This window comes from uncultured Merdimmobilis sp. (genome assembly GCF_902471145.1).
In the GTDB taxonomy this organism is placed as follows: domain Bacteria; phylum Bacillota; class Clostridia; order Oscillospirales; family Ruminococcaceae; genus Merdimmobilis; species Merdimmobilis hominis.
This window is the reverse complement of record NZ_CABRJC010000007.1, coordinates 1-57,671: the sequence shown is the minus strand read 5'-3', so window position 1 is coordinate 57,671 and position 57,671 is coordinate 1. Positions and strand designations below refer to the sequence as shown.

General features: G+C 57.3%; 48 protein-coding genes, 1 pseudogene and 1 riboswitch (1 of these 50 running past the window's edge). Of the genes and pseudogenes, 20 read left to right on the top strand and 29 right to left on the bottom strand.

The features are described from left to right. The 4 genes from RDQ42_RS05200 to RDQ42_RS05185 form a co-directional block, all read right to left on the bottom strand. A protein-coding gene (locus tag RDQ42_RS05200; protein ID WP_231358061.1) for a D-alanyl-D-alanine carboxypeptidase family protein crosses the window boundary here: on the bottom strand, positions 1-990 show its 5' portion. 375 nt of this gene lie to the left of the window's left edge; the window shows 990 of its 1,365 coding nt (coding positions 1-990); the start codon lies at positions 988-990; the stop codon falls past the left edge of the window. Between the two features lie 219 nt (positions 991-1,209). Further along, positions 1,210-2,664 carry a beta-Ala-His dipeptidase gene (pepD, locus tag RDQ42_RS05195; RefSeq protein WP_308588417.1) on the bottom strand — a complete coding sequence of 485 codons (1,455 nt, stop codon included), beginning with the start codon at positions 2,662-2,664 and terminating at the stop codon, positions 1,210-1,212. A gap of 95 nt (positions 2,665-2,759) precedes the next feature. Further along, complete coding sequence (locus RDQ42_RS05190) at positions 2,760-4,526, bottom strand: hypothetical protein (protein ID WP_231358059.1); 1,767 nt, start codon at positions 4,524-4,526, stop codon at positions 2,760-2,762. Positions 4,527-4,529: 3 nt separating this feature from the next. Then, entirely contained in the window at positions 4,530-5,105 is a 576-nt protein-coding gene (locus tag RDQ42_RS05185) for a flavodoxin family protein (RefSeq protein ID WP_071427902.1), read from the bottom strand. Positions 5,106-5,336: 231 nt separating this feature from the next. Here RDQ42_RS05185 and RDQ42_RS05180 point away from each other — a divergent pair, with 231 nt between their 5' ends. The 8 genes from RDQ42_RS05180 (at position 5,337) to RDQ42_RS05145 (ending at position 13,990) form a co-directional block, all read left to right on the top strand. Then, on the top strand, positions 5,337-6,590 hold the full coding sequence (locus tag RDQ42_RS05180; RefSeq protein WP_195254310.1) for a competence/damage-inducible protein A: 1,254 nt from the start codon (positions 5,337-5,339) through the stop codon (positions 6,588-6,590). 37 nt (positions 6,591-6,627) lie between these two features. Then, on the top strand, positions 6,628-7,635 hold the full coding sequence (locus RDQ42_RS05175) for an alpha/beta fold hydrolase (protein WP_083386461.1): 1,008 nt from the start codon (positions 6,628-6,630) through the stop codon (positions 7,633-7,635). 495 nt (positions 7,636-8,130) lie between these two features. Next, positions 8,131-8,355, top strand: coding sequence for a hypothetical protein (locus RDQ42_RS05170; RefSeq protein WP_054331490.1), 225 nt, complete (start codon positions 8,131-8,133; stop codon positions 8,353-8,355). 184 nt (positions 8,356-8,539) lie between these two features. Further along, a riboswitch (cobalamin riboswitch) is annotated at positions 8,540-8,729 on the top strand. Between the two features lie 207 nt (positions 8,730-8,936). Further along, positions 8,937-10,583 carry an ABC transporter substrate-binding protein gene (locus RDQ42_RS05165; RefSeq protein ID WP_231358058.1) on the top strand — a complete coding sequence of 549 codons (1,647 nt, stop codon included), beginning with the start codon at positions 8,937-8,939 and terminating at the stop codon, positions 10,581-10,583. A gap of 53 nt (positions 10,584-10,636) precedes the next feature. Further along, entirely contained in the window at positions 10,637-11,632 is a 996-nt protein-coding gene (locus RDQ42_RS05160; protein WP_054331489.1) for an ABC transporter permease, read from the top strand. Beyond that, complete coding sequence (locus tag RDQ42_RS05155) at positions 11,622-12,431, top strand: ABC transporter permease (protein ID WP_071427897.1); 810 nt, start codon at positions 11,622-11,624, stop codon at positions 12,429-12,431. The genes RDQ42_RS05160 and RDQ42_RS05155 overlap by 11 nt, the downstream gene beginning before the upstream one ends. Before the next feature lies 1 nt (position 12,432). After that, complete coding sequence (locus RDQ42_RS05150) at positions 12,433-13,356, top strand: ABC transporter ATP-binding protein (RefSeq protein ID WP_231358057.1); 924 nt, start codon at positions 12,433-12,435, stop codon at positions 13,354-13,356. Beyond that, entirely contained in the window at positions 13,346-13,990 is a 645-nt protein-coding gene (locus RDQ42_RS05145; protein WP_231358056.1) for an ABC transporter ATP-binding protein, read from the top strand. The genes RDQ42_RS05150 and RDQ42_RS05145 overlap by 11 nt, the downstream gene beginning before the upstream one ends. A gap of 127 nt (positions 13,991-14,117) precedes the next feature. Here the strand turns inward: RDQ42_RS05145 and RDQ42_RS05140 are convergent, their stop codons facing one another. Then, on the bottom strand, positions 14,118-14,981 hold the full coding sequence (locus RDQ42_RS05140; RefSeq protein ID WP_071427895.1) for a radical SAM protein: 864 nt from the start codon (positions 14,979-14,981) through the stop codon (positions 14,118-14,120). A gap of 412 nt (positions 14,982-15,393) precedes the next feature. Here RDQ42_RS05140 and RDQ42_RS05135 point away from each other — a divergent pair, with 412 nt between their 5' ends. Beyond that, the gene (locus tag RDQ42_RS05135; RefSeq protein WP_071427893.1) at positions 15,394-17,634 is read left to right on the top strand and encodes an EAL domain-containing protein; all 2,241 of its coding nucleotides are present in this window, start codon (positions 15,394-15,396) and stop codon (positions 17,632-17,634) included. An 81-nt stretch (positions 17,635-17,715) separates the two neighbouring features. Here the strand turns inward: RDQ42_RS05135 and RDQ42_RS05130 are convergent, their stop codons facing one another. The 7 genes from RDQ42_RS05130 to RDQ42_RS05100 all read right to left on the bottom strand — a co-directional run bounded on the left by RDQ42_RS05130 (position 17,716) and on the right by RDQ42_RS05100 (position 26,673). Next, the gene (locus RDQ42_RS05130) at positions 17,716-18,792 is read right to left on the bottom strand and encodes a spermidine/putrescine ABC transporter substrate-binding protein (RefSeq protein WP_054331485.1); all 1,077 of its coding nucleotides are present in this window, start codon (positions 18,790-18,792) and stop codon (positions 17,716-17,718) included. A gap of 70 nt (positions 18,793-18,862) precedes the next feature. Continuing rightward, positions 18,863-19,651, bottom strand: coding sequence for an ABC transporter permease (locus tag RDQ42_RS05125; RefSeq protein ID WP_054331484.1), 789 nt, complete (start codon positions 19,649-19,651; stop codon positions 18,863-18,865). Then, entirely contained in the window at positions 19,648-20,502 is an 855-nt protein-coding gene (locus tag RDQ42_RS05120; protein ID WP_071427891.1) for an ABC transporter permease, read from the bottom strand. The genes RDQ42_RS05125 and RDQ42_RS05120 overlap by 4 nt, the downstream gene beginning before the upstream one ends. Next, positions 20,489-21,583 (bottom strand): ABC transporter ATP-binding protein, encoded by a 1,095-nt coding sequence (locus RDQ42_RS05115; RefSeq protein WP_054331482.1) that lies wholly within the window; start codon positions 21,581-21,583, stop codon positions 20,489-20,491. Before RDQ42_RS05115 ends, RDQ42_RS05120 begins: the two co-directional genes overlap by 14 nt. Positions 21,584-21,604: 21 nt before the next feature. Next, positions 21,605-23,440, bottom strand: a complete 1,836-nt coding sequence (locus RDQ42_RS05110; RefSeq protein WP_231358054.1) for an ABC transporter ATP-binding protein — start codon at positions 23,438-23,440, stop codon at positions 21,605-21,607. Beyond that, positions 23,427-25,274 (bottom strand): ABC transporter ATP-binding protein, encoded by a 1,848-nt coding sequence (locus RDQ42_RS05105; protein ID WP_231358053.1) that lies wholly within the window; start codon positions 25,272-25,274, stop codon positions 23,427-23,429. The genes RDQ42_RS05110 and RDQ42_RS05105 overlap by 14 nt, the downstream gene beginning before the upstream one ends. Positions 25,275-25,707: 433 nt before the next feature. Then, a complete protein-coding gene (locus tag RDQ42_RS05100) occupies positions 25,708-26,673 on the bottom strand; it encodes a D-2-hydroxyacid dehydrogenase (RefSeq protein WP_071427888.1) in 966 nt (321 codons plus the stop codon). 197 nt (positions 26,674-26,870) lie between these two features. On the opposite strand from RDQ42_RS05100, the gene RDQ42_RS05095 reads away from it, so the two are divergent. The 3 genes from RDQ42_RS05095 (at position 26,871) to RDQ42_RS05085 (ending at position 29,678) form a co-directional block, all read left to right on the top strand. Next, positions 26,871-27,218, top strand: coding sequence for a RidA family protein (locus tag RDQ42_RS05095; RefSeq protein WP_054331481.1), 348 nt, complete (start codon positions 26,871-26,873; stop codon positions 27,216-27,218). A gap of 315 nt (positions 27,219-27,533) precedes the next feature. Further along, on the top strand, positions 27,534-28,862 hold the full coding sequence (locus RDQ42_RS05090) for a DUF1576 domain-containing protein (protein ID WP_195254312.1): 1,329 nt from the start codon (positions 27,534-27,536) through the stop codon (positions 28,860-28,862). An 81-nt stretch (positions 28,863-28,943) separates the two neighbouring features. Next, a complete protein-coding gene (locus RDQ42_RS05085) occupies positions 28,944-29,678 on the top strand; it encodes a class I SAM-dependent methyltransferase (protein WP_308588416.1) in 735 nt (244 codons plus the stop codon). 88 nt (positions 29,679-29,766) lie between these two features. Here the strand turns inward: RDQ42_RS05085 and RDQ42_RS05080 are convergent, their stop codons facing one another. The 4 genes and pseudogenes from RDQ42_RS05080 to RDQ42_RS05065 all read right to left on the bottom strand — a co-directional run. Then, a complete protein-coding gene (locus RDQ42_RS05080; protein ID WP_308588415.1) occupies positions 29,767-31,434 on the bottom strand; it encodes a bifunctional UDP-sugar hydrolase/5'-nucleotidase in 1,668 nt (555 codons plus the stop codon). Between the two features lie 174 nt (positions 31,435-31,608). Then, a complete protein-coding gene (locus RDQ42_RS05075; protein WP_082398573.1) occupies positions 31,609-31,764 on the bottom strand; it encodes a FeoB-associated Cys-rich membrane protein in 156 nt (51 codons plus the stop codon). A 15-nt stretch (positions 31,765-31,779) separates the two neighbouring features. Continuing rightward, positions 31,780-33,792: a ferrous iron transport protein B gene (feoB, locus tag RDQ42_RS05070; protein ID WP_308588413.1), complete on the bottom strand. Its 2,013-nt coding sequence runs from the start codon at positions 33,790-33,792 to the stop codon at positions 31,780-31,782. A gap of 89 nt (positions 33,793-33,881) precedes the next feature. Beyond that, positions 33,882-34,121, bottom strand: a pseudogene (locus tag RDQ42_RS05065) (ferrous iron transport protein A); the annotation flags it as partial. Between the two features lie 425 nt (positions 34,122-34,546). Between RDQ42_RS05065 and RDQ42_RS05060 the strand changes: the two are divergent. Continuing rightward, on the top strand, positions 34,547-34,942 hold the full coding sequence (locus tag RDQ42_RS05060) for a metal-dependent transcriptional regulator (RefSeq protein ID WP_054331475.1): 396 nt from the start codon (positions 34,547-34,549) through the stop codon (positions 34,940-34,942). A gap of 104 nt (positions 34,943-35,046) precedes the next feature. On the opposite strand, the gene RDQ42_RS05055 is transcribed toward RDQ42_RS05060, so the two are convergent. From RDQ42_RS05055 to RDQ42_RS05015, 9 genes are all read right to left on the bottom strand, one after another. Then, the gene (locus RDQ42_RS05055; RefSeq protein WP_231358049.1) at positions 35,047-36,273 is read right to left on the bottom strand and encodes a M20 family metallo-hydrolase; all 1,227 of its coding nucleotides are present in this window, start codon (positions 36,271-36,273) and stop codon (positions 35,047-35,049) included. 105 nt (positions 36,274-36,378) lie between these two features. Next, the gene (locus tag RDQ42_RS05050) at positions 36,379-37,722 is read right to left on the bottom strand and encodes a M20/M25/M40 family metallo-hydrolase (protein WP_071427880.1); all 1,344 of its coding nucleotides are present in this window, start codon (positions 37,720-37,722) and stop codon (positions 36,379-36,381) included. A gap of 48 nt (positions 37,723-37,770) precedes the next feature. Beyond that, positions 37,771-38,997, bottom strand: coding sequence for a peptidase T (gene pepT / locus RDQ42_RS05045; protein WP_054331469.1), 1,227 nt, complete (start codon positions 38,995-38,997; stop codon positions 37,771-37,773). A gap of 179 nt (positions 38,998-39,176) precedes the next feature. Further along, positions 39,177-39,683 carry a PaaI family thioesterase gene (locus RDQ42_RS05040; protein ID WP_054331468.1) on the bottom strand — a complete coding sequence of 169 codons (507 nt, stop codon included), beginning with the start codon at positions 39,681-39,683 and terminating at the stop codon, positions 39,177-39,179. Next, a complete protein-coding gene (locus tag RDQ42_RS05035) occupies positions 39,680-40,612 on the bottom strand; it encodes a radical SAM protein (protein ID WP_231358048.1) in 933 nt (310 codons plus the stop codon). Before RDQ42_RS05035 ends, RDQ42_RS05040 begins: the two co-directional genes overlap by 4 nt. After that, on the bottom strand, positions 40,613-41,071 hold the full coding sequence (locus RDQ42_RS05030) for a hypothetical protein (protein ID WP_231358047.1): 459 nt from the start codon (positions 41,069-41,071) through the stop codon (positions 40,613-40,615). A gap of 134 nt (positions 41,072-41,205) precedes the next feature. Then, complete coding sequence (locus RDQ42_RS05025; protein ID WP_054331466.1) at positions 41,206-42,318, bottom strand: alanine racemase; 1,113 nt, start codon at positions 42,316-42,318, stop codon at positions 41,206-41,208. A 41-nt stretch (positions 42,319-42,359) separates the two neighbouring features. Then, complete coding sequence (alr, locus tag RDQ42_RS05020) at positions 42,360-43,577, bottom strand: alanine racemase (protein ID WP_231358046.1); 1,218 nt, start codon at positions 43,575-43,577, stop codon at positions 42,360-42,362. 227 nt (positions 43,578-43,804) lie between these two features. Beyond that, positions 43,805-44,506: a hypothetical protein gene (locus tag RDQ42_RS05015; protein ID WP_054331463.1), complete on the bottom strand. Its 702-nt coding sequence runs from the start codon at positions 44,504-44,506 to the stop codon at positions 43,805-43,807. A gap of 363 nt (positions 44,507-44,869) precedes the next feature. Here RDQ42_RS05015 and RDQ42_RS05010 point away from each other — a divergent pair, with 363 nt between their 5' ends. From RDQ42_RS05010 to RDQ42_RS04995, 4 genes are all read left to right on the top strand, one after another. After that, positions 44,870-46,060, top strand: a complete 1,191-nt coding sequence (locus RDQ42_RS05010) for a coenzyme F420-0:L-glutamate ligase (RefSeq protein ID WP_231358044.1) — start codon at positions 44,870-44,872, stop codon at positions 46,058-46,060. A gap of 88 nt (positions 46,061-46,148) precedes the next feature. Next, positions 46,149-47,264 carry a YjjG family noncanonical pyrimidine nucleotidase gene (locus tag RDQ42_RS05005; RefSeq protein ID WP_231358043.1) on the top strand — a complete coding sequence of 372 codons (1,116 nt, stop codon included), beginning with the start codon at positions 46,149-46,151 and terminating at the stop codon, positions 47,262-47,264. Then, complete coding sequence (locus tag RDQ42_RS05000; protein ID WP_231358042.1) at positions 47,264-47,947, top strand: M48 family metallopeptidase; 684 nt, start codon at positions 47,264-47,266, stop codon at positions 47,945-47,947. Before RDQ42_RS05005 ends, RDQ42_RS05000 begins: the two co-directional genes overlap by 1 nt. A gap of 30 nt (positions 47,948-47,977) precedes the next feature. Beyond that, positions 47,978-49,135, top strand: a complete 1,158-nt coding sequence (locus tag RDQ42_RS04995) for a hypothetical protein (RefSeq protein WP_231358041.1) — start codon at positions 47,978-47,980, stop codon at positions 49,133-49,135. A gap of 38 nt (positions 49,136-49,173) precedes the next feature. On the opposite strand, the gene RDQ42_RS04990 is transcribed toward RDQ42_RS04995, so the two are convergent. Beyond that, positions 49,174-49,683: an aromatic acid exporter family protein gene (locus tag RDQ42_RS04990; RefSeq protein WP_231358040.1), complete on the bottom strand. Its 510-nt coding sequence runs from the start codon at positions 49,681-49,683 to the stop codon at positions 49,174-49,176. A 139-nt stretch (positions 49,684-49,822) separates the two neighbouring features. Next, a complete protein-coding gene (locus RDQ42_RS04985) occupies positions 49,823-50,635 on the bottom strand; it encodes a MerR family transcriptional regulator (RefSeq protein ID WP_231358039.1) in 813 nt (270 codons plus the stop codon). Between the two features lie 87 nt (positions 50,636-50,722). Here RDQ42_RS04985 and RDQ42_RS04980 point away from each other — a divergent pair, with 87 nt between their 5' ends. Together RDQ42_RS04980 and RDQ42_RS04975 are read left to right on the top strand one after the other, a co-directional pair. After that, entirely contained in the window at positions 50,723-51,349 is a 627-nt protein-coding gene (locus RDQ42_RS04980; RefSeq protein WP_054331454.1) for a GNAT family N-acetyltransferase, read from the top strand. A gap of 183 nt (positions 51,350-51,532) precedes the next feature. Then, entirely contained in the window at positions 51,533-52,417 is an 885-nt protein-coding gene (locus tag RDQ42_RS04975; RefSeq protein WP_231358037.1) for a D-alanyl-D-alanine carboxypeptidase family protein, read from the top strand. 53 nt (positions 52,418-52,470) lie between these two features. Here RDQ42_RS04975 and RDQ42_RS04970 read toward each other — a convergent pair whose 3' ends face one another. Further along, positions 52,471-53,970, bottom strand: a complete 1,500-nt coding sequence (locus tag RDQ42_RS04970; protein WP_231358036.1) for a DUF1846 domain-containing protein — start codon at positions 53,968-53,970, stop codon at positions 52,471-52,473. A 769-nt stretch (positions 53,971-54,739) separates the two neighbouring features. Between RDQ42_RS04970 and RDQ42_RS04965 the strand changes: the two genes are divergently transcribed. Beyond that, the gene (locus RDQ42_RS04965) at positions 54,740-55,876 is read left to right on the top strand and encodes a glycerate kinase (RefSeq protein WP_231358035.1); all 1,137 of its coding nucleotides are present in this window, start codon (positions 54,740-54,742) and stop codon (positions 55,874-55,876) included. A gap of 40 nt (positions 55,877-55,916) precedes the next feature. On the opposite strand, the gene RDQ42_RS04960 is transcribed toward RDQ42_RS04965, so the two are convergent. Continuing rightward, positions 55,917-57,458 carry a polysaccharide biosynthesis C-terminal domain-containing protein gene (locus RDQ42_RS04960; protein ID WP_231358034.1) on the bottom strand — a complete coding sequence of 514 codons (1,542 nt, stop codon included), beginning with the start codon at positions 57,456-57,458 and terminating at the stop codon, positions 55,917-55,919. Positions 57,459-57,671 lie beyond the last annotated feature (213 nt).

Here is a 57,671-nt window from a genome sequence, read left to right as displayed (position 1 = left end):
GATGGAGACATCCTGCTGGCTCAGCGAATTGTGGAGGAGGAAGGTGAAATCGTTTTCTGCCAAGCAGTCCACTGTGGCGGAGGTTTTGCCGTTTTTCTGGATCTCCACCTTGTGGGTGCCCATCATGGAACGTTTGATGGTAGCAGGGGAAAAGCTGCCAAACCCATAGTCCAAAAGAGCTTGTGTGTCTTTGTATTTGCCTGCGCTGCTGGCGCAGTCCAGCACCACGCAGATCAATTCCCGGCCGTCCCGCTGGGCCACTGTGACCATGGTGTTGCCCGCTTCCTCTGTCCAGCCCAGCTTGCCGCCCACGATCCCCTCACAGTAATAGGGGCTGTTTTTCTTCATCATATCGCTTTGGTTGATAAAGGGGCGGGCTTCGGTGTTTTTATCGGTGGGTTCCATGGTGTAGCTCAAAGTGCCAAATACCTTGGTAAATTCCGCATTTTGCAGCGCTTCCCGGGTGATGAGGGCCATATCCTTGGCGGTGGTGTAATGGTCGTCCTCCGGCAGGCCGCTGGGATTGGTGAAATGGGTGCCGGTTGCCCCGATCTTTTGGGCCCGGTCGTTCATCATCTGGGCAAAGTCCTCCTGGCTGCCCGCCACTTTTTCCGCCAGGACATTGCAGGCGTCGTTGGCGCTCATCAACATGGCGGCATAGACCATCTGCTCTACTGTGACCGTCTCCCCCGGCACCAAGCCGATGTGGGTGACGTCATAATACTGGATGGCCGCGTCCTCGCTGACGGTGGCCTGGTCGGTGAGCTGGAGGTTCTCCAAAGCCAGCAGCACCGTCATAATCTTGGTGATGCTAGCGGGATAGCGCTGTTCCTCCATGTTTTTCCCATAGAGGATCTGCCCAGTTTGAGCATCCATCAAAATGGCGGCAGTGGATTCCAGGGCAGGCGGGGCGGTGTCGGCGGCAAATGCTCCGATTGCCAGCCAAACCGGCAGCAGCACCGCCAGCAGAATTGCTGTAATTTTTCGCATGGTTCTAATTCCTCTTTGTATCGGCAAGACCCCCTCCCAGAGGAGGAAGATGAATGATTCGTGCAGGACAAGGTCTTTGTCCATTATAACAAAAAGAGCGGCGATTTCCAACAAAAGCCGGAAATTTTCACCGGATGTTCACAAGAACCCATTTCCGGCTCCCAACAGAAAAATCCCCCGGGGCAGGATGCCTCGGGGGATGCTGCAATTCTGGGAAAACTATTTGCACAAGGTCTCCAGGAGTTCCACCAGGAAGTTCCAGACCCGCTCGAAAGAAGCCAGGTTCAGCTTCTCCTCCGGGGTGTGGGCACCCATGGCCAAGGGGCCCATGGTGACGATGTCCAGGTCGGGGATGCGGTCTTTGAAGACGCCGCACTCCAATCCGCCGTGGACCGCTTTAATGACCAGGTCTTCGCCGGTCTGCTTCTTATAAACATCCATGCAGATCTGGCGGAAGGCGGAGTCCTTCTCATACTTCCAGCCGGGGAAGTCGGAGTAGTAGCTGTGGGAAGCGCCGTATTTCTCCGCCAGGGTACAGATCTCCTCGCCCAGGTTGGCCTTGATGGTGCCATCCGCCGAGCGGATAAACATGGTGATGACCACCTTCTCCTCCTCGGTCTTGACCACCGCTTCGTTGACCGAGCAGATGACCAGGCCGGGGATCTCCATGCTCATGGTGCGCACGCCGTAGGGGAGCAGATACATCAAATCAATCAGCTCGGCAGAGCAGCCAGGGCAGAACATCCGATCCCCGTGGGCGGGGTTCTCCTCCACCTCCAGGCGGAATCCGGCGTCGGTGACCGCCAGTTCAGCCTTGACCTCCGCCTCCACTTTCTTGGCGATCTGTACCGCTTTGCCCAGCTGGTCGGCAGGCAGGGCGGCGAGGACATCGCACTCCCGGGGGATGGCGTTCATCTTGGAGCCGCCGTCCACATTGATCAGGGAGATGGCGCATTCCTTTTTGATCTCGTGAAGGACGCGGGCCATGATCTTGTTGGAGTTTCCCTTCTCCTGGTGGATGCAGGAGCCGGAATGGCCGCCGTCCAGGCCGCGGACCCGCAAAGCCAAGGAGGCACCGGCAAAGGGGATCCAGTGGTTGGGCTTCTCAATGGTGACGCCCAAACCGCCGGCAGCGCTTACAAGCACATACCCCTCGGGGCCGGCATCCATGTTGAGCAGCCGTTTGGCGGAGATGCGGCTGCAATCAAAACCGAAGGCGCCTTCCAGGCCCACTTCCTCCCGGACGGTGAAGAGGCACTCCAACGGCGGGGGTTTCAGGTCGTTGCGGGCCAAGAGGGCCATCATGTACACCACGGCATTGGCGTTGTCCGCGCCCAGGGTGGTGCCGGAGGCCTTCAGCCAGCCGTCCTCAATCCGCAGCTTCAGAGGATCCTTGGTGAAGTCGTGGACGGTGTCGTTGTTTTTCTCACAAACCATGTCGGTATGGCCTTGGATGAGGATGGGAGGCAGGTTTTCACAGCCCTTGGAGCCGGGTTTCTTCATAAAGACGTTGAACAGCTCATCCCGGTAGCACTCGATGCCGTGGGCGGCGGCGAAGTCCACCAGGTATTGGCTGACGGCCTCCTCATTGTAGGAGCCGTGGGGGATCTGGGCGATCTCCTCAAAATAACGCAGGGCGTCTTCCGGTTGGTAGCCTTTGGTGATGTATTCCATATTCTGTCCTTCCTTTCTCAAAGAAAATTGAATAATCTTGTCTACCAGTATAGTACGGAATCCTTATAATTTCAACTGTTTAAATGATGAAAGTATCACATTCCCAATCCTTCTATCCCAAGGCGGGCTTCGGTGATGCCAATCCCCCCGCCAGCCGGCGCGCTGTAGGAAAACAGCACCCGGTTGTCCTCGGTGACGGCGGCGATGCGGGTCTGCGCCCCGGTGACCCAGACCCCAGTGTCCACTGCCTGGCCGGTGGCCAGGTTGAGGGCGTAGAGGCGGGTTTCCCCATTCTTCTGGCCAAAGTAATAGGCCATCTCCCCAAAGGCGACCGGGTCGGGGATTATGCCGGTGTAAGGCACCTCATAGACGGTGAAAGCGCCGCTGTCAAACCGGTACCGCTGTACCAATGTGGGCAGCTGTCCCTCCTGGTACCGAACCACGGTGAAGCCGTCCCGGTCAAAGTAATCGCTGGTGGTATAGCCTACGGGGATGTCGATAAGCTGCACCGTGTTTTTCCCCAAATCGAAGTAGCCGTAGCCCGGCCCTGCTTCATAGGAGACCCGTCGGGCCATCAGCCGGGTGTTGTCCAGGAAGATAATGCCTTTGTACATGTCCCCCGCCTGCCCTGGGCTGGGGCCGGTGGAAAGCTTGGGATGGGCACCCCGCAGGGTCTTCTCCCCGGTGGCCAGATCCACGGTGTAAAGGCCGGCATCGCCCACAAACGCCAAGGTCTGGCCGTCGGGGGAGAGGGCGACCGTCTCAAAATACAGTTCTTCCCCCACCAACTGGGACAGGTTGTCTATGGTCTTGACCTTTTGGAAATTTTTGTCCAGTACCACGATTTTAACCCCTTCCCCCTCCCGGAAATAGAAGGCCATATCCTCCCCATAGGGGGTGACGTCGAAGAGGTGGTCGTTGATGTCGCTGTAGGTGAAGGTGGTCTCCCCCTTCACCTCTCCATCCGGCCCCAGGAGGAGGCAATAGGTCTCCGGTTCCCTTTGGCTGTAGTCGGTGGACCAGAGCAGAAGGTCCTCACCCCAAGTGACGAGAGTGACCCCTGCATTTGCCAAATCCTCCGCCGTCAGGCCGCCCAGGGAAGTCAAAGGTGAAAAGCCGCCGGTCTTGATCTCCGGCTGGTTGACCAGGTAGCTGGACTTGCTGACAATCTGCCAGCCGCCCTCCTCCCCAGCCCGCAGGGTCAGCTCGTGGATCTTTTGCAGTTTCTCCCCCGCCTTATCGGTTTTTTTCAGCCGGTTATAGTCCTCCAGCACCACCGTGACCGTGCCGTCACCGTTGTCTGCTGCCTCCCGGATAGCCACATAGAGGTCGTTCTCCCCCACCTTATAGCTGCCGTAGGGGTAGCCGCCATTGGGATAGGAGCCGTTGACCCAGGTGTTAAAAGTTTTCTCCTCCGGGTTGTACCAGCCAAGCTCCCCCAGGGACTTCAGATTCTCCTCCAGCTGGTCGCCGAAATACTGCTGTGCCTGCTGGAATACCACATCCTCGGGGATGACCCATTCATCCAGCCCCTCACCGGGCACCCGGTAGGGTTCGGCGGTGCCGGTGGCCTCCATTTGTTCCACAATATAATTGAGGGCCGCATAGCTGTCAACCTCCTGGGGAGAGGAAAAGTCATCCTCCAAAAGGTGCTTGGAAGCGATGCAGACGGTGCTCTCCCACAGGGATTGATAGTCCTCCTCTGGGATGGCAGCGGGCTGCTGCCCGCTGGAGCTTGCGCCTTCGGAAGAACTTTGGGCGTCGCCGGAGCCTCCGCCTGGCTGCTGGCAGCCGCCCAGGGCACCAGCCGCCAAAAGGGTGGATAGAAGCAAGGCGGCCAGCCGCCGATTGATTCTCTTCATATGTTAATCCTCCAATTTTTTCAGCAGCCAGGCCATATTTTCCCCCAGCACCCGGAAGGTCTCGATGCCCTCGGCATCCTTCTCATAGTCCCCTTCGTTCAGAGCCAGGGTCATATTCCAGTACCGTGAAGTTGGGATGATCATCTGAGAGATGCCGAAGAAGTAGTTGATGGCCGCATAGGTGAAGTTGGAACCCGCCCGCCGCACGGCGATGACTGGGGCGCCCACCTTCCGCTTGAGGGCCGCGCCGTTGGCCCCAGCCAACATGCCGCACCGGTCGATGAGGGCTTTGGTCTCGGTGGAGACGTTGCCGTAATACACCGGCGACCCGATGAGGATGCCGTCGGCCTCCACCATTTTGTCAAAAAAGCCATTCATCCCGTCATCCCCCAGGATACAGCGGTGCTCTGGGTTCTCCCGGCAGCCATTGCAGCCCTGGCAGCCCCACAGCAGCTTGCCGCCCACCTGGACGATCTCGGTCTCGATGCCGTTTTGCTCCAGCACCTGGCAGACGGTTTTCAGCGCGTGGTAGGTGTTCCCGTTTTTGCGGGGGCTTCCGTTAAATGCCACTACTTTCATCTGTGTTCATCCTTTCTGCGTTCCCTTTGGGGCGTGGGGTCCTCTCCCCCTTCTTTGGCTCCATTATAGCATAAAGTTTGCACAAAGTTTGCGCAAACTGGAAAAAGGCGGCGGATACTTTCCCCGGAACCCCCTCAATTTTCCAAGGTCAGAAAAAACAGTTGAATTATCCCCAGGTTTTGACTATCATAAAAGTATTCCAGTTTCACCGAACAAGGGGGTTTGTCTTATATGAAAGCGGAAATCCTATGCATTGGAACCGAGCTGCTGCTGGGGGATATCGTCAACACCAACGCGGCGTTTTTGGCGCAAAAATTGGCCCAGATGGGCATCGAAGTATACCATCAAACGGTGGTGGGGGACAACCCAGAACGGCTGAAAACCGCCCTGGGGGAGGCGTTCTCCCGCTGTGACCTGGTTCTGACCACCGGCGGCCTTGGCCCCACCTACGACGACCTGACCAAGGAGACGGTGGCCCAGTACTTTGGCCGGGAGATGGTCACCACCGAGGAACAGCTCACCATCCTCAAAAACCGGTTTGCAGCCCTGGGCCACGGCATGACCGAAAACAACCTGAAACAGGCCGCCATGCCAGAGGGCGCCACTGTGCTGCCCAACCCCAATGGCACCGCCCCCGGCCTCATTGTGGAGGGGGACGGTAAAATCGCCGTCCTGATGCCCGGCCCTCCCAAGGAGATGCAGCCGATGATGGAGAATTCGGTGATCCCTTACCTGATGGAAAAATCGGGGCAGATCCTCCTCTCCCGGACATTGCATGTTTTCGGGGTAGGGGAATCCACGGTGGAATACCTCCTCAAGGACCTGATGACTGGGAGCCGCAATCCCACCCTGGCCCCCTATGCCAAAATGGGGGAAGTCACCCTGCGGATCACCGCTAAAGCCAAAGATGAGGCAGAGGCCAACGCCCTCATCGACCCCATGGAGGCCAAGGTGCGGGCGATTCTCGACCCCAAGGCCATTTATGGGGTCAATGTGGCCGGCTTGCAGGACGCTTTGGTGAAAGAGCTTACCCAGCGGGGCCTAAAGATCGCCACAGCGGAAAGCTGCACCGGCGGCTACATCTCCAAGCGGATCACCGAAGTCCCCGGTTCCTCTGCGGTGCTGGACGGCGGGGTGGTCAGCTATTCCAATGAGATCAAAGAAAAACTGCTGGGCGTCTCCCACGGGACTTTGGTTCAGCACGGCGCCGTCAGCCGGGAGACCGCCCTGGAGATGGCCCGGGGCATCCGCAGCCTCTGCGGCGCAGACATCGGGGTCTCCACCACTGGCATCGCCGGCCCAGGAGGCGGTACGGCGGAAAAGCCGGTGGGCCTTGTCTATCTCTGCGTCTCCAGCCCCTGGCGGGAAGAGGTGTTTGAACTTCACCTGGCCCGGTTCTCCACTACCCTGCGGGAGGACATCCGCTATATGGCCTCTTCCCACGCCCTGTACCAGGCGCTGCTCACCGCCCGCATGAAACCGTAAATATTCAACCAATCAACAAGAATAGGTGGATAACTCCATGATTTTTTCCCGGAAAACCCCTCCCCAACCGACCCCATACGGCATCGCCCAACTCAAGGAGATCCCCTTGGGCGGCGTCAAACAGTGGGTCCTCATCCGCGGGGAGAATGTGCGAAAGCCAGTCCTGCTCATCCTCCATGGGGGGCCGGGCATGAGCCTTATCAGCATATCCTCCGCCTTTTTCCGCCAGCTGGAGAAGGATTTTGTGGTGGTCAACTGGGACCAGCGGGGCTCCGGCCTCTCCTATGACCCGGATCTGGATGAGAAGACCATGAACATCCGCCAGTTTGTTTCCGATATCTGCGAATTGAGCGAGTACCTGCGCCGCCGCTTCCACAAGGAGAAGATCTTCCTCCTGGGCCATTCCTGGGGCAGCCTGATCGGCACCCTGGCGGTAAAACAGGCCCCGGAGCTCTTCTATGCCTATGTGGGGGCCGGCCAGGTGGTGGATATGGCCCGCAATGAGGAAATTGCCTACCAGGAGCTTTTGGACTTCGCCCAGAAGGAAAATCGCCCCGGTCTGCTCTCCAAGCTGGAGGAGATGGGCCCGCCCCCCTATCAAAAGCCAGTGGACACCATGATCCTCCGCTTCGGGCTGACCATGACCCACAGGGACGCCTGGAACGGAGACGTCTCGATGCGCAAAAAGATTTTCCGGGCGGCCTTTGCCTCCAAGGAGTACCGGGCGGCTGACCTGGCCCGGTATCTGAAAGCCACCTCTTTTTCCATGAAGAACCTGTGGTGGCAGGCCGTGGAGGTGGATTTGAAGCGGGAAGCCCCGGACCTTAGCATCCCCTGCATCTACATCCTGGGCCGCAACGACCAGATTGTGCTCCCCCAGCTTTCAGTGGAGTACTATGACCTTCTCAAAGCGCCTTACAAAAAGCTGATCTGGTTTGAGGGCTGTGGCCATTCGATGATGTACGAGCAGCCAGAGAAGTTCCAGCAGGTGGTCGCCGAAGAATTGATGCCCTTTGTGCCAAAGCTCCCAAAGCCCAAAGGTTAACGAAAAAACCCCGCCCCTGCCGTATTAACACGGCAGGGGCGGGTTTTGTTTGGATTCATCGCCTTGAGAAACCTCCAATCCCCCTTTCCCCCAACAGGTGAAAACAGGGAAGGCCCCCGCGCCGCCCAAGGTATTCCTCCACTGCACTGCTGGGATAGAAGCCTCCCTCAGAAAAAAGTTCCCCTGCCGCAAGTTAACGCCAAACTAGAAATTGAGTCTGAAATGAGCCTGTCTTCTGGCAAAAGGGGACTATTCCGGTTTCCTCAGCCCAGCCCGTCCCGCCTGGGGCAAACACACCCCTCTCCATTTCCACATATCCTGTATTGTGGCCTCCTAAAATGGTACAAATCCCCACTGCCGCCAGAAGCCGACAAGACTGCCCGCGATCTCCCTGTTTTTGAACCGGGCCGTGGCCAGCAGGCGGCCTGGGTTCATTTCCTCCAATAAAGGGACCACCCCCTTATTTCCAAGTCCGCCAAAGGAAGGAGAAGGACAATGGAGACCTCCAACAACACCACCATGTGTGCAACCGTGTGCAGGGTGCAGCGCTGCTGTCTGTGCGTCTGTGACCACTGTACCAACCAAGAAGTCCTGGTGCATTCCAACTGCGCCTGCCGCTTCCACGTGGGCGACAGGGTGTGCATCCACTACAACGGTGTGATGACCCGGAGCATTCCGCCCCAAATCACCGCCGCCTGTATTGAGCGCATTTCCTGCTGACCAGCCATGGTTCCGAAATACCCTGGCCTCTTCCGAGAGGCCGGGGTATTTTCTCGGCCCTGCGCTGCAAGACAGTGTGGCCCCATCCATTGGGGCGGATGGCCAAGCCCCTTTGTTTCCCTTGGTTTTAGGGATTTTATCCCCTTGCCGCTTGTGTTTCCCTTCCCCGCTATGCTATACTGAACTCAAATTGAATCGGTGCATCGGCCGCCGGCAGCTTTGCCCGCGGCCAGGAAACGGGTTGGAATCCCGTGCGGTCCCGCCGCTGTGTTAGCTGAGTCCGCCGCAACATGCCACTGGGAGACTGGGAAGGCGCGGTTTATTGGATGCTGGAAGCTTAAGCCAGAATACAGGATGCATCGAAATTGCATGAGTTCTCTGCGAGCGACGGAGAAATTCTCAGGCGTGAGTGCATTTGCGGCAGGCCCCTCAAAAAAGAGGGGCTGTTTTTGGCGCACCTTTGTCCCTCTGCCCATGAGGTTTCAAACCCCCGACTTAAAGAGAGCCGGGGGTTTTTCAATTCTCCCCCGGCAGGAACGAAATCTGCCGGGATATCCGGCAAGAGAAAGGGAGAATCCAATATGATGCACCTGAAAAACATGCTGCTCTCCGCGGCGCTGGCGGCCCTTTTGGTCACGGCCGGCTGTTCTGCTGCCAGCACCGGTACCCCCTCTGGGGCTGGCGGCTCCTCGGAGCTCACCCTCCGGGTGGGGACCACCGCGTCGGCGGACGGCTTCAATGCCATGACCGAAAATGGCTCTTTTGGCAAGCTGAACTACACCGGCTTGTGCGCTGCCCCCTTTGTAACCACCGATGAAAACGGGGAAGTCCAGCCCTACATGATGACCTCTTGGGAGATCAGCGACGACAAAAACACCTTGACTGCCACCTTTGCCACCGACAAAGGGGTCACCTGGCACGATGGTGAGCCGGTGACCATGGACGATGTCCTCTTCACCTTTCGCTACCAAATCCAGAAGAAAAGCGGATACTGCACCGGCTTGACCGCTGTGGAAAAAATAGACGATACCACCGCCAAGTTGACCTTTGAGGACGGCAAGGCATTTAACGCCCTCAACAGCATGGCAAACTTTGTCAAACTTTCCCCCAAGCACGTCTGGGAGAAAGTGGATGGCGATTATAAAGAATACCAAGGGGAAGACGCCTCCATCGGCTGCGGCCCATTCCGCATGACCGGCTACGATCCCGAAGCCCAGGTGATCACCTACCAATCGGTGGGCGAATACTTTATGGGCACCCCCGCTTTTGACAAAGTTACTGTCAAGACCTACGACAGCCACGACGCCCTGGTGATGGCCCTGCGCACTGGGGAGATCGACGCCATGTATGATTACTCCAATTCCTTGAGCGCCACCATGGCCCCTTCGGTAACCGGAGTGGAAAACCTGAACCCCGGAATGAGTGACAACCCCGGCAACTACCAGCTGGTCTTTGGGTTTAACCAAAAACCGACCGACGACTTGGCATTTCGCAAAGCGGTGCGAAGCGCCTTGGATTACGAGCTTCTGCGCACCTCCATCGGCGGGGAAGACGGCCAAATCCCCGGCACCGGCATTGTCGCCCCACCCAACAAAGGCTTTGACCCCAGCCTTCCCAAGCTGTCCCAGGATCAGGAGGCAGCCAAGGCCATTCTGGAAGAAGGGGGCTACCTGGATAAGGACGGCGACGGTTTCCGGGAATTGCCCGATGGCAGTGAAATGAACGTCCTCATCACCCCTCAATACAACAAGACCCGCCAACCCTTATACCTGCGGATCGCAGAAATCCTCAAAGCCAACCTGGAGGAGGTAGGCATCCGCACCACCTTGGACGAGGAGAGCGTGCGCAACGCCGACCATGCCACCCAAGTGCGCAAAGAGGGCACTTACCAGCTGTACATCGGCTACACTTCCCCAGGCGTAGCTATGTACGACACCGCTTTTATGTACATCATCCAAAACGACAGCAACCCTTGGGGAACCTGTACCCTGCCCGCTTTTGTCGCAGCCTATGAAGCCAAGCAACAAGGCAGAAGCTATGAGGAATACAGCGCGGCCATGAAGGACCTTCAAGCCATTGCGGACCAGGAGGTCATCGGCCTGGCCTTGTGTTGGGACAAGGCCTATTTCCCCTACCGGACCGACCGGTTTGAGGGGTTCACCAACATCCCCGGCTGGGGGGTAATCAACAACAAAACTTGGTTCAGCGTCCGCCCCAAAAACGCCTAGCCTGCCCTTTAAAAGGGTTTCCTGGGCAACTTGATAGAAAGGAATGCTGACCTATGGCAAAACGCACCCTGCTGGGGCGGCTTGGGGAATCCGTCCTAATTGTGTTCTGCATTGTCACCCTCAACTTCTTCCTCATCCGGTTTATGCCAGGGGATCCGGTGCTCCACATCATCGGGGAGGAGGAGTACTACAACCTGGAGGTACACGCCCCCCAGGTCATCGAAGAAATCCGCGGGGAATACGGCCTCAACCAATCCCTCGGCCGGCAGTATCTCACCTACCTGGGCAAAACCGCCCGCCTGGATTTCGGCAACTCCTACCGGACCAAGGCCCCGGTGCTGGAGACGGTGCTTTTCCGGATGAAATGGACCCTATTCCTCGCCATTCCGGCCACCGTCATCGCCGCTTTCCTGGGCGGGGCGCTGGGCCTGTGGGCGGGCTGGAAGCCAGGAGGCAGATTTGACCTGGCGGCCACCCCCTGCTTCCTCCTCATCTCCACTGTGCCCACCAACTGTTTGGCCATCCTCTTTCTCATCTGCTTCGCTTTCCAGCTGGGGTGGTTCCCCATCTCCGGTATCACCTCCGGCGGGCTCACCGGCTTTGCCAAGGGGCTGGACATCCTTCACCACATGGCGCTTCCCCTTGCGGTGCTGGTCTTATATAAGACCTCTTCCAACTACATGCTCATGAAGAGCACTGTCTCCCTCATCCGGCAGGAGGATTATGTATCCACCGCCATCTCCAAGGGTCTCTCCCAAGGGAAAGTCCTCTCCCGCCATGTGCTGAAAAACGCCCTCTGCCCTTATCTCACCTCTATTTGCATGCAGTTCGGGGGAATGTTGGCGGGTTCCATGATGACCGAGATCGTCTTTTCCTGGAAGGGGATGGGCACCTTGATTTACGACGCAGTAAACGCCAAGGATTTCCCCATGCTGCAAACCTGTTTTCTCCTGATCTCCATCTGCGTAGTGGCCTTTAATCTGATTGCGGATCTCCTCTGCCTGGCAGTGGATCCCCGCGTGCGGGAGGGGATGAACCATGTTGGGTAAACAGCCGATTGCGTTTAAGGTGGGACTTTTTATCCTGCTCATTATCCTGTTGGTGGGGGTATTTGCCCCCATTCTCGCCCCCTGCGATCCCTACCAGATGGGCACCCCTTATCTGCGCCCCTCGGCCCAGCACCTGTTGGGCACCAACGACCTGGGGCAGGATATCTTCAGCGAGCTCCTCTACGGGACCCGCATCTCCCTCATCATCGGACTGGTGTCCGCCTTGGCAGTCACTGTGGCCGGCGTTTGTATAGGGATGCTGTCCGGCTATTTGGGAGGCTGGTGGGATCGGGCGTTGATGGAGGTCACCGCTGTGGCCCAAGCCATTCCCTCCCTGCCGGTGACCATTGTGCTGGCGGCATTTTTGTCCCCCAGCTTGTGGAACATCATCATCGCCATCTGCATCACCGCCTGGAGCGGAACCGCCCGGATCATCCGCTCCAGGGTGTTGCAGCTCAAGGAGCTGCCCTTTGTCAAAATTGAACAGACCATGGGTGCTTCCCATGGGTACATCATGGCGCGGCACATACTGCCCAACCTGTTTGACATCGTCTTTGTCCGCGGGGTGCTGGCGGTGGGAAACGCCATGCTCACCGAAGCCAGCCTCAGCTTTTTGGGGCTGGGGGTCATCGGCCAAAAGAGCTGGGGCGGTATCCTCCACTACGCGTTTTTCCGCAGCGGGATCATCAACGGGTACTGGTGGTGGTATCTGCCCCCCATCCTCTGCATCTCGCTGTCGGTGCTGGGGTTTCTGCTGTTGAGCTACGGGGGGCAGCAACAACTGGGGAGGAGGAACTGATATGCTGGATATTGAACATTTATCCGTCCGCTTTGGCGGAGCTTCCGAGGCGGTGAGCGATATATCCCTCTCGGTGGGAGAAAAAGAAAAGGTCGTCCTAGTGGGGGAGACGGGCAGTGGAAAAAGCGTATTGCTACTTGCCATCCTCCAAATGCTTCCGGCGAGCGCGTCGGTCAGCGGGCGCGCCCTTTTGGATGGAACCGATCTTCTCACCCTCTCCCCCAAGGAAATGAACCGCGTCCGCGGCGAGCGCATCTCCTATGTGCCCCAGGGCAGCGGCAACGGGATGAATCCCCTGCTCCCGGTGGGGTACCAGGTAGGGGAACCGCTGATGATCCACCAAAACCTGTCCAAAAAGGAGGCTCTCGCCCGGGCTGTCGCAGCCCTGCGCCGTTTTGACTTCGGGCAGGAGGAAAAGTTGGCCCGCCAATACCCCCACACCCTCAGCGGCGGGATGCGCCAGCGGGCGATGATCGCCATGGGGGTTGCACAGGGGGCCCCTCTTCTCTTCGCTGACGAACCCACCAAGGGCTTGGATGGACACCGGATTGAACTGGTGGTGGACGCCTTCCGCCGGCTGGAAGACCAGGCTATCCTCTGCGTCACCCACGACCTGCGCTTCGCCCAAGAGGTTGCCCAGCAGATGGCGGTGCTGTACGCCTCCCAGCAGGTGGAGTGGTGCTCCAAGGAGGCATTTTTCCGGGAGCCCCTTCACCCCTATTCCCAGGCGATGCTGGCTGCCCTGCCGGAAAACGGCCTCCAGGCGGAAACGGGCTTTGCGCCGCCTCGGGAGGATTCCCAATTGGCGGGGGCCTGCCGGTATTACCGCCGATGTCCTTGGAAACGGAGCCGGTGCCGGGAAAATCCCCCTTTCTTCCCGGTGGGGGACGGCCGAAAAGTGAGGTGCTGGAACTATGGTTCTTGAGGCGGTGGGCCTGGCCAAGCGCTACCCTGGCTCAGCGAGAGACACAGTCTCCCAGATCAGCTTTTCCATCGGCTCGGGGGAGACCCTGGGGCTGTTGGGGGAGAGCGGCAGCGGAAAATCCACCGTCGGGCAGATGGTGGCCGGTATTCTGCGCCCTACAGCAGGGCGGCTATTTTTCCAAGGGGAAGAGCTTAGCTTCCCTTTTCGTGGGGAGGCCCGCAGGGGCATCCAAATCCTGTTCCAGCACCCGGAGGTCTCCTTCAATCCCCGGCTTCGCCTATGGGACAGCATAAAGGAGCCCTACCGGTTCCGGCGGATCCCCTGCCAAGAGGATGCCCTTGTGGAATTCCTCGCCCAATTTGGCATCTACCGGGAGCACTTGGGGCGCTATCCCAGGGAACTTTCCGGCGGGGAACTGCAGCGGCTGGCCCTCGCCCGGGTGATGCTGATGCAGCCGAAACTGGTGGTATTGGACGAGCCCACCAGCATGCTGGATGTGATCTCCCAAGCCCAGGTGGTCCATCTGTTGGAAGAAATTCAAAAACAAGAAGGGGTCAGCTATCTCTTTATCTCCCACGACCCAATCCTCTGCCGGAGGTTTTGCAGCCGCATCCTGGAATTGTGCGGGGAATAGCCTTCTTCACCCACGTCGCGCGCCAAGCGGGCCCCCAACCTCTTTTAGAGGTTGGGGGCCCGCTTTTATAGAACTATGGGTGTTTGGAAAAGTGCGCTGCTTTGCCGCCGATGGGAAAGGCCCAGGCTTACACCAAGGCGATCAGCGGTTCCTTGCCCTGCTGCTCCCCGATGGCCCCGTCCAGCTTTTTCAGCATTTTCTCCCGGTCGTGGGGCAGGGTCCCCCGCACCCGGAAGGGGATGATGTCGTGAAAGCCATCGTAGACGAGGGATGTATCCAGCAATTCCAGAAGAAGCCGCTCCTCCCTTAAATTTTCCAGCTCGTCTGCCGGGGTAAACCGGCCCTCCAATATATCTTGGTACAGCGGGGCCTCCCGGTGGATAAACATAGAGAAATTGATAATCCGCTCCGGACGGGTCCGGTTGTAAAAATCCGCCAAAGCTTGGGCGTTTTCCAGCCCTCTGCCCTTGCCCGCCACGCCGGTCATCATATGGGCATCGTAGATCATCCCCGCCCGGTGGATCCGGTCGATGGCCTCATAAGCTTGCTGTAGGGTATGGCCCTTGTTCATGCTGGCAAGGACGTCATCCAGGCCGGTCTCAATTCCCAAATACAGGTGCCTCACTCCCGCCCTGGCGAGGGCAAGAAGCTCATCCTCCCCCTTTCGGAGGACATTCTGAACCGTGGCGTCCATATTGACCGTCTCACAGGCGGGGAAATACCGGTGAATCCGCCCCAAAATCTCCAGAAGGCGTTCCGTATCCAGCTGGAAAGCATTGCCGTCCCCCAAAAACACCGTTTTGGGGTTGCCTCCCGCCTGGAAGACGCGCTGCAGCTCCGCCTCAATCTGGTCCAAGGGGAGTTCCCGGTAGGTCAGATGCTTGAAGAGCATGCAAAAACGGCACTGGTTGTAGGAACAGCCCACCGAAACCGGCAGCATATAGGAGGCCCGCTCCATGGGGCCCCGACAAATTTGTCCCTCATATTCCATAAAATAATCCCTCCTAGGACTTTGACAGAGCAAAATAGAATCCAGCGGGCCCGCAGCGATGGGACGCGCAGGCTCTAATTTTATTATATCGCCGAGATTGGGATTCTTCAATATATTGGCGCAAAAAACTGATGGGCCCAGCCGTGCGGCAAACACGATCGCCCCCATTCCTTCCCTTTGCCCCATCTGGAATGGCCCTTTGGGGAAGAAATCCCTATCGGGCGGAACGCCCTTCCTCCGCAAAGGGCTTCGCCCTGCAAGGAATTCTTACAGTTTGTGCAGATTTTATGGTACAATAGCCGCCATTAAGCGGCAATTATATGCATATGTTTATAGATTTTCAATTGTCGATCCCCTCTAAAATATGTTAAGATTGTATTATAATTCACGCAAGAAGCTGGGGTGAAAAACGATGAGCCGAAGCAAATCCTATCCGCTTTTACAAAAACCCACAAAAAATTGGGTGCTCAAAACCGGTGTGGTGTCCATTGTCTTCTTCTTGGTACTCGTCTTGATGGTTTGGAACACTTCCGCTTTGAGGAGAGCCCTGGTTCACAGCACTGAGGACTATGCCCGTGATATGTCCTATCAGCTGGCCAGTGATATCTCCTCCCGATTTAAATCCTACCAGCGGTCTCTTCATCTGTTGAGCAATTCTTTCTCTCAGAATTCGAAGATAGAAGACGTCCCCTCCTATCTGCAAGAACAAGCCGAAATTTTGGGGTTTGACGCCCTGGCATTGGTCTCCTCTGAAGGAGTGACCATCCCATCGGAATACGCCTACTGGGATTTTGAAAAGATACCCGGGGTGCAGTCTTCCTTTCAGGGGGAGCATTCGGTGACCTACGACGAGGATCAATGCCTGTTGTTTTCAGCACCTGTGGGGACTTACAACGCCCAGGATTGGGCCCTGGTAGGGCTTCACCATAAGGAGAATGTACAGGAAGTGATCCGGCCCAAAAATTTTGGCGGCCATGGACTGACCTGCATCATTGACAGCAGAAGCACAGTGGTGATCTCGCCCACCGATTCGAAACCCTTCCTCCAGCTGGACGGCATCTTCCAGTCCCAAACCGATTCCAAAACCAAAAGCGCCCTTGTTTCTATGAAAGAAAACCTGGAAAACCAGCGGGCTGGGACATTTCAGTTCACTGCAGTGGACAACAGACAGCTGATTCTCTCCTACCAAATGTTGGGGGTAAACGACTGGTTCCTGCTCTCTCTCATCCCAGCGGATATGATCTCCGGGGAGGCAAATACCTACATTTTTTATTCTTTTTTAATCGTGGGCGGCATTATTTGCGTCTCCTTTTTGTTTCTATATGGGATGGCCCAGATCTATCGGTCCAACCAGAGGCAGCTAGAACAAATTGCCTTCACCGACCCGCTGACTGGGGGCAGCAATTTGGCCTCCTTCCAGCTCCAGTACCAAGATCTCGCGTCCCAGATGGATCCCAATACCCACACCTTGGTGTACCTGAATGTCAAAGGTTTTAAGCTGATCAATGAAAACTTCGGGGTCCAAGAGGGCGACAATATTCTAAAGCACATCTACCACGCATTGATGTCCAACATCCGCCCTTATGAATTGGCGACACGGGCCAACACTGACCAGTTTTTCCTTTGTCTGCGGGAGCATACGCTGGAAGGGGTTCAGGCTCGGCTGGATGCAATGACTAAGGCCATCAACACCTTCTCTTTATACACCAATATCCACCATTATCTGACCCTGCAGGAGGGGGCCTGTCTGATTGACGACCCAGAGCTGAATATCGTCATCTTACAGGCCCGCGCCCGGGCTGCCTGCAACCATCAAACACAACCAGACATCTGTTCGTTTTATAACGGGGAGATTATGCAGCGGATGAATAGGGAACAGGAGCTTATTGCCCTCTTTGAAACCTCCCTGGAAAACCGGGATTTCCAGGTCTATCTCCAGCCCAAGGTCCGGCTCTGCGATGGGAAGCTCGGCGGTGCAGAGGCCCTGGTCCGCTGGTTCCACCCCGAGCGGGGGATGATTTACCCTTCCGAATTTATCCCTCTCTTTGAAAAAAGTGACCGCATCTGCCGGTTGGATCTCTATGTCTTTGAGGAGGTCTGCCGGCTGCTCCACGGCTGGATGGAGGATGGGAAACAGCTCCTCCCCATCTCGGTCAACCTATCCCGAGCCCATTTCCGAGTCCCCAACTTCCTACAGCCCTTCTCTTCGCTGAAAGAGAAGTATGGGATTCCTGACGGCATCCTGGAAATTGAGCTGACTGAGTCCATCATCTTTGATGACCAGCAGCGGGGATGGGTGAACAATTTCATCCGGGAAATGCACCAGCTTGGCTTTTTGTGTTCCTTGGACGACTTTGGGGTGGGGTACTCTTCCCTGGCGCTTCTCAAGGATTTGGACGTGGATACCATTAAACTGGACCGCCGTTTCTTTGAGGATTTGGACAGCGTCAAAGCGCAGAATGTCGTCGCCAGCTTTGTGGAACTTGCGGACAATCTGGCGATCCACACTGTGGCCGAAGGGATTGAATCCCAAGACCAAGTGGATTTTCTGCGTCGGATTCACTGCGATATGATTCAAGGATATGTGTTTTCCACGCCATTGCCCATCCCTGAATTTGAAGCATGGGCCTTACTTCATTCCCAAGAAGTTTAGCCCGGGCAATCCTATAAAACCTGCTGGAATAAAAAAGCGCCCCCATCCAGTTGCGGATGGGGGCGCTTTTGCCGGGTTGGGTTAACTCATTTTAAATTCGGTCCAGATCTGCTGGTACAGCTCATCGGCCTCGCCTACGTTCATCATGAACTCAGCGCCTTCAATCATCTCATCGGGGATGACCAGGGCCTGCTCTTTGATAAAGGGGGTGGCGGCGGAGTTGCAGTTGATGTACATAGTCTCTTCCGAGATGTGGGCGGAGCGCTCACCATCCAGGATGAAGTCGAGGAATTTATAGGCGTTCTCCTTGTGGGGGGCATCCGAGGGGACGAAGCAGCTGTCGATGCCGAAGCCCAGGCCCTCCTCTGGATAAACCACCTTCAGGTCGGGGTTCTCATTGAGGGCGGTGATGATCTGGGAGGTGAACATGTAGCCCACCGCAGTCTCCCCGGAAATCATCAGGTTGTAAGGGGTGCTGTAGTCCAAGGCCCGGATGTTGGGCTTCAAGGCCATCAGCTTCTCCTTGGCCTGGCCGAGGACAGCCTCGTCAGTCTCGTTGAGGCTGTATCCCATGGATTTTAAAGTGAGGCCGATGACGTTGCGGGCGTCGTCCATCACCACGATGGAGTCGGCCAGCTGGGGATTCCACAGGTCCTCAAAGCCCTTGATCTCAAAATCCACCAGTTCGGGGTTGTAGATGATCAGCGGGATGCCAGCGGCATAGGGGACGGTGTACTCGTTGGTGGGGTCGTAGTATTTGCTCTGGAACGCGGGGTTGATATTCTGGAAATTGGGGATCTGCTGGGTGTCCAGCTTGCCCACCAATTCCTTCTGGATGGCTGTCTCGATGATGTAATCGCTGGCGAGGATCAGGTCGTACTGCCCGCCTTTGGCAGCCTCCAGCTTCATGAGCATCTCTTCGTTGCTCTCAAAGGTGGAGTAGTTGACCTTGATGCCAGTGGTGCTGGTGAACTCCTCCACAATATCGGCGGGGAAATAATCCGCCCAGGTGTAGATGTTCAGCACCTGCTCCTCCCCGCCTTGGCCAGCACTGGAAGAGCTGCTGTTTCCGCCGCTGCTGTTGCAGCCTGCCAGCACCATGGCCGCAGCCATGGCCGCACACAGGAGACGAGCGAGCCGTTTTTTGCTGTTTTTCATACCGTTGCACACTCCTTTTTATGGGTTTTATCTGCAAACACACGCCTGTTGTGGCGGTGTGTTCGTGTTACTACCGTCCTTTTTTGGCCTTCCGGGCTGACTGGAACAGCCTAGCCCCGGCCACCAGGAGGAACACCGTTCCCAGCATTACGGTGCACAGGGCGTTGATCTCCGGAGTGACCCCCATTTTCAGCATGGAATAGACCTGCAAGGGCAGGGTGGCAGTCTCAGGGCCAGTAACAAAGAAGCTGATGACCACGTCGTCCATGCTCATGGCAAAAGCCAGAAGGGAGCCAGACAGGATAGAAGGGAAGATCAGTGGGGCGGTGATGTCAAAGAATACCCGCCTCCGGCTGGCCCCCAGGTCAAGAGCCGCCTCCCCCAAGGCAGGGTCTAGGCTTTGGAGGCTGGCCTTGACATTGATAAAGATATAAGGCACACAGAAGGTGGTGTGGGCTGCCACCAGGGTCAGCATCCCAAAGGGGACCTGGAGCAGGGAAAAGAAGGACAGGTACGCCATGCCCAGGATGATCTCCGGGATCATGATGGGCACGGTGGAGAGCCCCTCCAGCGCCCCCTTGCCGAAGAATGTCCGGCCGGCCATCCCCACGGCGCCCATGGTCCCCAAAATGGCGGCCAGGCCGCTAGACAGCACAGCCAGTTTCAAGCTGTTAAAAAAGGCGTTGATGATGGTTTGGTTGTGGAATAGCTTCTGGTACCAGCTAAAGGTGAACCCCGCCCAGTGGAATAGCTTGGTGTCATTGAAGGAGTAAGCTACCACCACGAAAATGGGCAGGTACATGAGCAGCAGCATCAGCACCACATAGGTTTCGGGCAGAAAGGTCCGTTTCTTTCTCATAGCAATCCCTCCAAATTCTGATCCCGGCTAAAGTGCTGGTACAGCCGGATCACCAAGAGGGTGACCGCCATCATGGCGATGGAAAGGGCCGCGCCCATGGGCCAGTTTTTGGCGCTGAGAAGCTCATTTTTGATCAGGTTGCCCAGCAGCATGGTCTTGGCCCCGCCCAGCAGGTCAGAGATGAAGAAGAGACCCACCGAGGGGATGAAAACCAGGACACAGCCGGCCATCACCCCGGGCATAGTCAACGGGAGGGTGACGGTGAAAAAGGCCTTAGCCCGCCCGGCACCTAGGTCCCGGGATGCCTCCACCAGCGACCAGTCCACCTTGCAGACCGAATTGTAAATCGCCAGCACCATAAAGGGCAGCAGGGCGTAGACCATCCCCACCAGCACCGCGCCAAAGGTGTACAGGAGCTTGAGGGGCTTGTCGATCACCCCGAACTGCATCAGCAGGCCGTTGATCACCCCTTGGCTGCGCAGGAGGATCATCCAGCCGTAGATCCGCACCAGGGAGTTGGTCCAGAAGGGGACCAGCATCAGCATCAGCACCAGGGAACGGTGCTTCTTGGGCAGTTTGGCGGTGAAATAGGCAAAGGGATAGCCGATTAGCAGGGCAAACACGGTGGTGAGGATCGCCACCCAGAAGCTCTGGGCGAAGACCTTGAGGTACACCGGGTTGAGGAGGTTTTTGTAGCTGTCTAAGGAGAACTCTGCCACCACCCCCCAGGTGGCCGCCTTTTTCATAAAGCTCAGGCCCAGCACATAGACAAGTGGAACCGCCACAAAAACAGTGGTCCACAAGGCCATGGGCAAGAGGGTGATGGGGGGCCGGTTTTTATTCCGCTTCATCGGGCCATCCCCTTTCCACGATGACGGCACAAGCGGGGTCCCAGCCGATGTGCACTTGGGTGCCGGCAGGCAGGCGCCCCTCTATGCCATCCCCCATGCCGCTGACCAGCAGTTCCTCCCCCGTGGGGAGGGTGAGCACCGTGCGCATCATGCCGCCGCTGTAGTGGTTGTTTTTCACCTGGCCCGAGAGGGTGAACCCTTGCCGGGGCTCCCTTCCGTAACGGACCCGCTCGGTCCGCAGGGAGAGGGTGACCTTCTCCCCCGGCTCCCCTTGCCCAGAGGCCAGAATGGTCCCGCCCCCAAAGGAGAGGGTCAGGTTCCCGGCGGCATCCCGGCCGGTGACCGTGGCCTTCAAGATGTTGCTCTGGCCGATAAACTGGGCGGCAAACCGGCTCTTTGGATGCTCATAAATCTCCTCAGGGGTGCCCAGCTGGAGGATTTTACCCTGGTTCATGATGCCGATCCGGTCGCTCATGTTGAGGGCTTCCTCCTGGTCGTGGGTGATGTACACAAAGGTGATGCCCAGCTTTTGCTGGAGGCGTTTGAGCTCCACCTGCATCTGCCGCCGGAGCTGGAGATCCAAGGCGCCAAGGGGCTCGTCCAGCAGAAGGACCGAAGGCTTGTTGACAATTGCCCGGGCGATAGCCACCCTCTGGCGCTGCCCGCCGGAGAGCTGGCTGGGCATCCTTTCCCCAAACCCGGGGAGCTGGACCAGCTCCAGCATCTCCTCCACCTGCTTTTTGATCTCCTCTTTGGGCACCTTGCGCAGCTTGAGGCCGTAGGCGATGTTGTTTTCCACATTCATATGGGGGAAGAGGGCATAACTCTGGAAGACGGTGTTGACCCCCCGCTTGTTGGGCTCCCAGTCGGTGACGTCGGTCCCGCCTAGGATGACCCGCCCCTCATCGGGGGATTCCAGCCCCGCAATGATCCGCAATGTGGTGGTCTTGCCGCAGCCGGAGGGCCCCAAAAGGGTCAAAAACTCCCCTTTGTAGATGGTGAGGTCGATGCCGCATAGCGCCTTCTGCCCGTCGAAGCTCTTGTGGATATTTTCTAAGGAAAGGATGACTTCCTGTTCCATCTTGCATTCCTTCTTTCCTGGTTAAGGGCGGTTGTCCAAGGTGCGCATGGCGGCTTCTTCCTCGAACTGTTTGCTGTAAAGGGTGAAGTAATACCCCCGCTGGCCCATCAATTGGGCATGGGTGCCCTGTTCTATTATTTTACCATCTTTTACCACCAAGATCAAATCCGCCTGCCGGATGGTGGAGAGCCGGTGGGCGATGACAAAGGATGTCCGCCCTTGGAGCAGGTGGGCGATGGCGTTTTGGATGAGTTGCTCGGTCTGGGTGTCGATGGAGCTGGTGGCCTCGTCCAGCACAAAGATGCGGGGGTCGGCCAGCACCGCCCGGGCAAAGGAGATCAGCTGCTTTTCCCCGGTGGAGAGGCGGTCGCCGCTCTCCCCCACGTCGCTGTCATAGCCCTGTTCCAGCTTATCAACCACCAGGTCAGCGGAGACGCTTTTCGCGGCGGAGATGACCTCCTCGTCGGTGGCCTCCAACCGGCCATAGCGGATGTTTTCCATGACGCTGCCGGAAAAGAGGTGGGGGCTTTGGAGCACATAGCCGATGTTGGAGTGGAGCCAAAGCTGGCTGCGCTCCCGGTAATCCCGCCCGTCGATGAGGATCTGGCCCTCAGTGGGTTCAAAGAACCGGCAGGCCAGGTTGACCAAGGTGGATTTGCCCGCGCCTGTCTCCCCCACAATGGCCACATTGGTGCCCGCAGGGATTTTCAGGTTGAAGTGCTCCAGCACATTCTCCTGGCCGTCGGGATAGCGGAAGGAGACATCCCGGAACTCGATATCCCCACGGATCTCCTCCCAATTCTCCTGTTTGGGCTCCATGAAGTCACCGTACTTCTCCACCACTTCCGGGGAGTCGACGATGTCCGGCTCCCGGTCCAGCAGGTCGGTGACCCGCTCGATGTTGGCCTGGAGGGAGATCACGTCGGCAAAGTTGCGGGCCAGCTGCTGGATGGGCTCAAAGATGCCCACCGCATAGGTGGTAAAGGCGGAGAGGGTGCCAAGGGCCATGGCATCCTCCATGACCAAGTACCCGCCCTTGACCAGCACCAGGGCGGTGACCACGGCGCTGAAAAACACGATGGTGGAGATGTACACACCGGAGAGCCGGGCGTTTTTGATGGTGAAACCGTACATCTCATCGGTGATGCGGGAGAACCCATCAAAGTTCTGGTCCTCAATCACCAGGGTCTTAGAGGTTTTTGCCCCCACAATCCCCTCGTTAAAGGCACCGGTGATGTGGCTGTTGATCTGCCGGATCTTCCGGTTATAGGAGAGCATCCGGCTTTGGAAATACCAGGTCAAGAGGGCGATAAAGGGCACCACCGTGCTGACCACCAGGGCCAGCTTGGCGTCCAGGGCGAACATCGCCCCCAGCACCCCCACCACATAGGCCAGCGCCCACAGGATGTCGATCATCCCCCAGGCGATCATGCCGGAAATGCGGTTGGTATCGCTCATCACCCGGGAGAGGAGGTAGCCCACCGGAGTGACGTTGTAGTAGGAGAAGGACAAGGTTTGCAGATGGGTGAACACCGCCCGCTTCAGGTCCTTGTTGACGTTCATCTCCACATACATGGACTGATAGGAAAAGAAGATGACCCCAATGGTTTGGGCCGCGATGACCCCCAGATATGCCAGGGCGAAGCCGCCCAGCCCCTCCAAGGTGTTCTGCTGGATAAAAGTGTTGACCGCATACCGCTGGAAGAGGGGGAGGACGATGTCGATCAGAGCGGAGAAGAGGATCAGCCTGATGACCAGCATGAAATTTTTGCGGTAGGGCCTCACGAACTGGAACATCCGCTTCCAGGCAAAGAGATTCAGCTTTTGGTGAAATTCCTGTTCCTCATAGGCTGCCAACGTCCTCACCTCCTTCGGTCAGGATGCGGTCATCCTGGTTCATCTGGATGTCGTAAATGGATTTATAGATGCCGTCCCGCCGCAAAAGCTCCTGGTGGGAACCCATCTCGGCAATGGCCCCATCCTTGAGGACCAAAATACAGTCGGCCTGCATCAAAGTGGTGATCCGGTGGGAAATCAAAATGGTGGTGGCGCCCCCTACCCTCTCTTTGAGGGCGGCCCGGATTTTGGAGTCGGTCTCCGAATCCACCGCCGAAAGGGAGTCGTCAAACACCATGATAGGGGCGTTCTGCATCAGCATCCGGGCGATGGCCACCCGCTGCTTCTGCCCGCCGGAGAGGGTCACCCCCCGCTCCCCCACGATGGTGTCATACTCTAAGGGGAATTCGGTGATCGCCTCATCCACACAGGCGATGGCGGCGGCGGCCCGGATCTCCTCCAGCGAGGCGTCCGGTTTCACCGCCGCAATATTTTCCTCAATGGTGCGGGAGAAAAGGAACGGCTCCTGGAGAACCATCCCCACATTTTTGCGCACCCAGCTGCGCCGGATATTCCGCAGATCGGTGTCCCCCACCCGGATGGAGCCGCAGCCCTGGGGCAGGTCATACAACCGGTTCAAAAGGTGCATCAAGGTGGATTTGCCCGACCCGGTCCCCCCCAGGATGGCAAATGTTGTCCCCGCCGGGATGGTGAAGCTGACGTCATTGAGCACTGGCTGGAGCCCTTCATAGCCAAAGGTCACATGGTCAAAGGTGATGTCCCGGTCCATGGGGGGCTCCCCGGCGCCGGGGGCGTCCTCCTCCTCTTTGGCGTTTAAGATGTAGTTCAGCCGCTCCACCGATACGCCGGCCTTGCTCATCTCGGAAAAGATGCGGCCCAAGCTGCGGATGGGCCAGGTGAGGGTGGCGTTGTAGGAGACAAAGGCCAAAAATTCCCCCAAAGTGATGGCGCCGTGGACTGTCTCCATCGCCCCCAAAATGACAATGCAGGCGATTTGCAGCCCGGTGAACAGGTCGCCGAAACCCCAGTAGGTGCCCATGGTGTAGCCCATGCTGATCCACAGGCCGGAAAACTTCTTGTTCTTCTCATCGAACCGGGCAAGTTCATGCCGCTCCCGGCCAAAGGCCCGCACCACCCGCACGCCGGTCAGGTTCTCCTGAACCACAGTGGCCAGCTCCCCCTCCGCCGCGTCGGTGACCCGAAACTTCTTGGCGATTTTGGAGTAATAGATCCCGGTGTAGGCCATGGTGATGGGGATGAAGGCCAGCGCAACCAGGGAGAGCTTGACGTTCATCGAGAACATGATGCAGAGGGCAAAGACGATCAAAAAGCTGGTGCGGAACACCTCCAGCACCTGGTTCGAAAGGAACCGGCTCACCGATTCCACGTCGGAGGTGCACCGCTGGATGATGTCGCCGGTCTGGTGGCTCACATGCCAGGAGAAGGGCAGCTTCTGAATGTGTTCATATAAGGTGTTGCGCAGGCGGCGGACAAAGCCCTCCGACCCCAAGGCGATCCCCACCCGGCTCCCGTAGTTGAAAAGGGCGGAAAACACCGCAATTCCCACTAAAAGAAGGCCCAACAGGTACAGGTGGCCTCGCAGCATCTCCCGGCCGCCTAGCCGTTCCAATGCCGGCAAAAAGGCCGCCGGTAGGCCGAAGGGCAGGTCCCCCAACACCGAGTCCACGGTGATTTTAATCACCTGGGGGGTGAGAGAGCTGAGAACCGTAGCCATGGTGGAGCAGAACAGGGCCAGTGCAAAATAGCCCCGGGACCCCCTCGAAAAACGGGAGAGCAACCCCCAAAGCTCCCGCGTCCCCTTTTGTTGTTCCAAACCGGATACCCTCCTTTTGGGCGTGTCTTTCCCCCGCCCGAACCAATTGATTGTATTCTATGTTAACAATACCATACCCAGGGGGACAGTGCAAGGCATATTCCTCCAATATATACTTGTTTTGTATATTTAATCCAAAAAACTTCTGCCAACCGCCGGGAAGTTCTCCGCCCAATTGGATGGATTCCCAGCGCCAGCCGGCTGCCTTTGTCCACAAAACAGGGGAAAGCCCCTCGATATCCCCCGGTGGATCACATGGGCCCCTTCTCCAAGGTTGTGCGCCCGTCGGAGCACAACCTAAATTTTGGCAGCGACTGCTGCCAGGCTGATGGCCATAATCAGGTTTATCTCATCCCCGTCGGGGGAAAGTCGAAGCTTCGCAGAAACGCAGAAACGCGGCTGGCAATGCCATCCGCGTTTCGATGTGCCTTAATTATTTGACCACCCTGTAGCCGGTAGAGAAATCCACAATGTTCTCCATAGCCTCTTCTTTCTGGTAATGGGAGAGATTGCGCAAGGCGATATTCACAATCCGTTCGTAGGTCTCCTGCAAATGGAACCCGCCGGAGGAGTGGGGGGTGATCTCCAGGTTGGGCAGCTCCCACAGGGGGCTTTCCGCGGGCAGAGGTTCCGGCTCGGTGACATCCAGCCCAACTCCCCACAGGTGGCCGCCCTGCATCACCTCATACAGTGCTGCCGGGTCGATGGCGTTGCCCCGACCCACATTGACCAGGATAGCGTCCTTCTTCATCAGCAGCAGCCGTTCTTTGTTCATCACATGGCAGGTGGCGTCCGTTCCAGGGAGGACCATGGCCACCACATCTGCCCGGGGCAGCAGTTCTTCCAAGCTGTCCATCTGGTAGAGCTCATCCAGGTAATCCGGCTTCTGGGCCTTGGTGCGGCGCACCCCAATGGTGTAGGCACCCAGGGCCTTTACCTTGCGGGCATACTCCCCCCCGATATCCCCCAGACCGAGGATCAGCACGGTGGAGCCGTACACCGATTTCACCGGGCCGGCATCTTTCCACAGCTTCCCGGCTTGGTGGTCCCGGTAGGTGGGCAGATGCTTCATCAAGCTCAGGGTCAAGGCCAGCATGTGCTCCGAGATGGTCAGGCCGTAGGCCCCGGTGGCATTGGTCAGGATGGTGCCCTCCGGCAGGGCGCCGGTGGTGTATCCGTCGGTGCCAGCGCTGTTGAGCTGGACCCATTTTAGATTGGGGGAACCGGTCAGCAGGGCGGGGGCGACATTGCCGATGACCACCTCCGCCTTCTGAGCATCTTCTTTGGTGACCTCTTTGGCGGGGATGTACTGGAAGGATGCTCCAGGGGCGGCAGCTTCCAATTTGGCGCGGTGGGCTTCATCCGCGGGGATTGCGACCAAAACATTTTGAATCTTCATGGAAACAATCATCCTTTCTGGCGGCGGAGGGGGAACTGGCTCCGCCTGTTTCTTTCATTCTATCGGCAATTCTCCAGGCTGTCAATGCGGGATTTTCCCCTTGGCGGCTCAGGCCCCTCTCCCCTTGCCAACCTCCCCCATTTTTAGTACAATAGAAATAAATAAACCGCATTTTAAAAGAAAAGGAGAACCGTGTTATGGAAATCAAACGCTACGAAGGCAACGGCCGGATGAGCAAAGCCGTCGTCCATGGAGACACCCTGTATCTCTGTGGCCAAACCGCCCGGGAGGGGGGCGATGTCAAAGACCAGACCCGCATTGTGCTGGAAAAAATCGAGGCCCTGTTGGGTGCATATGGTTCCGACAAGCGCCATCTGCTGACCGCCACCATCTACTTGAAGGATATGAAAGACTTCGCCGCTATGAACGAAGTTTGGGATGGATGGATTGAGGACGGCTTTGAACCCGCCCGCGCCTGCGTAGAGGCATCTCTGGCATCCGAGAGCCTGGCAGTGGAAATTGTGGTCACCGCAGCACTGAAATAGGATCTCCTTTTAAAAAAGCCGGCTGCGGTGCAGCCGGCTTTTTTCGCCCTTCCCAGGTGGCAGGAGGATGGGATATCCTTTTTTTCCCTCCACAAAACCTTCAAAATTATGCATGTTTATATTGTGTGCCATGCAGTTTTCATATACAATAATACTAGCGTCTTTCTCCGGTAGCCCTGCAAATCGGCACACCGGCGGAGAAGGGGCTATCTCTGTGCTTTCCTTCGCACTGCTGGGTTCAGCGCTTTCCCACGGAGATTTGCATGACAGCCCCAACGCTTCACTTTAATTCCAATCGGAAAGGCGGAAACAACCTTGAGCAAACTCAACGACCGCGTACACTCCTACATGAAGCAGAACCGGGAGCAGTTCACCGCCCGGGTGGTGCTGCTGTTTGGCCTGTCCCTAATCCTTTTTGGATTTTGCATGGATACCCCAGAGAACATCTACCACGGCTTTATCACCATCATGGTCTCCCCCTGCGGCCTGATCACCGACTACATCGCCTTGGCGGGCATCGGGGCCGCCTTCCTAAACGCGGGCCTTGTCACCATCACCGCCATGCTGATGGCCACCTACTTCAAAGCGCCCTACACCGGCATGCTCATCGCCAGCATCTTCATGTCCGGCGGGTTTGCCCTATTCGGGAAAAACATCCTCAACATCTGGCCCATCTATCTGGGGGTATTCCTCTATTCCCGCTACAAGGGGGAACCCTTTGGCAAACATTTGCACCTGGCCTTTTTCGGCACTGCTCTGGGGCCCCTGGTCTCGGAAGTCGCCATGATCTTCTCCGATTACCACCCCATTATCCGGATTTTGGCCGCTGCGGTGGTGGGGACCGCCTGCGGGTTTATCCTGCCCCCAGTCTCCACCCATACCTACAAATTTCACAAGGGGTATAACCTGTTCAACGCCGGCTTTGCCACCGGGCTGATCGCCACGGTTTTCGTCTCTATCATGCGCTCCTTCGGTTACACCCCCATCAAGATGTTCTATTGGAGCACCGAGTACACCAATTTGCTGGCCGCCTATCTGATCGCCCTATTTGTGATTTTGATTGTGGTCGGGTTCTGGCTGGACCGCTGCGCCATTAAGGACCTGAAGTACATCACCCGCCACAGCGGCCAGGGAGCCGATTATATCGGAACCCTGGGGTTCCCAGGCACCATGATCAACATGGGACTCATCGGCCTGTTTTTCACCTTTTACCTCTTGGCCATCGGCGGGGCGATCAACGGGCCCACCGCCGGGTGCATCCTTTCCATCGCCGGATTCGGAGCCGCCGGCGTCAACCTGCGCAACACCTTGTTTATCGTTTTAGGGGTCATCTTCGGTTCCTTTGTCAAGGTGTGGAACCTGACCGACCCCGCTGTGCAGCTCAGTGTGCTGCTCTGCACCGGCCTTGCCCCTTTGGCTGGCAAATACGGCCTGTTCTACGGGATGCTCTCCGGGTTTATCCACTCGTCGGTGGTGCTCAATGTGGGGACTTTGTACAGCTCCCTCAACCTGTACAACAACGGGTTTTCCACTGGGTTGGTGGCGGCCTTCCTAGCGCCCCTGCTGCCGGAGCTGAAAGCCCCGCAGATCGACCAAACCTACATCCACTGCCCCATCCGCCCCAAGGGTGAAGAGTCCAAATAACACCCCTGGGGATGGCTTTCGCCATCCCCAGTTTTTAAAGATACCCGCCGCCATGCCCCTATAGAAAGGATGGAACCAACGATGAAAGAAAATAAATACGACGACGATGCGTTTTTTGCGGAATACTCCAAGATGAGCCGCTCGGTGGACGGACTTGCCGGCGCCGGGGAATGGCACGCATTCCGCAAGCTGATGCCCGACTTTTCCGGCAAACGGGTGTTGGACCTGGGCTGCGGCTTCGGCTGGCACTGCGCCTACGCTCTGGAGCATGGTGCGCAGTCGGTGGTGGGGGTGGACCTCTCCCACAAGATGCTGTCCCGGGCCAAGGGGATGGTCCGTTCCCCCAAGGTCCAGTTCATCCAGACCTCCATAGAGGACTACCCCTACCCCAAAGAAGCGTTCGATGTGGTGGTCAGCTCCCTGGCCCTCCACTATGTCTCCGATTTTGCGGATATCTGCCGCAAGGTCTACGACACCCTGGCCCCCGGCGGGGAGTTTGTCTTCTCGGTGGAGCACCCCATCTTCACCGCCTATGGCACCCAGGATTGGTACCGGGATGGGGCGGGGAACATCCTCCACTGGCCGGTGGACGGCTACTTCACTGAGGGCCTGCGCCATGCGGTGTTCCTAGGCCAGGATGTGGTTAAGTACCACAAGACCTCGACCACCTACCTGAGCAGCCTGCTCAAAACCGGGTTTTCTCTCACCGCCGTGGTGGAGCCGGAGCCCGACCCCACCATGCTGGAATTGCCCGGCATGAAGGATGAACTGCGCCGCCCCATGATGCTGCTGGTCTCGGCCAAAAAACCGGAATAATGCTCCCCCTCCACCTGGGGAACAACACAAATCCCCAAAAAAGAAAAGGACGGCTTAAAGCCGTCCTTTTTTGATGCTGTCGTTGTTTTTATGCCGCCCATCTGCCGGTGGAGGGGTTGTTTTTGTCGCTGTCATCCGGTACAAAGGGGGTGGAAGGGGCGGTGGCTGCCGTGCCGGAACCGAGAGCCGGGTTCTTCGCCACATCGGTGAGGATCAGCCGCTCCTCCGCATCGATGGCTTTGATTCCCTCATCGCCGACCTTGGAGAGGTAGCGGATCAGGGCTTCATCCAAGGCGGAGAACTCATTCTCAATGGGATAATTGCCCAGCATGGTGTACCCGTCGCCGCCGCTGGCCATAAAGTCGTTGGTGGCCAGAGTGTAAGTGGCGTTGGGGTCGATGGGCTTGCCATCCACCAGGATGGAAAGGACCTGACCTTTGGTCTTGGTGGTGCCGTCTTCAGCGGTGGTCTCCACCTTTTTGGCCTCAACGGTCATGCCGGCAAAGTGGGGGAACCCGCCTGCGCCGAAGTCCATGCCGAAGTTGAGGGCGTCGATGATATCCTGGCCTTTGACCTGCTTGGTGACGATGTAGTTGCCAAAGGGCAGTACATTGATGACATCGCCCTTGGTGATGTCGCCTTTTTCAATGGTGGCGCGGATGCCGCCGCCGTTGGTCAGGGCGATGTCTGCCCCGGTCTCCTCCAGCATAGCGGAGGTGATGAGGCGGCCCAGGTTGGTGTGGCCGCCTCGGTTGGTCTCCCGCTCGCCGTCCAGGGTGATGGGGGTCTTTCCGATAACCACATCGAGGATGCTCTTCTGGTTTTCGTCAATCCGATCCACAATGGCTTTGACCTTGCTGTCCTCGGGGAAGTTTTTCAGCTCTTTGGCAGAGTACAGTTTGGGCTCCACCGAGAGGACTTCCCCATCCTTGACCTTGATGGTGACCATACCCACATTCTCCAGGTAGTTGCCGGTGCTGGCGATGTAGGTATCCCCCACCTTGTAGTTGTCAAGCTCGGTGTGGCTGTGGCCATCGATGATCAAGTCGATGCCCTCCACCGCGTTTGCAATGTCGGTGGATTTGATGTCGCTGGTGGGGTCAACCCCCAGGTGGCACAGGGCGATGATGACGTCGCAGTCTCTCTCCTGCAATTCATCCACCATCTGCTGGGCGGTGGCAATCAGCGATTCCTTGTCGCCGAAGTCCAGGCCTGCCACATTTTTGGGGTTGGTTTTGTAGGCAGTCTCAGGGGTTGCCAGGCCGAACACACCAACCTTGACCCCGTCGATGTTCTTGATCAGATATTTGTCAAAGGCGTTCTTGCCGCCGATGGTCACGTTGGCGGCGAGGGGTTTGACCCCGGCTCGGTAGGAGAGGACATCCAGCCGCTCATAGCCGTAGTTGAAATCATGGTTGCCGGGGCTGATGGCGTCATATCCCACTGCCTTGAGAATTTTGGCGATGCTGTTGCCGTTCTCAATGGTGGCAAAGGGCATTCCATGGAAGGTGTCGCCAGCGTCCAGGATCAGTTTTCCGTCCGCTTCCTGGCTGTCGATAAAGGTCTTAAACCGGGCGAAGCCGATATTCGTCAATTCGCCGGTTTTGGAGTCCACCACTTCCTTGGCGCGGGAGTGGCTGTCGTTGGTGTGGAACACTTTGATGGTCGTGGTTTCGCCGGTCTGTGCAAAGGCCGCCGTGGATAGCATAGACAGCGCCAACGCCGCTGCCAATACCATCGATAGAATCCTACGCATTGTTCATCCTCCATTCGTCTCACAGGGTTTTGGAACGTTGCTTCCTTGCCTTAACTATATCACGTTGCAAGTGTGTTGACAACCAACTTCCTGGGGATTTTCCCAACTTTACCTGTATTTTACCTGGGCCCGGCCCCAAAAAAGGGAGGGCCAATGCCCTCCCTTCCCGGTTTGCTATTCTTTGTTTTCTGGATGGCAGGCCCCTGCGTGGGGGCAGCCGCTGCACCCGCCGCAGCACCCCCCGTTTTTCTTCTGCTTGCGCAGGTAAAGGAGGATTCCCGCAACCACCAAAGCCAGAACAACTAAGGTGATAAGATCTGCCTGGGTCATACCAAGTCTCCTTTCTTACACGATGAGGCGGCCGATTTGATAGATGGCCATGGCCACCAGGTAGGCCGCGCCGGTCTGGTAGGCCGCGGTGAGCACCGCCCCTTTCATCGAGCCGATCTCCCGGCGGGTGGCGGCAAAAGCGGCCACACAAGGCATGTATAGGATGGTAAAGGCCAGGAAGGAGATGGCGCTTAAAGGGGTAAAGATCGTTTGGAGGATGGCGCTCAGCTGGGCGTCGTTGGCCGCGCCGGTGAGGATGGTCAAGGTGCTGACCACCGATTCCTTGGCGGTAAAGCCGGTGATGAGAGCGGTGGAAGCCCGCCAGTCGTTGAAGCCCAGGGGGGCGAAAAGCGGCGCGATCAGCGAGCCGATGGAGGCCAGGATGCTATCGGCGCTGTCCGCCACCATGTTAAAGGACCAATCAAAACTCTGGAGGAACCAGATGGCCAGCGAAGCCATAAAGATGATGGTAAACGCTTTGCGCAGGAAGTCCTTGGCTTTCTCCCACATGTGGAGGAACACACTTTGGGCCGAGGGCATCCGGTAGGCTGGCAGCTCCATGACAAAGGGTACCGGATCGCCCTGGAAGATGGTGTTCTTCAAAAGCAGGCCGGAGAGGATGGCCACCACAATGCCGGTGACATACAGGGAGATCATCACCAGCGCCGCATGGTGGGGGAAGAAAGCGGCGGTGATCATCCCGTAGATGGGCAACTTGGCGCTGCAGGACATAAACGGGGTGAGGACGATGGTCATCTTCCGGTCTCGGTCGCTGGAAAGGGTCCGGGTGGCCATGATGGCCGGCACGCTGCACCCGAAGCCGATGAGCATGGGCACAAAGGAGCGGCCGGAGAGGCCGATCTTCCGCAGCAGCTTATCCATGACAAAGGCCACCCGTGCCATATAGCCGCTGTCCTCCAAAAGGGAGAGGAAGAAGAACAGGAGGACGATGATGGGCAGGAAGGAGAGGACGCTGCCCACCCCGGCGCAGACGCCGTCGATCAAGAGGGAGTGGAGCCAGGGGCTGACCCCCACATCCGTCAAGAAGGTGGAGAGGGCGGCCACGCCGGAGTCGATGGCGGCGCCCAGAAAGTCCTGCATCGGCGCGCCCAACACGCTGAAGGTCAGGTAGAACACCACCAGCATAATCCCCAAAAAGATGGGGATGCCAAAGTATTTGTGGGTCAAAATCCGGTCGATCTTCTCCGACCGAACCTGTTCCAGGGTCTCCTGGTGCTTAAAGACACATTCGGCGCACACCCCTTCAATGTAGGTGTAGCGCATGTCGGCAAGGGCGGCCTCCCGGTCGGTTTCCAGCTCGCTCTCCATCTCCTGGACAATGTGGTCAATGATATGGACCTCATTTTCCGAAATCTGCAAAGCGTCGATCATGGGCTGGTCCCCTTCCACCAATTTGGTGGCGGCAAACCGCACCGGATACCCAGCCCGCTCGGCGTGGTCTTCCACAATGTGGGCGATGGAGTGGATGGCCCGATGCACTGGCCCGGTGCAAAAGTCCAGCTTTTGAGGCTTTTCCTGCTTTTCCACCATCTCCACCACCTGTTTGAGCAGTTCGCTGATGCCCTCGCCCTTGCTGGCTGAGATGGGCACAACCGGAACCCCCAGGTGCTGGGAGAGGCATTTTACATCAATGTGGTTGCCGCTGGCCCGCACCTCATCCATCATGTTGAGGGCAATGACCATGGGGATTCCCAGTTCCATCAGCTGGAGGGAAAGATACAAGTTCCGCTCAATATTGGTGGCATCCACAATGTTGATAATTCCCTGGGGATGCTCCTTCAGGACAAAATCCCGGGTGACAATCTCCTCCGATGTATAGGGCGAAAGGGAGTAAATGCCGGGCAGGTCCACCAGGGAGATGTCCTTGTGGTGGAGGATCTGCCCCTCTTTTTTCTCCACCGTTACGCCGGGGAAGTTGCCCACGTGCTGGTTGCTGCCGGTCAAGGCATTAAACAGGGTGGTCTTGCCGCAGTTCTGGTTGCCTGCAAGGGCTAATGTCGATTTCATGCTTTCTGTTCCTCCCCTTGTTTCTGGGCGGAGGGACAGCCGCAGCCCTCATGATGGTGGTAGGAACCATGGCAGTGGCCGTGTTGGGGTTTCTGGGTCTCGGTGTCGGAGATGAGGGTGATCTTGGCCGCATCCTCCCCCCGTAGGGTCAAAACATAACCCCGCAGGTACAGTTCAATGGGGTCGCCCATGGGGGCCACCTTGCGGACTTCCACCCGGGTCTTGGGGGTTAGCCCCATATCCAGAAGACGCCGCCGCAGGGCCCCTTCTCCTCCAATTGATGCGATTACGCCGCCGTGGCCAGGTCTTACGCGATCCAACGTCGTCATACGCTTCACTCCTTTTCAAAATATTTCCTATCGCTAACATTTTGAGAACAAAAACCTTTGTCCCTTTTTTGCCCCCGCCCCAGGATAAAACACTGCAGGGCCTCCCCTATTTCATTCCCAAAAGGGAGCCTATAAGTTAGCTTATGCTTACATTCTATGCTTCCAATGGGAACTTGTCAATAGAAATCGACACTTTATTTTCCAAAGAATTTCCACAGCGGCAAAAGCTTTTCTCAAGGCCCCGCCTGGCACGATAGCCCCCTTTTTCCGGGCGATATGCCTAAAGAAGCCACCTGCACTTTGCAAACGGCTCAAATTGTAGTATACTTAAAATGTAGAGTATCTCCGGCCTGCCGCCGGGGCAAAGGGCATGGGGCCTCTTGGTTCTGGGATGCCCTATCCTTCCAACCAAGAGGAGGCTGTTTATGAGCAAACTCACCCCATCCAAACAGGATTATCTGGAGGCGATCCTCGACCTTTCGGTCCAGGGTGCACCGGTGCGCTCCATCGACGTGGCCAACGCCCTGGGCTTTTCCCGGGCCAGCGTCAGCCGGGCAATCGGCCTCCTCCGGGCGGACGGTTTCCTTCTCCAGCAGCCCTATGGGGGGATCACCCTCACCGACTTGGGCCGCCGGGAGGCCATAAAGGTTCGTCGCCGCCACGACCTGCTGAAATACTACCTGATCCACATTCTACTGGTGCCGGAGGAGATCGCCGAGGAGGATGCCTGCCGGATGGAGCATGTGGTCAGCTCCACCACTCTGGAACAGATCGAAGCCGCCGCCACCCAGCATATGAAGGAGTTTCACGGCGGCAGGTAGCCATGTGCTGTCCCCCGGTTTATCCTGTTTCCTCCGTGTTTCCTTCCCTATTTTAGCAACCAAAAAAGGCTTCCCCACATGGGGAAGCCTTTTTGACTTTGTTTTTACTGGGCATCCAAAATCCGGATGGCTTCGGCGATCAAGTCGGCGCCGTTGGCCAGATTCTTGGGGTCGGTGTACTCCCGGGGGCTGTGGGTGTAGCCCTCGTGGCTGGGGATGAAGATCATGCCAGTGGGCCAGATCTTGGCAAAGATCATGGTGTCGTGGCCTGCACCGGAGGGCAGGACTACGCTCTTAAGTCCCAGGTTTTTGGCGCCGGTGGTCAATGCATTCATGATGGCAGGCGTGTTGGGGGTCGGCGGGGTGTTGGAGAAGACCTCCTGTTCCACCTTGACCCGGTAATCCTTCTCCACCTGGGCGATCTTTTCCGCCAAATAGGCGTCCAGCTCATCGAAGTTCTTCTTGTCGCCACTGCGGAAGTCCACCGAGAACACCGCCCGAGAGGGGATAGCGTTGATCTCGCCGGGGTGGAAATCCATCTTGCCGCAGGTGACTGTCGCTTTGCCCACATAATTCTTGGCCACATGCTCTGACAGGTCGGAGACGATGCGGCAGGCAGCCAGGCCGGCGTCTTTCCGCTTGGCCATGGGGGTGGAGGGATGGGAGACCTCGCCGCGGACGGTGATGGTCTTCCAGTAGCAGCCGAAGATCCCGTCCACCACGCCCAGGTCGATGCCCTCGTCCTCCAGCAGGGTGCCCTGCTCCATGTGGAGCTCAATAAAGGCTTTGACCTTCTCTTTGCTGCGGTCCACCCCGTCCAGCTTGCCGGTCAGGCCATAGGAGAGCATCGCCTCCCGCAGGGTGGTGCCTTCGGTGTCTTTGACCAGATCCAGGTCGGCCTCTTTGAGGACGCCAGCGGCCAGTTTGCTTCCAGTCAGGTTGGGGAACCGGGCGCCTTCCTCCATGGGGATGGCCACCACTTCAAAGTCCCCTTTGAGGGGTTTGCCGCTCTCTTTGATCATCCGCGCCGCTTCCAGGGCACAGATGATACCCGCCTGGCCGTCGTAGAAGCCGGAGCAGCGGACGGTGTCCAGGTGGGAGCCGGAGATCAGCTTGGGGGCGTCCGGGTCGGTGCCGGGCAGCAGGCCCCACACCAAACCCGCTGCGTCCTCCCGGACGGTGAGTCCGGCCTCCTCCATCAGCTTTTTGATGTAGTCCGCGCCTTTGCGGTACTCAGGGGTGTAGCTGAGGCGGGTGGTGCCCTCCTCCCCTTGTTCCGAAATCAGGGATAGGGCCTTCAGCTGCGCTTCCATACGCTCTGCATTTGCCATGATTTTTTCCTCCTTTTAAACTTGGATCGTTATCAAGAAGACCGGCGCGTTACAGATAAAGTATACGCGCCGGCCAACTTTAGAACCGTATTGGAAAATCAGGCCTTATTGTGCAGAGCCATATGCTTTAAACAGCTCCACATAGAACTCCACATCATCTTCGAGAACGTCGATGTCTGTCCGCTCATTGACTTGATGGGCGCCTCCCGATTTGCTGTTAAAGCGCCGCATGCCAGTGAAGCGGTACACGCTGTGGGTGGGGCAGATATCGCTGAAATAGCGGGCATCGGTGCCGCCCAGCAGCAGGGAGGGCATCATGGTGATGCCGGGGTATTTTTTCTCCACGATGGAGTGGAGCAGCTTATACTCCTCACTTTCGATGGAGGAGACCTCCGGCATGTTGTGGCCCTTGAGCAGCTTGACCTCTACCCCTTCGGGGACGATGCTCTCATAGAATGCCTGCAGGCTCTCGATGGTGTCGCCGGTGAGCAGCCGGTTGTTGATCACCAGCCAGGAGCGCTCCGGCAGGATGTTGGCTTGGTCGCTGCCCTTCATCATGGTGACGGCGGTGGTGGTGCGGGTCATGGCGTTGTAGGTGCGGTTTTGGGCCAGGATGGACTTCAAAGCTTCCCAGTTTGCCTCGGGGTCTTTGAACAGCTGGGCCAGCTCCCCTTCCATAAAGGGCGCCATGGCTTTCATCTGGTCAATGGCCGGTTTGGTCAGCCGCTGAGGAAGAACGTTCTCCTCCAGGATGCAGGCGGTCTTGCCGATGATGCCCAAAGAGCTGTGCTCGCCGGGCTGAGAAGAGTGGCCGCCGGGGTCTTTCATTGAAAACTCAAAGTCGGCATAGCCTTTTTCCGCCGGATAAATCTGGGCGACATACTGGCCGCCCTGCTGGTCAATGCCGCCGCCCTCATCCAGCTCCAGGCCGATCTCAACGCCGCGGCTCTTGAGCAGATCCACCAGGATAGTCCCCGCAGCGCCGGGGCCGCCCATGATCTCCTCGTTGTAGCCAAAGCCCAGGTAAATGTCATAATCCGGCACAAAGCCGTCGGCGATCATCCCTTCCAAAGCTTCCATATAGGCCAGGATATTGCTCTTGCAGTCAGAGGACCCGCGGCCCCACACGCAGCCTTCGGCGATGACCCCTTCATAGGGCGGGTATTTCCACATGGAGTGGTCGCCTTCTGGCACGACATCCTGGTGGGCGGTCAGCATCAAAGGCAGTTTGCCGGACTTGCCGGTGCCTTTCCAGTGATAGAGCAGGCCCACTTTGCCAAAGACCTCTTTGGTCAGGGTCTTGTGTACCAGGGGGTAGGTCTCCTCCAAATACTTGTGGAGCCCCAGGAAAGTCTCCCAGTCGACCTTTTCCGGGTCGGCGTTGGAAACGGTGGGGAACCGGACCATCCCTTGCAGATGTTTGGCATACAACTCCTTGTCGTACCTCATGACAACTCCTCCTGTTAAATTTTATTACTCGGGGGCTTTCACACAGGACTATTTGCCCGCGTAAAGCTCCACGATCTTCAGGATGACCTGGGCGCCTTTTTCCATCGACTGCACCGGGATGTACTCATACCGGCCATGGGAGTTGTGCCCACCGGTGAACAGGTTGGGGCAGGGCAGACCCATATAGGAGAGCCGGGCGCCGTCGGTGCCGCCGCGGATGGGCTTGACGATGGGGGTGATGCCCAGGGATTCCATGGCTGCCTTGGCGTTGTCGATCAGCTCCATGCAGGGCTCGATCTTCTCCCTCATGTTGGAGTAGGAGTCCTTGAGGACCACCTCCACGGTGCCCTCGCCGTATTTGAAGTTAAGGTATTCGGCCGCCTTGACAAAGCGGGCCTTTTTCTCCTCCAATTTCTGGCGGTCGTGGTCGCGGATCATATAGATCATCTTGGTCTCTTCCACATTGCCGTTTAAGTTGTTCAAATGGCTGAATCCCTCATAAACCTCGGTGGATTCGGGGCGCTCGTGAACCGGCAGCATGGCGCTGAACTCCATGGCAACCAAAATGGAGTTGACCATGACATTTTTGGCGGAACCGGGGTGACTGTTGGTGCCGTGGATGGTGACAAAGCCGCTGCAGGCGTTGAAATTCTCAAAGCTCAGCTCCCCCAGGCCGCCGCCGTCCATGGTGTAGCCGAAGTCTGCGCCAAACTTCTTTACATCAAAGAAGTCCACGCCGCGGCCCACTTCCTCGTCGGGGGTAAAGGCGATTTTGATGTCGCCGTGTTTAAACTCAGGGTGTTCCAGCATGTATTCTGCCGCGTAAAGGATTTCGGTAATGCCGGCCTTGTCGTCAGCACCCAGCAGGGTGGTGCCGTCGGTGACAATCAGGTCCTGGCCCACATAGTTCAGCATATGGGGGAACTCGGCGGTGTGCATGACAATGCCCTTTTCCTCGTTGAGGACAATGTCCTTGCCGTCGTAATTTTTCACAATGCGGTATTTAATGTCATTGCCGGGCATGTCTTCCACCGTGTCCGCGTGGGCGATAAAGCCGATAGCGGGGACCTTTTTGTCCATGTTGGAGGGGATGGAACCGTAGACATAGCCGTACTCGTCGATGGAGACATCGCTGATGCCCATGGCTTTCATCTCTTCGGCCAGCAGCCGCAGCAGGTCTTTCTGTTTTTCGGTGGAGGGGAACTGGGTCTGGTTGGCCTTGGACTGGGTGTCGATGGCCACATAGGTCAAAAAGCGTTCGGTGATATCTTTCATCGGACAATTCCTCCTAGTTGTTGTTACTTTTTATGATACCGAATGCAGGCGCACATTACAAGCTGAGGAAAAGACAATCTTTTGGGGAATTCTTTGTGGACTTTTCTCGCCGCGCAAATAATCTCTTTCACCGGGGAGATCCCCACCTTTTCCGGCAGGCCCAGAGCGGGGATCCTCGCCTAAAAATCCACCTCGGTGGGATCGGTTTCCCGGGGGATGAGGAACATCTCCTCCTCCATCTCAAAATCCCCTTGGGCAATCTTGTCGATGGGCAGCTTCATATACCGGCCCTCTGCAGTGACCGCAACTGTGCCGTCGGGCAGGAGGATCTCCCCGCTGCCCTCAAAAATGCGGCGGTTGTTGGAGGTCACCCGGCCGATGGCCTTCAATTCCACCCCAAGGGGAACCGGCTTTTTATAGCGCAGCTTCAGCTCCACCGTCACCCCCCAGACCTCCGGCTCAAAGGCGGTGATCGCCCGGCCGATGGTCTCATCCAGCATGGCGGCACTTACCCCGCCGTGGGTGCGGCCGGGGTAGCTCTGGTGCTCCTCCCGGGGGGTGAATACCGCCATCAGCTCGTTGTTGTCCAGCTGGAAAAACTCAGCGTGAAGGCCGCTCCCGTTGTCGATGCCGCAGACAAAACAGCTGTGGCTGCTTTTCTGTTTTTCTACTACTGTGTGTTTCAACAATGGTCCCTCTTTTCTTCCGATGCCGGGGCAAATACCCCTTGCAGGGCAAACTCTGGGGTGTACTCCTCTTTGGCGGAACTGCGCTCCTGCATAAACCCTTGGGTGAGGCCCAGATCCATCATATACCCGGCGACTTTGTTGTATTCATAGGTGCTGACCCGCCGGCCCAGCTCCTGGAACTCCCGGCTGCGGTAAAAGGGGGTGTATTGGCTCATCAGGCTGATAAGCACCTCCCCCGGCCGGAAGGACCTCGCCACCCAATCCAGGACAGACATGGAATCCTTCATCCCACCGGGGAGGACCAGATGGCGGATGACCACCCCTTTTTGGAGCATGCCCTCTTTGTCAAAAACCGGCAGGCCCACCTGGCGGACCATCTCCCGGATGGCGGCGGCGGCCACGGGGAAATAATCCGCCGCGCCGCTGTAGCGAAGGGCCCGCTCCTGGTCTGCGTATTTCAGGTCGGGGAGGTAGACGTCCACCTTCCCCTCCAAAAGGCGCAGGGTATTCACCGATTCATACCCGCCGCTGTTGTACACCACCGGGATGGAGAGCTTATCCCCGCACAGGCGCAGGGCCTCTGCCACCCAAGGGGCGTAATGCCCGGCGCTGACTAAGTTGATGTTGTGGGCCCCCTGCCCCTGGAGCTCCAGGAAGATCTCCGCCAGCCGCTCCACCGGGATCTCGGCCCCATAGTTTTCACAGCTGATGGGGTAATTCTGGCAGAAACAGCATTGTAAAGGGCATCCGGAGAAAAACACCGTCCCTGAGCCTTTTTTCCCACTAATGCAGGGCTCCTCCCAGAAGTGGAGGGCGGCCCGGGCCAGCTTGACCTTCCCCCCGCCCCCGCAGAAGCCCTGGCCCCGGGTGCGGTCGGCGTGGCACTGCCTGGGGCAGAGGGTGCAATCGGTGATCACCGGTTCCATCTACATCCCCTCCGGTTTGGGCGGCGGCCAGCCCCCATTGGGAAAGAGGACCCGGCCCACCGTGTCCACACCGCGCTTCTCTTCCCGGCGGCGGGGCTTCACCTTGTCCGCCCCCTCCCCAAAGGCCAGGTTATACCCCAGGTAGGGGGCAAAGGCGCCAAACTCCCAGCAGACGTTGAGGCCCCGGCCCCGCAGGGCCCGGTACCCAGCCAGGACATCTTCAAATTTGGCGATGACCCACCAGCACACCCGGCTCTTCTCCGGCAGCTCCGGGTTTTCTTCAAAGTGGTACAAGCACCCCTGCTCGGTGATGATCCGCTCCACCTCGTCTTTGACAAGGGCAGCATCCTGGGGAGTGCAGGGGGGCGTAAAGGCAGCCCGCTTGCACTCGCCGGCCACGCACTCGCAAAAGGCGGTGGTCATCCCCAAAATAAACGACCCGCGGTCGATGGTCTGCACATTGGTTCATCCTTTCCCAAGTGGATTTGCCCTTATTATACCGCTTTTGGGAAGAAAAAGGAAGAAACTTCCCAAGCGGCACCTGCAAAAAGGGGAGGAGAGCACGGACGCTCCCCTCCCCTTTTTTATTCGATTTAACAGCCGGGCTTCCTGGAGTTGCCCCGGATGTCCACCGGGATCAGCTCCACCACCTCATCGCCCCGCACGCCGGTGAGATAGCCGGTCATATTGGCGCTGGAACAGGAGTGGTTGGGGATGATCCGCAGCCGGTCGCCAATGGCAACGGATTGGTCCCCATTCAAAGAAATTTTGCCTACCTCTTCCGAGAGGGACTCCACCACCAGGCTGGGGTGGCCGATCACCTTGCCATACCCCACAATGCTGGCGTTGCCGTGGGCGCCCTTGTCCAGGCCCAGGCATTTGCTGCCGCAGTCCACAATGATGTGGCCATCCTCCCGCTTAGCGATGACAGTGCATAGAACGGTGAGGGCGCACATTTCCTCTGTGGCGACCCCCAAGGCCATCTGGATGGCGTCATAGAACACATAATTGCCGGGGCGCATAGCAGTTACCAGGCTTGACCTGGATTCCAGCGCCATGGTGGGGGTGCTGCCGGTGGCTACGATCTCCAGGGGGATGCCAGCGGAGGTGATCCCATCGTAGGCAGTGCGCAGGGCGGCTTCCTCCTCCTCATACACCGGCCGGATTCCCTCGCCGCTGGCGCAGGCATATACATGGCCGGGATGGGTGCCGATGCCGCAGAGCCTGCTGTTGGGGAGCCGGGCAATCTTTGCCGCCAAGTCCGCCGCCCCCTCCGGGGGGACCCCCAGCCGGTGAAGGCCGCAGTCCACAATCAGCAGGAACTGGCAGGTGAGGCCTTCCTCTCCAAAGATGCGGTCATACTGCTGGGCACATTCCAGGGAATCCACCGAGCAGTACAGGTTCCCCTTGGCGGCCAAAGCGGCAATGCGGGCGATGTTTTCTTCCCCAAAATAGGGGTAGGCCAGCATGATGTTGCAAAGGCCGGCGGCGACCAGGCTTTCCGCCTCATCCACTGTGCCCACTAAAAATCCGCTGGCCCCTGCCTGGGCCTGTTTTTGGGCCAGGTAGGTGCTCTTGTGGGTTTTCACCATGGGCCAAAGCTGTTTGCCCCCCGCCTTGGCAAGGGCGCCCACCTCTTGGATGTTCTTGTCCAACTGATCCAAATCCAGCAGAAATGCCGGCGTGCGAAGCTGTGAAACCTTCATCTCAAAACACCTCTATCTTCCTTGTTGGGGATCCGTACCCCTTAAAATCTGCCGCCCAGCAGATAATCATCCACCTTGACCACCTTGCCGCCCCGCAGGTAGACCCGGGGGACGCGGCGGCCGATGACGGTGGTGATCTCCGGCTCGATGGTGCCGGCGATTTCAGCGGCTTCGGCGCAGGGGATGTACTCCTCCCCATCCCTGCCGTAGACGGTGACGATGTCCCCTACCTCCACATCTGGGATGTCAGAGACGTCCACCATCATCATATCCATACAGATGTTGCCGATGACCCGGCAGCGCCGCCCCCGGATGAGAACCATCCCCCGGTTGGAATTGCAGCGCATATACCCATCGGTGTAGCCGCAGGAGACCACGGCGACTTTCATATCCACCCCGGCGATAAAGTTGGAGGAATAGCCCACGCACTCCCCTTTCTTGACCTCCCGCAGGAGGGCGACCCGGGTTTTCAATTCCAGCACATGGCGGAAGGCGGGGTACCGCAGCTGCATTTCCCCTGGCTGCACCCCGCAGACCAGGCTTCCAGTGCGGCACATGTCCAGTTTCATCTCTGGGTAGTTGATCACCCCGCCGCTGTTGCAGATGTGGCAGTTGGGGAAGGTGTATCCCCGCTGCTTCAAGAGGTAGCGCATCTTGATGAATCGGTTGTACTGTCCATAGCACTCCTCCCGGCCGGCATCGTCATAAACGGTGGAGTTGTACAGGTGGGAATAGAGGGCATCACAGGTCAGATTGGGCAAGCCCAGTGCTTCTACAATTTTTTCCAGCTCTGCCAGGGTCTCCTCGGGGTCGTCGGTGCTGTTGAACCCCAGCCGGTTCATACCGGTGTTGATTTTGATGTGGCAGTTGACCGTCCCCCCGGCCTTCACCGCTTGGGCAGACAGGGCCTTGGCATAATCCAGGTCTCCTATGGTCTGGGTCAGATCGTATTTGAGCAGCAGCCCGGCGTATTCCGGCTGGGTCAGGCCCAGGATCAGGATGGGTTTTTCCACCCCGGCCTGGCGCAGCTCAATGGCCTCGGCCAAACAGGCCACAGCAAACCAATCGGCGCCGCATTCCCGCTCCAGGATGGGTGCCATCGTGGCGGCCCCGTGGCCGTAGCCATTGGATTTTAACACCACCATCCACTTGCAATCCGGAAGCAGCTCTTCCCGGACGATGCGGGCGGATTCAATCATGTTGTCCAGGTTGATCTCCGCCCAAGTGCGCTCTATGTAATTGAGGTTTGTTCCTTCCATTGTGTTCTCCTTCCCTTCCTAAGGCTTCTTCTATCATACACAGTTTTTGGCTTGTCCGCAATCGCCGGGGGGGAAAATTCTTGTCCCTTTGGGCGGAATTTGCCAGGGAAATGGAGTTTCCTCTGAAAATGGCCATTTTCCCCAGCGGAGGGCTGTCGCCAACGAAAAAACTGCCAGCCGGGAACAGCCCCAGCCGGCAGCTTTAATGGAATGTTGTACGGTATAGATTATTTGCTCCCAATCCACTGGGTGTAGTCCTCGGACTTCTCTACGGTGTAAGGGGCAACTTCCCAGGCGGATGCCTGCCCGGGGAGGCTGAGGGTCACCGCGCCATTGAACAGGATGCTCAGCTGGCTTCCCACTTGAATCTCATTGGTATACACCTGGGTGGACTCCCCGATGTGGAAGAGGATTTCGTCCGTGCCTTCCCCGCCGATCCGCTTCATCAAAAGGTCGGTGGTGCCATCCTCTTTTTCGGTCACCTCCACCACCTCGCCGTTGAAGACCGACATCGCCGCATCGGGGAGCCGGTTGACTGCAATGGCCTCGGTCTGGGGCGGGTAGGTCTCCTGGACATCGCTGTAGTAGACCTCCAGGTACTGCCCTTCCTCCAACGTTTCCCGGTCAAAGCTGAACTTGGTGCCTTCCCCGATGGAGAACCGCACAATCCCATCGCCGTAATCCCGGCCGGGCACCTGCACCAGGTAGAACCCGTTTTCGTCCAGGCCCCGGACCTCCCCGCGGTAGAGAGCGGCATCCGCCACTGTCAAACGTCTGCTGGAAGAATCCTCCTGGGAGCTGTTGTTCTCCTCCACCTGGGAACTGCTTCCGGAGGGCTCCCCTTGGGGCGGGGTCTCTTTCGGGGTGCAGCCTCCGAACACCGACGCCGCCAACAGCAGCGCCGCAAAAGAAGCGACCAGTCGATTCATGATAAAACCTCCTATCTTTACGCTTTACTAAAAAAGGTTCTATGGGCGGTATGCCACATCCTTTGGTTTCCATTTCATCTAAAGAGTGCGCCAATTTTGCATGTCTTTTGCAAAAACAGAGAATTTTTCCGTTAAAATTTTCTTCTTTCAGAGGGTTGTACAAATTTACTCCCCTAGCTTTTAGCAGTTCCCACCGAAAAAACGGGGCCATTTTTCAATCATAAGGTAAACTTATGCGCAATATCAATAATATATACTTTATTTATGTTCAATTTCGTATTATACTGGGTGTCGGGACGTCACCCCGTCCCCTTTTTCCGACAAAAACTAGGATCAAATGACCCATAAAAAGGAGCATTCGCTATGGAAAGAATGGTTGGTACCGTTGTCCGGGGCGTGCGCGCACCCATTATCCGCCAAGGGGATGACCTTGTCAAAATCGTGACCGATTCGGTGATCGGCGCAGCCGAATCGGAGGGCTTCTCCCTGCGGGACAAAGACGTTGTCGCCGTCACCGAAGCTGTGGTCGCCCGGAGCCAGGGCAACTACGCCCACATCGACGACATCGCCGCCGACGTCCACCAGAAATGCGGGGATGACACAGTGGGGGTTATCTTCCCCATCCTCAGCCGCAACCGGTTCGCCATCTGCCTCAAGGGCATTGCCAAGGGCCTGAAAAAGATGGTCCTGATGTTCAGTTACCCCTCCGATGAGGTGGGCAACCACCTGGTCAGCCTGGACCAGCTGGATGAAAAAGGCATCAACCCCTGGAACGACGTCCTCACCGAAGGGGACTACCGCCGCCTGTTCGGCGAAAACCTCCACCCCTTCACCGGCGTAGATTATGTGGCTTATTACAAATCCCTGGTGGAGGAGATGGGCTGTGAGGTGCAGATCCTCTTCGCCAACGACTGCCGGGCCATCCTCCCCTACGCCAAAAAAGTGATCCATTGCGACATCCACTCCCGCGCCCGCACCAAACGCCTGCTCCAGGCAGCCGGCGCAGAGCTGACCCTGGGCTTGGATGAGATTCTAAACGCCCCAGTGGGCAGCAGCGGCTGCAATGAAAAATACGGCCTTTTGGGCTCCAACAAAGCCACTGAGGAGACGGTCAAGCTCTTCCCCCGGGACTGCCAGGACTTTGTGGAGCAGGTGCAGGCTTCCCTCTTCACCCGCACCGGCAAACACGTGGAGGTCATGGTGTACGGCGACGGCGCCTTTAAAGACCCGGTGGGCAAGATCTGGGAATTGGCTGACCCGGTGGTCTCCCCCGCCTACACCGACGGCCTCACCGGTGTGCCCAGCGAACTGAAGCTGAAATACCTGGCCGACAACAACTTCGCCCACCTGAGCGGCGCGGAGCTTCAGGCCGCCATCACCGAGTACATCCGGGGCAAGGCCAGCGACCTGAAGGGTTCTATGGAGTCCCAGGGCACCACCCCCCGCCGGATCACCGACCTGATCGGCTCTCTGTGCGACCTGACCAGCGGCAGCGGCGACAAGGGCACCCCCATCGTCCTGGTGCAGGGGTATTTTGACAACTACGCCAAATAGGTATTTTCCAAAAAGGGCTCCCGGTGGGGGGCCCTTTTTGTTATAATGAAAGATACACCCACCGACTTTTTGATTGGAGGCTTTTTCCATGAAACCATACACTGCCTTATTGTTCGACGCCGACGGCACCCTTTTGGACTTTGAGAAGGCGGAGGAGTACTCCTTCTTCTACACCGGCAGGGAATTCGGCCTGGATCTCACCCCGGAGATGAAGAAAACCTACCATGCCATCAACAGCGCCCTGTGGGAACAGCTGGAAGAGGGGAAAATTCAAAAGCCCCAATTGGTGGTCAAGCGCTTCCAGGACCTGTTTGCCCAATATGGGCTGAAGGCCGATCCCGCCGCTTTCAACACCGCCTATCTGGACAACCTAGCCCTCTGCGCCGCCCGGATTGACGGGGCCCTACAGGTGGTGAAAACCCTCTTTAAGCAGTACAAGCTGGTGCTGGTGACCAACGGGGTCTCCCGGGCCCAACACCGGCGGATGGAGGCCTCCCGCCTGGCCCCCTACTTCGACCAGGTCATTGTCTCGGAGGACGCAGGGGCGGAAAAGCCCTCCCGCCGGTACTTTGACTACATGATGGAAACCTGCGGCTTCCAGGACCCCTCCGGCCTTTTGCTCATCGGGGATTCCCTCACCGCCGACATCCGGGGCTCGGTGCAGTACGGCATCGACTGCTGTTGGTTCAACCCCCACTCCAAGCCCCGCTCCGGGGACTATTCCCCCACCTATGAGATCCACTCCCTGGAGGAGCTGTACCCCCTCTTAGGGGTGGAAGCCCCAGCCAGAACACGGGACGCCGTGCCGGAGTTTTACGGCCAAGGCTGCCGCAACAACTGCGCCGAAGCCATGCTTCTAGCCTTCTGCAAAACCCATGGGATTGACCTGCCCGCCCAGGCGGTCAAGCTGTTGGGCGGCTTTGGGGGCGGCCTTTCCACTGGCAGGACCTGCGGCGCCCTCTGCGGGGCCAACGCCGTCCTGGGATTGGTGTCGGTCCCCAACGGCCAATATGGCAAAGAGACCCCGGAGCTGAAACCCCGGACGGTCCAGCTGGTGGAGGGGTTCCAGCGTGCATTCGGCTCCTGCGACTGTGCCGACTTGAAAACCCGCTATGCCGATTGCCCCCACCACTGCCAAGAACTGCTGAAAACCACCGCCGACCTGCTGGAGGACATCCTGCTGGCCGACGGGGTGCTGGATTGATGCCCCAGCTGCGGCGGGTCTGCACCCCCCTTGGGGAAATTTCCTATACCCTGACCCGGAAAAAGGTGAAAAACCTCAACCTGCGGATCACTGGCGGTGAGGTGCGCCTCTCCGCCGGGCCGCGGGTTCCTCTCGCCCACTGTGACCAGATGGTGGCCGAACGGGCAGGGTGGATCCAATCCTCCCTGGCCCGCCAGCAAAGCCGGGAGAGCCGGTTTTTCCTTCCCAACTGCCCCGCCGAAGGGGACGTCATCCTCTTTCTAGGAGAATCTGTGGCCCTCCATCTGTGGGATGGGGCTGCTGCCCTGCGGGGAGACAGCCTTTTTCTGCCTTCGGAGAACCCACGCAAAGCCCTGGATGATTTTTTGGCCGCCCAGTGCCGGGCGGTGATACTGCCCTTGTGCCGGGAGGTGGAGGCCCTCTCCCCTACCTTTCTTGCCCCAACTCCGCCGGTGGTCTCCTTCCGCCGGATGACCTCCCGCTGGGGCAGCTGTTCCCCTCAAAAGCGGCGGATTACCCTCAGCACCCGGCTCATCCACCTGCCCTTACTGGCCATCCAAGGGGTGGTCATCCACGAGTACGCCCACCTGGCGGTGCCCAACCACTCTGCCCGGTTTTACGACCTGGTCAGGCAGCTGATGCCCACCTATCCCGCCGCTGCCGCGTTGCTAAAAGGCGGGTAATCTCCCATCCCCCGAAAGGAGGGGTTCCCTTTGATCAAACGAATTCTTGCCCTCGCCCTTGCCTTTACCCTTTTGCTGGCCGGCTGTTCCCAGGGGGAGCAGAAGGAGGAGAAACCCCAGCTGGTGCTGCAAAACGCCGCCAAAGCCATCAAGGAGCATTCCGATGCGGATACGGTGGAAATCCTTGCCTTGGAGCCCGCCCCACAGCCGCCGGAGTATTACGCCCTGGTCCAGCTGACCGACGATGCCGGGGCGGTTTCCAAGCGGTTCTACCACCTCGTAAAAGGGGAAAATGCCTTTACTGTCCTCTCTCCTTATTATTTTGACAGCCAGCCGGAGATGGCCATTTCGGCCAACTATGAAATCCTGGGCAACAACACAGTGGTCTACGGGGAAATCAACTGGGGGCACACCAGCTCCCGGGAAAAGGCTTTTCTCCCCATAGAGGTCTCCCGCATCGACCTGCGGCTGGAGGGCGGGGAGTTTGCCTCCGCCACCCTGTACAAGGGGGCTTACCTATGTGTGTTCAAAGGCAAAAAGGCCCCCCTCGCCCAAGCGGTGTTCTTTGACACCCCAAGGGAAGGGGAAGAACCCACTGCCTACGATTATGCCGAGGAACTGGACTACCTCCTTTCCCTCAACCCACCGCCACCGGATGGGCCCCTATACACTCAGTATGAGGAGGGGAGCGATGCCTGGTACCTGGCCCGCTATATCCATCCCTTAGCCTTTTCCGGCCTATTGACTGGGGAGAGCTGGTCACGCCCCGGGGATCTGCCCCTGGACGGCCTCCTTCGCTTTGCCGCCGGACTCCCCTCCTTGGATGAGGAGGCCGACTACACCCTCTTCTGGGACAACGAGGGGCAGAATTACCAAGTCCCTGCCGCCTACCTGGAGGGGATGATGGGCCGGTATTTCGACCTGCCGGAGGGCCTCCTGCGGGGGTCCCCCCTCTACCGGGAGGAAGAGGAGGTTTACCTGCTGCCCGCCCTGGATTTTTCTGGGGAAGCGGCCTTCTCCCTGGACCAGGTGGAACCTTTGGATGGCGGCGTCCTGCGCCTCACCTTCTCCGCTTATGGAGAGGAGCCCACCGGGGATTCCTTGCCCATCCGGGCCTATACCCTCACCGTTAAGGTGGAAGGGGGATCCTTCCAATACCTCTCCTGCACCGTTCTCCCCCTCTCTTAGAAAAAAGCGGCCCGCCCGGCGATGGGCAGGCCGCTTTCTTATGATTGGTGGCTTTGTTGAGCCTCCCCTTGCGGAAGCCGGACATACCGGTTGGCCAGAACAGCGATTACAATGCCGATGGTGGTCTCAATCACCCGGTTGCAGACATAGGGTAAGGCCTCGGGAATGGGTTTGAAGTTAGCGGTGTTTGCCAGAAACACGATGCAGCAGATGGAGGAGGACTCCTTAATCCCCAGCACATTGCAAAGGGTAATGAGGGCCAGTACCCCCAAAGGGAGGATGACTACATACAGCCCCTCCCGGTAGTGGGGCAGCAGATCGAAGAGAACCAGAGAAAGGTACCCGGCCGTCCCCCCGAGGACGGTGCCATAAAACCGGTGGAATCCGGTGCGCAGGCTCTTCTCCCAAGTGGGCTGCATGCAGACAATGGATGCAATGCAGGAGAAAAAAGGGCTCTCCCGATGCAGCGGGATGGAGACCAGCAAACAGAGAAATACCGCCAGTGCGCTTTTGACCGCCCGCAGCCCAGGCCGGTAGTGAATATCCATAAGGAGCCTCCTCTCAAGGGATGGGCAGGGATTGGCCCTGCCGTTTTTTCTATGGTTTATTATAGCGCGCCGGCCCTCAAAGGACAATTGTTTCCCCTTCTTTTTTCTAATTTGAGCAAAATAAGGTGTATATCATTTCCTAAATGTTGTTACCAATTTTAATCATTATCTGTGTGATATATTCCTTTTCACTGGCAATTGTATAGTCGGTAAGATCACGTTCAAAGGAATATCCTATAAGCCTAAGTTTATGCTCGTCGGCATAGCTTAACATTTTTCTATATAGCTCTGGAAGCCTGCCCCACCCACCTTTCAGATAACCGCACAGGTACGCTCCTTTTGGCTTTGTCATAAAACCGTTTTTCTTCCTATGCTCTGTTATCACGGTGTATAGGCCGTCATATTTATTAAACTCTCCTGCCTGTATTTTATCAAGGGAAAGGTAACTCCCTACACCTGCTCGATATTGCTCTGGCGACCAGACACTCTGTATATATTTAAAGACTTTTATAGGGCTATCTTCCTCAAATTCATAAGGGACGGTCAACAGGTATTCTTCTTTTAAGTCGGCTATTTCTATATGCATATCACTGATTTGCTGACAGAGCAGAAGATGTTCCCTTTTTTGGTTCAGAACTGATTTGACTGCTTTCAACTTTCGAATTTCCGTGTCAATTTCCTTTTGCTTGCGCGAAACAGTTTCAAGGAATTTCTGTTCATCGAAAGAATGGATAAAATCTTTGATTTCCTCAATGCTTAGATTGATTTCTTTCAGCATACGGATATATTCAAAATCTATGCTCTGGGAATAGTCGTAATATCTATATCCGTTTTCCCCCTTATGACATGGGAAAAACAGACCGATATAATCATAGTAGTGGAGCGTCCGTTTATTGACATTGTGTAATTTTGCAAACTGTGCGGTCGTAAGCCGCATGGTTTCTTGATTCATAAAATACCTCCTTGACATTACACCTACTGAATAGTTTACGATTAGTATATACCAGAAGAAGGCAAAAGAAAAGGAGTTTTACAGAATATGGAAAACAGCGTGAAATTAAGAGAGTTAAAGAAACGGGATTTGCCAGCATTGGAAGATGTGATAAGAAGAACTTGGAACTATGACAAATTCGCAACACCCAAGACAGCCCGTAAGCTGGCAAAGGTCTATCTTGCGACCTGCCTGACAAACCAAACTTATACGCGGATTGCAGAAGTCAATGGTGTTCCCGCGGGGCTGATTTTGGGAAAGGATATAGAAAAGCACCACTGTCCGTTAAAATACCGCCTACATCAAATATTCGCCGTATGCGGATTGCTGATTTCCAAAGAGGGACGAGGCATATTGAATTTCTATAAGAATGTAGACGATATAGACAACCAGCTCTTGAAACAGTGCAACAAGGACTATAAGGGGGAGGTTGCTCTATTTGCCCTTTCCCCCGAATACAGAGGGCTTGGAATTGGAAAAATGCTGTTCCATTCTCTATTAGCCTATATGAAAAGCCAGAGCATTAGCGATTTCTACCTTTATACTGACACGAGCTGTAATTTCGGATTTTATGAACACCAGGGCATGATACGTCAACAGCAGCATAAACATCTTGTCGATATGAAGGGGCAAAAAGGCGAACTGGAATTTTACCTTTATGACATGACTGTTTAGAAGTTTAAGATTTTTATATGAATCCTAAGAAAATTGTAACTTCCCTGTAAGGCGGCTGAAAAAAATCCTTCCGTCTTTGGTGGTACAATACTTGCAGAAGCGGCTTTTGGAGCAAGAGGGGGAAGTTGGATGGCGAGGAGAATGCATCATCGGCGGCGCAGAAGGTGGGGGTGCTTCCCCCTTTTGGCTCTGGTATGCCTCCTGCTCACTGCCGGGGTGGTTGGCAAGGCCGCACTTTTCTGCTGGGAACACCGGTCGGCCCTGGAATTCCTCCCCCAGCAGGCAGCTGTAGTCCACAAGGGGTACTACAGCCCTTACCTTCTGCTCACCCGGGTGGAGGACGGGGAAGTCCTCCTCGCCAAGAAGAGCGATTCCCCCTTTGCACCGGCTTCCCTGACCAAAATGATGACCGTCTTGGTTGCCTTAGAAAACATCCCGAACCTGGAGGAACAAGTGGAAGTCCCTCCAAAGATTTTTCCCGGCCTCTACGAGCAGGACGCCTCCCTAGCAGGCTTCCTGCCAGGTGAGCATCCGCGGGCCGTTGACCTCATCTATGGGGCACTGCTCCCCTCGGGCGGGGAGGCATCCCTGGCCTTGGCCATCCACGTCAGCGGGTCGGAGGAGGGGTTTGTTTCCCTCATGAATCAAAAAGCCCAGGCGCTGGGGATGGACCACACCCATTTTGCCAACGTCTGCGGGCTGGATGACCCCAAGCAGACAACCACCGCCCAAGACCTCACCCTCCTACTGCGTGCCGCCTTAAAAAATGAGACTTTTTATAAGGCTTTCACCAGCTCCAGCTATCTGGTCCCCCCCACGGATCTGCACCCAGAGGGGTTTGCCTTCCAAAGCACCCTGTTCAAGAAACTGGAAGATCCCACCTTCCCCGGCGGGGAAATTTTAGGGGGAAAGACCGGCTACACCCAAAAAGCCCGTCTTTGCCTGGCCAGCCTGGCAGAAAAGGATGGCACAACCTATCTTCTAATTACCGCCGGCGCCCCGGGAGATCATCAAACCCCGCCTTACCACATCTTGGACGCCCAGACGGCCTATGCCTCCCTCCCATAGACGGCATGCAAAACGAGCCCCAGCCAACCGGCCGGAGCTCGTTTTTTTATGGGTTATACATAGTAAAGGTGGGAGGACTGGTACTCGGCGTCGCTGGTGATATCCACCCCCAGCTTGCGGAAGAGCTGCTCCTCCACTTGGGAGAGCATGGCAGTGGAATGGGCCTGACAGTCCCGCAGGCCGTGGAGGTTGTCCACCGCCAGTTTAGCGATGGGATTGGTTGCACAGCAGACACAGAGGGCATTGAGGATCTCCTCCGCGGTGAGGGTGCCGTTTTTGCCCTCCAGCACTTGGGTTTTTAGGGTGATGATGGGCTCGATGACCACTGGGGAAATCAGGTGGATATCATCGGAGATTTTGGAGAGGTATTTCACCGCGTTGAGGATGCAGGCGGCGGAGGCGGTCATCAGTTCCGACCTCTTGCCGGTGATGATGGTGCCGTCGCCCAGTTCCAGGGCCACCACATGGGCGCTTTCCGCCCCAGCGTCTATCAAGGCCTCTGCCTTTTTGCGGGCGGGGAGCACCGTCTTGCGGTCGCTGACCTTGAGGCCCAGCTCATCCATCAACAGGCTGACCCTCTCAAAAGTCTCCTTGTCTACATAGCCTTTTTTGTATTCGCAAGCGGTTTTGAAATACCGGCGGATGATCTCCTGGCAGGAGGCCTCCCGCACAACCTCATCGTCCACTATGCCAAATCCGATCCGGTTAACCCCCATGTCGGTGGGGGAGCGATAGGGGGATTCCCGGCCGGTGATCTTCTCGATGATCCTCTTGATTACCGGGAACATCTCCATATCCCGGTTGTAGTTGACGGCCATCTCCCCATAGGCTTCAAAGTGGAAGGAGTCGATCATGTTGACATCCTTCAAATCCGCTGTGGCAGCTTCATAGGCGATGTTAAGGGGGTGTTTCAGCGGCACATTCCACACGGGGAAGGTCTCAAACTTGGAATACCAAGCCTCTATCCCCCGCTTCTGCTCATGGTACAGCTGGCCCAGGCAGGTGGCCAATTTACCGCTGCCCGGTCCGGGGGCAGTGACCACCACAATGGGCTTGGTGGTCTCAATATAGGGGTTGGCCCCGTAGCCCTCGTCGCTGACAATGGTCTCCACATCGGTGGGGTACCCTTTGGTAGCGGTATGGGTATAGGTGCGGATGCCCCGGCGGTTGAGCTTGTTCATAAACACCCGGGTGGCGGGCTGCCCCTCATACCGGGTGACCACCACGCTGTTGATATCCAGCCCATAATCCCGCAGGTTGTCGATGAGGCGGTACACCTCCAAATCATAGGTGATGCCGTAATCATCCCGGATTTTATTCCGCTCAATATCCCCTGCGTACACACAGATGACAATTTCCGCCTGGTCTTTCAGCTTTTGCAGCAGCTTGATCTTGGCGTTTTCATCATAGCCGGGCAGCACCCGCTTGGCATGCAGGTCGTTCATCAGCTTGCCGCCAAACTCCAGATACAGCTTCTTGCAGCTGTTCACCCGCTCCAAGATAAATTTTGATTGTTCGGTCAAATACCGTTCCGAGTCAAATCCGCGCTTCATCCCATCATTCCTTTCCCCACAGTTTGAAAGCAAAGAGACTGCTGCCCCTTTGCTTTCCCACAATCCTCAAACTTGAGTTACACATTCTTTAAAAGTATAGCATTGTGCCGGGGGCAAGTAAACAGGCAAATTCACGGGATTAACGGAAATTTTTTGCTTTTTTGTGGTTTTTCTGCTCTCCTTCTTCCTCCTGTGGCCTCCAGGCCCCGCCCCATTATAGGGGTGAGGCCCCTATTTCCCTCAATTATGCAGGGCGTTACGCACCCCTGCACCCCGCGCAAGGCTTTTTGTGCGAAAAAGCCTTGAACAAAAGCGCATTTAAGGAGGGCCGAACCACTCGCGACATAGGTGAAGTCCGGCCCCCCTTAAAAACCCCCTGCTCCTGGATGGGAATACTCAGAAAAATAGACTCTTTGCAGTCTCGCGAGGGCATCCGCAGCAGCGGAAAAATCCTTCGCTCGAGGCGTTTGAAGCCTCTAAGAAGGATTTTCCGAGCGCACCCATTGTGGCGCACCGATAGGGGGACTGGGGTCTCCCCGGCGGGTTTGGTGTCGGCACGAGGGCCCCTAGAACCTGAGGCACAGGGCGGAGTGCCTGCGAAGACGAATGTAAAAGAAAATCTTACTAGGGAATGAAAAGCATAAAAGAGGAAAGATGGCGAAAAAACTATGGTTATTATTTGGCCATAGCCTAGAGTGGCAAATTCTTCCCTTCTATAAATTTTGTGGTATAATAGCCACAGAACACAGCAAGTTTGGAGGCCATTGCCATGAAAAAAGTAGTGTTGATCCCCGATTCCTTCAAGGGCACCATCTCCTCCCAGGAGGTCTGCGAGATTGTGGCCCGGCAGGTTCTCCGGTTCCATCCAGAAGCGGAGGTCATCTCCATCCCAGTGGCAGATGGCGGCGAGGGCACAGTGGATTGTTTTCTTCTTTCCCAGCCTGGGGAGCGGGTGAGCGCTCAGGTGAAGGGCCCTTATTTTGAGGATATCACCGCCGACTACGCCCTGTTGGATGGGGGTAAGACCGCTGTGGTGGAGATTGCCTCCTGTGCCGGGCTCCCCATGGTGGATGGACGCAAAAACCCCAAGATGACTACCACCTACGGGTTTGGCCAGTTGATTTTGGATGCGGCCCGCCGGGGGGCCACTCGGATTGTGGCGGCCTTAGGGGGCAGCTGCACCAATGACTGCGCCTGCGGCATGGCAGCGGCCTTAGGTGTGGCCTTCTACAACGAGGCCGGGGAGCTGTTTATCCCCACAGGAGGCACCCTCCGGGACATCTGGCGGATTGACCGGTCCGGCTTAGCCAAGGAACTTTCGGGGGTGGAGATTGTAGCCATGTGCGACATTGACAACCCCATGTACGGCGCCACCGGAGCGGCCTATGTCTTCGGACCTCAAAAGGGGGCGGATGGGGCTATGGTGGAGGAACTGGACCAGGGCCTTCGCCACCTTTCCCAGGTGCTCATCCGGGATTTGGGGGTAGATGTCGCCCAGCTTCCGGGGGCGGGTGCCGCAGGAGCTGCAGGAGCCGGCGTGGTGGCCTTTCTGGGCGGCTCTTTGGAGAAGGGGATCGACGTGGTGCTGGATGCGGTCAAGTTTGAAGAGCTGATCGCCGATGCAGATTTGATCTTCACCGGCGAGGGCAAACTGGACACCCAGAGCATCCGAGGCAAAGTGGTGGTAGGGGTCTCCCGCCGGGCCAAAGACAGCGGGGTTCCGGTCATCGCCATTGTCGGGGACGTGGGTGACGGCATCGGCGCCGTCTACGACCTGGGGGTCTCAGCGGTGTTCAGCACCAACCAGATAGCCGTTCCCTTTGAAGAGGCCCGGCTGCGGGCCAAAGAAGATCTAGCCGCCACTGCGGAAAATGTGGCGCGTTTTGCCCAGCTTTTTACCCGGTAAAAAACCGCCTCCACTCCCATGGGAGTGGAGGCGGTTTCCCTTATGCCCGCTCCAAAAGCTTCTTCAAATACCGGGAAAAACGGATCCCCTGGAACCGCAATCCCAACAGATAGCTGACCCCACAAATCGCGGTAGCCGCCAGCACCGCCACCGCCGGAGAGAACCCCATAGCTATCGCCTTAAGGTACCCCATCCGGCAGAGGATACCCGCCAACGCGGCGGAGAGGAAGGGCGTGGCCATCCAGTTTTTCCATTGGGGGGAAAGCTGGATGCGGTCTTTGACCCACATCCCGGTGAGCAACGCACCCACAATGTCGCAGACAGCAGTGCCAAAAGCAAACCCAGCCAAGCCGTACCGGGGCAGCAGCCAAAAGACCACCCCCAGCTGGCTGACACCCACCATCACATTGCTCAGCGCCGCCCGCTTTTGCAGGCCGATGCCGCTGAGCACACAACAGAAAATAGAGTGGTAAAAGGCAAATAGGGTGGAGACGGCTAAAAACAGCATCTGGTCCCCGGCCATAGGGTGGTCATACAAAAGGGTGCAGATGGGCTTGCCCACCGCCAGCATCAAGGCCGTGGCCGGGCAGACCACCAAGCCGGTCACCTGGATGGCCTTCCCCGCCTTGCGCCGCACATCCCCTTGGTTGCCTGCGGCCGCCCCTTGGGAGATGCGGGGGACCAGCACGGTGGTCAATGGAAACAGCAGGGCTGACGGGAGGGTGAGCAAAGGCATGGTCATCCCAAAGACGGCGCCGAACGCCTCCATGGCGGCAGTGCTGTCCATCCCGAACCGGATCAGCTGCCGGGGGATCAGCACGGTGGTTGCCGAGCCGATCAAGTTGCCTGCCACCCCGGCAACCGCGATGGGCAGAGCCTCCCCGGCGATCCGGAAGAGGAGAGGGCTCTGGACCATGGCGGGAACCGGGCTCCTGCGCAGGATCAGCCTCCGGTAAAAAATGGTCAGCAGGGTGACGCTGACAATCTCGCTGAACACCATCCCTAGGACGATCAGTGCCGCTCCATCCGCCGGGTCGGCCGGCCGCATCAACAAGAGGAGGGATAATACAAAAAAGATCCGGCAGGCTTGCTCGGAGATCTCCGACACAATGGGAGGATACACATTCTTCGACCCGTGAAAACAGGACTTGTAAATGTTCTCAAACCCGGTCAAAAACAAACAGGGCAGCAATAGCAGCAGGGCTTTGCGGGTGTCCAAATCCCCTAAAATCCCCTCGGCTATGGCATAGGAACCAAACAAAAACGGCACGCCCGCCAGGCAGAACAGCATGAAAAATAAGGTCTGGGCGCTGGATACCACCGATGGGGTCAAATCCCGTCGGCCCAGGGCGGAGAACTCCGAGACCGTCTTGGTCACCGCCATGGAAATCCCCGATAGTGCCAGCGCCGACAGTACTGAATAGGCCCCCATCACCAGCTGATGGATGCCCATCGCTTTGGCCCCGGCCAGCCGCACCAAGGCGATGCGATAGAAAAAGCCCATCAGCTGCAGCACCGAGGCCGAAATGGTCAGCAGCATGGCATTGTAGAACACCGATTTTTTGCGGATAGTAGGAATCAATAGGCTCGCCCCCCTAAGGGATACCTATTCAAGTTGCCCTGCGGTCATGCCTATTTTCTTTTGTGGGGCACACGCCCATACTCGGATACAAGGGGCTATGCCTGTCCCTTAGACCCTAGGCCATCTATTCAAGATTCCATCTTGGAATTGGCTTGTGGGGGTGCGCACCCCCCCACCCCCGCAAGGGTTTTTATGCGAAAAAACCTTGACAAA

Bases quoted from the DNA above. Each gene is read 5' to 3' on its own strand.
- RDQ42_RS05050 (WP_071427880.1), bottom strand. From the start codon at position 37,722: ATGAGGTACGACAAGGAGTTGTATGCCAAACATCTGCAAGGGATGGTC.
- RDQ42_RS05005 (WP_231358043.1), top strand. From the start codon at position 46,149: ATGAAACCATACACTGCCTTATTGTTCGACGCCGACGGCACCCTTTTG.
- RDQ42_RS05000 (WP_231358042.1), top strand. From the start codon at position 47,264: ATGCCCCAGCTGCGGCGGGTCTGCACCCCCCTTGGGGAAATTTCCTAT.
- RDQ42_RS04970 (WP_231358036.1), bottom strand. From the start codon at position 53,970: ATGAAGCGCGGATTTGACTCGGAACGGTATTTGACCGAACAATCAAAA.
- RDQ42_RS05170 (WP_054331490.1), top strand. From the start codon at position 8,131: ATGGAGACCTCCAACAACACCACCATGTGTGCAACCGTGTGCAGGGTG.
- RDQ42_RS05145 (WP_231358056.1), top strand. From the start codon at position 13,346: ATGGTTCTTGAGGCGGTGGGCCTGGCCAAGCGCTACCCTGGCTCAGCG.
- RDQ42_RS05035 (WP_231358048.1), bottom strand. From the start codon at position 40,612: ATGGAACCGGTGATCACCGATTGCACCCTCTGCCCCAGGCAGTGCCAC.
- pepD (WP_308588417.1), bottom strand. From the start codon at position 2,664: ATGGAATACATCACCAAAGGCTACCAACCGGAAGACGCCCTGCGTTAT.
- RDQ42_RS05010 (WP_231358044.1), top strand. From the start codon at position 44,870: ATGGAAAGAATGGTTGGTACCGTTGTCCGGGGCGTGCGCGCACCCATT.
- RDQ42_RS05160 (WP_054331489.1), top strand. From the start codon at position 10,637: ATGGCAAAACGCACCCTGCTGGGGCGGCTTGGGGAATCCGTCCTAATT.
- RDQ42_RS05155 (WP_071427897.1), top strand. From the start codon at position 11,622: ATGTTGGGTAAACAGCCGATTGCGTTTAAGGTGGGACTTTTTATCCTG.
- RDQ42_RS04980 (WP_054331454.1), top strand. From the start codon at position 50,723: ATGGAAAACAGCGTGAAATTAAGAGAGTTAAAGAAACGGGATTTGCCA.
- alr (WP_231358046.1), bottom strand. From the start codon at position 43,577: ATGGAAGGAACAAACCTCAATTACATAGAGCGCACTTGGGCGGAGATC.
- RDQ42_RS04965 (WP_231358035.1), top strand. From the start codon at position 54,740: ATGAAAAAAGTAGTGTTGATCCCCGATTCCTTCAAGGGCACCATCTCC.
- RDQ42_RS05025 (WP_054331466.1), bottom strand. From the start codon at position 42,318: ATGAAGGTTTCACAGCTTCGCACGCCGGCATTTCTGCTGGATTTGGAT.
- RDQ42_RS05190 (WP_231358059.1), bottom strand. From the start codon at position 4,526: ATGAAGAGAATCAATCGGCGGCTGGCCGCCTTGCTTCTATCCACCCTT.
- RDQ42_RS05080 (WP_308588415.1), bottom strand. From the start codon at position 31,434: ATGCGTAGGATTCTATCGATGGTATTGGCAGCGGCGTTGGCGCTGTCT.
- pepT (WP_054331469.1), bottom strand. From the start codon at position 38,997: ATGAAAGATATCACCGAACGCTTTTTGACCTATGTGGCCATCGACACC.
- RDQ42_RS05165 (WP_231358058.1), top strand. From the start codon at position 8,937: ATGATGCACCTGAAAAACATGCTGCTCTCCGCGGCGCTGGCGGCCCTT.
- RDQ42_RS05095 (WP_054331481.1), top strand. From the start codon at position 26,871: ATGGAAATCAAACGCTACGAAGGCAACGGCCGGATGAGCAAAGCCGTC.
- RDQ42_RS05060 (WP_054331475.1), top strand. From the start codon at position 34,547: ATGAGCAAACTCACCCCATCCAAACAGGATTATCTGGAGGCGATCCTC.
- RDQ42_RS05015 (WP_054331463.1), bottom strand. From the start codon at position 44,506: ATGAATCGACTGGTCGCTTCTTTTGCGGCGCTGCTGTTGGCGGCGTCG.
- RDQ42_RS04985 (WP_231358039.1), bottom strand. From the start codon at position 50,635: ATGAATCAAGAAACCATGCGGCTTACGACCGCACAGTTTGCAAAATTA.
- RDQ42_RS05135 (WP_071427893.1), top strand. From the start codon at position 15,394: ATGAGCCGAAGCAAATCCTATCCGCTTTTACAAAAACCCACAAAAAAT.
- RDQ42_RS05185 (WP_071427902.1), bottom strand. From the start codon at position 5,105: ATGAAAGTAGTGGCATTTAACGGAAGCCCCCGCAAAAACGGGAACACC.
- RDQ42_RS05085 (WP_308588416.1), top strand. From the start codon at position 28,944: ATGAAAGAAAATAAATACGACGACGATGCGTTTTTTGCGGAATACTCC.
- RDQ42_RS05130 (WP_054331485.1), bottom strand. From the start codon at position 18,792: ATGAAAAACAGCAAAAAACGGCTCGCTCGTCTCCTGTGTGCGGCCATG.
- RDQ42_RS05055 (WP_231358049.1), bottom strand. From the start codon at position 36,273: ATGGCAAATGCAGAGCGTATGGAAGCGCAGCTGAAGGCCCTATCCCTG.
- RDQ42_RS05140 (WP_071427895.1), bottom strand. From the start codon at position 14,981: ATGGAATATGAGGGACAAATTTGTCGGGGCCCCATGGAGCGGGCCTCC.
- RDQ42_RS05150 (WP_231358057.1), top strand. From the start codon at position 12,433: ATGCTGGATATTGAACATTTATCCGTCCGCTTTGGCGGAGCTTCCGAG.
- RDQ42_RS05115 (WP_054331482.1), bottom strand. From the start codon at position 21,583: ATGGAACAGGAAGTCATCCTTTCCTTAGAAAATATCCACAAGAGCTTC.
- RDQ42_RS05075 (WP_082398573.1), bottom strand. From the start codon at position 31,764: ATGACCCAGGCAGATCTTATCACCTTAGTTGTTCTGGCTTTGGTGGTT.
- RDQ42_RS05100 (WP_071427888.1), bottom strand. From the start codon at position 26,673: ATGAAGATTCAAAATGTTTTGGTCGCAATCCCCGCGGATGAAGCCCAC.
- RDQ42_RS05120 (WP_071427891.1), bottom strand. From the start codon at position 20,502: ATGAAGCGGAATAAAAACCGGCCCCCCATCACCCTCTTGCCCATGGCC.
- RDQ42_RS05175 (WP_083386461.1), top strand. From the start codon at position 6,628: ATGATTTTTTCCCGGAAAACCCCTCCCCAACCGACCCCATACGGCATC.
- feoB (WP_308588413.1), bottom strand. From the start codon at position 33,792: ATGAAATCGACATTAGCCCTTGCAGGCAACCAGAACTGCGGCAAGACC.
- RDQ42_RS05125 (WP_054331484.1), bottom strand. From the start codon at position 19,651: ATGAGAAAGAAACGGACCTTTCTGCCCGAAACCTATGTGGTGCTGATG.
- RDQ42_RS05180 (WP_195254310.1), top strand. From the start codon at position 5,337: ATGAAAGCGGAAATCCTATGCATTGGAACCGAGCTGCTGCTGGGGGAT.
- RDQ42_RS04990 (WP_231358040.1), bottom strand. From the start codon at position 49,683: ATGGATATTCACTACCGGCCTGGGCTGCGGGCGGTCAAAAGCGCACTG.